This is a genomic window from Nostoc sp. NOS(2021) (genome assembly GCF_017115025.1).
GTDB lineage: Bacteria > Cyanobacteriota > Cyanobacteriia > Cyanobacteriales > Nostocaceae > Nostoc.
Map to the genome: position 1 here is coordinate 1 of NZ_JABXKM010000118.1, position 53,542 is coordinate 53,542.

Annotated in this window: 48 protein-coding genes and 3 pseudogenes; 39 read left to right on the forward strand and 12 right to left on the reverse strand. The window is 43.9% G+C overall.

What is annotated here, in order from left to right; translation table 11 throughout:
- Positions 1 to 63 precede the first annotated feature (63 nt).
- Positions 64 to 1,134, reverse strand: coding sequence for an ATP-binding protein (locus HWQ41_RS14840; RefSeq protein WP_292763928.1), 1,071 nt, complete (start codon positions 1,132 to 1,134; stop codon positions 64 to 66).
- 190 nt (positions 1,135 to 1,324) lie between these two features.
- On the opposite strand from HWQ41_RS14840, the gene HWQ41_RS14845 reads away from it, so the two are divergent.
- Together HWQ41_RS14845 and HWQ41_RS14850 are read left to right on the forward strand one after the other, a co-directional pair.
- Complete coding sequence (locus HWQ41_RS14845) at positions 1,325 to 1,867, forward strand: hypothetical protein (protein ID WP_292763931.1); 543 nt, start codon at positions 1,325 to 1,327, stop codon at positions 1,865 to 1,867.
- A gap of 41 nt (positions 1,868 to 1,908) precedes the next feature.
- Positions 1,909 to 2,508 (forward strand): annotated as a pseudogene (locus tag HWQ41_RS14850) (hypothetical protein).
- Between the two features lie 481 nt (positions 2,509 to 2,989).
- On the opposite strand, the gene HWQ41_RS14855 reads toward HWQ41_RS14850, so the two are convergent.
- Together HWQ41_RS14855 and HWQ41_RS14860 are read right to left on the reverse strand one after the other, a co-directional pair.
- A complete protein-coding gene (locus HWQ41_RS14855) occupies positions 2,990 to 4,015 on the reverse strand; it encodes an ABC transporter permease (protein WP_292763934.1) in 1,026 nt (341 codons plus the stop codon).
- 108 nt (positions 4,016 to 4,123) lie between these two features.
- Positions 4,124 to 5,776: an ABC transporter substrate-binding protein gene (locus HWQ41_RS14860; protein WP_292763937.1), complete on the reverse strand. Its 1,653-nt coding sequence runs from the start codon at positions 5,774 to 5,776 to the stop codon at positions 4,124 to 4,126.
- A 293-nt stretch (positions 5,777 to 6,069) separates the two neighbouring features.
- On the opposite strand from HWQ41_RS14860, the gene HWQ41_RS14865 reads away from it, so the two are divergent.
- From HWQ41_RS14865 to HWQ41_RS14890, 6 genes are all read left to right on the forward strand, one after another.
- On the forward strand, positions 6,070 to 6,396 hold the full coding sequence (locus HWQ41_RS14865) for a hypothetical protein (protein ID WP_229486136.1): 327 nt from the start codon (positions 6,070 to 6,072) through the stop codon (positions 6,394 to 6,396).
- Positions 6,397 to 6,832: 436 nt separating this feature from the next.
- Positions 6,833 to 8,362, forward strand: coding sequence for a photosystem II chlorophyll-binding protein CP47 (gene psbB / locus HWQ41_RS14870; RefSeq protein ID WP_292763944.1), 1,530 nt, complete (start codon positions 6,833 to 6,835; stop codon positions 8,360 to 8,362).
- Positions 8,363 to 8,474: 112 nt separating this feature from the next.
- Positions 8,475 to 8,579, forward strand: a complete 105-nt coding sequence (locus tag HWQ41_RS14875) for a photosystem II reaction center protein T (RefSeq protein WP_292763946.1) — start codon at positions 8,475 to 8,477, stop codon at positions 8,577 to 8,579.
- A gap of 294 nt (positions 8,580 to 8,873) precedes the next feature.
- Entirely contained in the window at positions 8,874 to 10,031 is a 1,158-nt protein-coding gene (locus HWQ41_RS14880) for a 30S ribosomal protein S1 (RefSeq protein ID WP_292763948.1), read from the forward strand.
- A 290-nt stretch (positions 10,032 to 10,321) separates the two neighbouring features.
- Entirely contained in the window at positions 10,322 to 11,056 is a 735-nt protein-coding gene (locus tag HWQ41_RS14885) for an HAD family hydrolase (RefSeq protein WP_292763950.1), read from the forward strand.
- 801 nt (positions 11,057 to 11,857) lie between these two features.
- Positions 11,858 to 12,490, forward strand: coding sequence for a DUF4360 domain-containing protein (locus HWQ41_RS14890; RefSeq protein ID WP_292763953.1), 633 nt, complete (start codon positions 11,858 to 11,860; stop codon positions 12,488 to 12,490).
- Between the two features lie 413 nt (positions 12,491 to 12,903).
- Here HWQ41_RS14890 and HWQ41_RS14895 read toward each other — a convergent pair whose 3' ends face one another.
- Positions 12,904 to 13,038 carry a hypothetical protein gene (locus HWQ41_RS14895; RefSeq protein ID WP_292764104.1) on the reverse strand — a complete coding sequence of 45 codons (135 nt, stop codon included), beginning with the start codon at positions 13,036 to 13,038 and terminating at the stop codon, positions 12,904 to 12,906.
- A gap of 356 nt (positions 13,039 to 13,394) precedes the next feature.
- Here HWQ41_RS14895 and HWQ41_RS14900 point away from each other — a divergent pair, with 356 nt between their 5' ends.
- From HWQ41_RS14900 to HWQ41_RS14910, 3 genes are all read left to right on the forward strand, one after another.
- Positions 13,395 to 14,027: a DUF4360 domain-containing protein gene (locus HWQ41_RS14900; RefSeq protein WP_292763956.1), complete on the forward strand. Its 633-nt coding sequence runs from the start codon at positions 13,395 to 13,397 to the stop codon at positions 14,025 to 14,027.
- A gap of 24 nt (positions 14,028 to 14,051) precedes the next feature.
- Positions 14,052 to 14,507 carry a DUF4360 domain-containing protein gene (locus HWQ41_RS14905; protein WP_292763959.1) on the forward strand — a complete coding sequence of 152 codons (456 nt, stop codon included), beginning with the start codon at positions 14,052 to 14,054 and terminating at the stop codon, positions 14,505 to 14,507.
- A gap of 419 nt (positions 14,508 to 14,926) precedes the next feature.
- Complete coding sequence (locus HWQ41_RS14910) at positions 14,927 to 15,538, forward strand: DUF4360 domain-containing protein (protein ID WP_292763962.1); 612 nt, start codon at positions 14,927 to 14,929, stop codon at positions 15,536 to 15,538.
- A 241-nt stretch (positions 15,539 to 15,779) separates the two neighbouring features.
- Here HWQ41_RS14910 and HWQ41_RS14915 read toward each other — a convergent pair whose 3' ends face one another.
- Together HWQ41_RS14915 and yidD are read right to left on the reverse strand one after the other, a co-directional pair.
- A complete protein-coding gene (locus tag HWQ41_RS14915; protein ID WP_292763965.1) occupies positions 15,780 to 16,796 on the reverse strand; it encodes a sulfate/molybdate ABC transporter ATP-binding protein in 1,017 nt (338 codons plus the stop codon).
- Positions 16,797 to 16,890: 94 nt separating this feature from the next.
- Complete coding sequence (yidD, locus tag HWQ41_RS14920) at positions 16,891 to 17,526, reverse strand: membrane protein insertion efficiency factor YidD (RefSeq protein WP_292763968.1); 636 nt, start codon at positions 17,524 to 17,526, stop codon at positions 16,891 to 16,893.
- Positions 17,527 to 17,724: 198 nt separating this feature from the next.
- On the opposite strand from yidD, the gene chlP reads away from it, so the two are divergent.
- Positions 17,725 to 18,945, forward strand: coding sequence for a geranylgeranyl reductase (chlP, locus tag HWQ41_RS14925; RefSeq protein WP_292763970.1), 1,221 nt, complete (start codon positions 17,725 to 17,727; stop codon positions 18,943 to 18,945).
- A gap of 35 nt (positions 18,946 to 18,980) precedes the next feature.
- On the opposite strand, the gene HWQ41_RS14930 is transcribed toward chlP, so the two are convergent.
- Both HWQ41_RS14930 and HWQ41_RS14935 read right to left on the reverse strand, forming a co-directional pair.
- Entirely contained in the window at positions 18,981 to 19,838 is an 858-nt protein-coding gene (locus HWQ41_RS14930; RefSeq protein ID WP_292763972.1) for a hypothetical protein, read from the reverse strand.
- Entirely contained in the window at positions 19,807 to 20,421 is a 615-nt protein-coding gene (locus HWQ41_RS14935) for an SMI1/KNR4 family protein (protein WP_292763974.1), read from the reverse strand. The genes HWQ41_RS14930 and HWQ41_RS14935 overlap by 32 nt, the downstream gene beginning before the upstream one ends.
- 436 nt (positions 20,422 to 20,857) lie before the next feature.
- Between HWQ41_RS14935 and HWQ41_RS14940 the strand changes: the two genes are divergently transcribed.
- Complete coding sequence (locus HWQ41_RS14940; RefSeq protein ID WP_273762370.1) at positions 20,858 to 21,040, forward strand: CsbD family protein; 183 nt, start codon at positions 20,858 to 20,860, stop codon at positions 21,038 to 21,040.
- Between the two features lie 384 nt (positions 21,041 to 21,424).
- Here the strand turns inward: HWQ41_RS14940 and HWQ41_RS14945 are convergent, their stop codons facing one another.
- Positions 21,425 to 22,519: a hybrid sensor histidine kinase/response regulator gene (locus HWQ41_RS14945; RefSeq protein WP_292763976.1), complete on the reverse strand. Its 1,095-nt coding sequence runs from the start codon at positions 22,517 to 22,519 to the stop codon at positions 21,425 to 21,427.
- A gap of 724 nt (positions 22,520 to 23,243) precedes the next feature.
- On the opposite strand from HWQ41_RS14945, the gene HWQ41_RS14950 reads away from it, so the two are divergent.
- A complete protein-coding gene (locus tag HWQ41_RS14950) occupies positions 23,244 to 23,963 on the forward strand; it encodes a response regulator transcription factor (protein ID WP_292763979.1) in 720 nt (239 codons plus the stop codon).
- Between the two features lie 337 nt (positions 23,964 to 24,300).
- Entirely contained in the window at positions 24,301 to 25,989 is a 1,689-nt protein-coding gene (locus HWQ41_RS14955) for an NAD(P)H-quinone oxidoreductase subunit 4 (protein ID WP_292763981.1), read from the forward strand.
- A gap of 50 nt (positions 25,990 to 26,039) precedes the next feature.
- Here the strand turns inward: HWQ41_RS14955 and HWQ41_RS14960 are convergent, their stop codons facing one another.
- Positions 26,040 to 27,023 carry an AraC family transcriptional regulator gene (locus HWQ41_RS14960; protein ID WP_292763983.1) on the reverse strand — a complete coding sequence of 328 codons (984 nt, stop codon included), beginning with the start codon at positions 27,021 to 27,023 and terminating at the stop codon, positions 26,040 to 26,042.
- 209 nt (positions 27,024 to 27,232) lie between these two features.
- Between HWQ41_RS14960 and HWQ41_RS14965 the strand changes: the two genes are divergently transcribed.
- The 20 genes and pseudogenes from HWQ41_RS14965 to HWQ41_RS15060 all read left to right on the forward strand — a co-directional run bounded on the left by HWQ41_RS14965 (position 27,233) and on the right by HWQ41_RS15060 (position 48,337).
- On the forward strand, positions 27,233 to 27,628 hold the full coding sequence (locus HWQ41_RS14965; RefSeq protein WP_292763986.1) for a cupin domain-containing protein: 396 nt from the start codon (positions 27,233 to 27,235) through the stop codon (positions 27,626 to 27,628).
- 56 nt (positions 27,629 to 27,684) lie between these two features.
- A complete protein-coding gene (locus HWQ41_RS14970; RefSeq protein WP_292763989.1) occupies positions 27,685 to 28,455 on the forward strand; it encodes an SDR family oxidoreductase in 771 nt (256 codons plus the stop codon).
- Positions 28,456 to 28,601: 146 nt separating this feature from the next.
- Positions 28,602 to 29,660, forward strand: a complete 1,059-nt coding sequence (locus HWQ41_RS14975) for an NAD(P)-dependent alcohol dehydrogenase (protein ID WP_292763992.1) — start codon at positions 28,602 to 28,604, stop codon at positions 29,658 to 29,660.
- Between the two features lie 136 nt (positions 29,661 to 29,796).
- Positions 29,797 to 30,588 (forward strand): carboxymuconolactone decarboxylase family protein, encoded by a 792-nt coding sequence (locus HWQ41_RS14980; protein WP_292763996.1) that lies wholly within the window; start codon positions 29,797 to 29,799, stop codon positions 30,586 to 30,588.
- 65 nt (positions 30,589 to 30,653) lie between these two features.
- Complete coding sequence (locus HWQ41_RS14985; RefSeq protein ID WP_292763999.1) at positions 30,654 to 31,490, forward strand: SDR family NAD(P)-dependent oxidoreductase; 837 nt, start codon at positions 30,654 to 30,656, stop codon at positions 31,488 to 31,490.
- A gap of 185 nt (positions 31,491 to 31,675) precedes the next feature.
- On the forward strand, positions 31,676 to 32,683 hold the full coding sequence (locus tag HWQ41_RS14990; protein WP_292764002.1) for an aldo/keto reductase: 1,008 nt from the start codon (positions 31,676 to 31,678) through the stop codon (positions 32,681 to 32,683).
- A 438-nt stretch (positions 32,684 to 33,121) separates the two neighbouring features.
- On the forward strand, positions 33,122 to 34,036 hold the full coding sequence (gene thrB / locus HWQ41_RS14995; RefSeq protein ID WP_292764005.1) for a homoserine kinase: 915 nt from the start codon (positions 33,122 to 33,124) through the stop codon (positions 34,034 to 34,036).
- Between the two features lie 42 nt (positions 34,037 to 34,078).
- The gene (locus HWQ41_RS15000; protein WP_292764008.1) at positions 34,079 to 34,588 is read left to right on the forward strand and encodes a hypothetical protein; all 510 of its coding nucleotides are present in this window, start codon (positions 34,079 to 34,081) and stop codon (positions 34,586 to 34,588) included.
- A 108-nt stretch (positions 34,589 to 34,696) separates the two neighbouring features.
- Positions 34,697 to 36,037 carry an ATP-binding protein gene (locus HWQ41_RS15005; protein ID WP_292764011.1) on the forward strand — a complete coding sequence of 447 codons (1,341 nt, stop codon included), beginning with the start codon at positions 34,697 to 34,699 and terminating at the stop codon, positions 36,035 to 36,037.
- Between the two features lie 44 nt (positions 36,038 to 36,081).
- On the forward strand, positions 36,082 to 38,670 hold the full coding sequence (locus HWQ41_RS15010; protein WP_292764013.1) for a tetratricopeptide repeat protein: 2,589 nt from the start codon (positions 36,082 to 36,084) through the stop codon (positions 38,668 to 38,670).
- Positions 38,671 to 39,233: 563 nt separating this feature from the next.
- The gene (locus HWQ41_RS15015) at positions 39,234 to 40,847 is read left to right on the forward strand and encodes an NAD(P)H-quinone oxidoreductase subunit 4 (RefSeq protein WP_292764016.1); all 1,614 of its coding nucleotides are present in this window, start codon (positions 39,234 to 39,236) and stop codon (positions 40,845 to 40,847) included.
- 130 nt (positions 40,848 to 40,977) lie between these two features.
- A complete protein-coding gene (locus tag HWQ41_RS15020; RefSeq protein WP_292764019.1) occupies positions 40,978 to 41,583 on the forward strand; it encodes a Uma2 family endonuclease in 606 nt (201 codons plus the stop codon).
- A 117-nt stretch (positions 41,584 to 41,700) separates the two neighbouring features.
- The gene (locus HWQ41_RS15025) at positions 41,701 to 42,117 is read left to right on the forward strand and encodes a XisH family protein (RefSeq protein ID WP_292764021.1); all 417 of its coding nucleotides are present in this window, start codon (positions 41,701 to 41,703) and stop codon (positions 42,115 to 42,117) included.
- Positions 42,105 to 42,440: a XisI protein gene (locus HWQ41_RS15030; RefSeq protein WP_292764024.1), complete on the forward strand. Its 336-nt coding sequence runs from the start codon at positions 42,105 to 42,107 to the stop codon at positions 42,438 to 42,440. The genes HWQ41_RS15025 and HWQ41_RS15030 overlap by 13 nt, the downstream gene beginning before the upstream one ends.
- Positions 42,441 to 42,483: 43 nt before the next feature.
- The gene (locus HWQ41_RS15035; RefSeq protein WP_292764026.1) at positions 42,484 to 42,747 is read left to right on the forward strand and encodes a hypothetical protein; all 264 of its coding nucleotides are present in this window, start codon (positions 42,484 to 42,486) and stop codon (positions 42,745 to 42,747) included.
- Between the two features lie 201 nt (positions 42,748 to 42,948).
- Positions 42,949 to 43,580: pseudogene (locus tag HWQ41_RS15040) on the forward strand (Uma2 family endonuclease).
- Between the two features lie 70 nt (positions 43,581 to 43,650).
- Positions 43,651 to 44,283 (forward strand): retropepsin-like domain-containing protein, encoded by a 633-nt coding sequence (locus tag HWQ41_RS15045; RefSeq protein ID WP_292764029.1) that lies wholly within the window; start codon positions 43,651 to 43,653, stop codon positions 44,281 to 44,283.
- Positions 44,284 to 44,533: 250 nt separating this feature from the next.
- Complete coding sequence (locus HWQ41_RS15050; RefSeq protein WP_292764032.1) at positions 44,534 to 45,157, forward strand: 2Fe-2S iron-sulfur cluster-binding protein; 624 nt, start codon at positions 44,534 to 44,536, stop codon at positions 45,155 to 45,157.
- Complete coding sequence (locus tag HWQ41_RS15055; RefSeq protein ID WP_292764034.1) at positions 45,144 to 46,127, forward strand: xanthine dehydrogenase family protein subunit M; 984 nt, start codon at positions 45,144 to 45,146, stop codon at positions 46,125 to 46,127. Before HWQ41_RS15050 ends, HWQ41_RS15055 begins: the two co-directional genes overlap by 14 nt.
- Positions 46,124 to 48,337, forward strand: coding sequence for a xanthine dehydrogenase family protein molybdopterin-binding subunit (locus HWQ41_RS15060; protein ID WP_292764036.1), 2,214 nt, complete (start codon positions 46,124 to 46,126; stop codon positions 48,335 to 48,337). The genes HWQ41_RS15055 and HWQ41_RS15060 overlap by 4 nt, the downstream gene beginning before the upstream one ends.
- Here HWQ41_RS15060 and HWQ41_RS15065 read toward each other — a convergent pair.
- Complete coding sequence (locus tag HWQ41_RS15065; protein ID WP_292764038.1) at positions 48,320 to 48,631, reverse strand: hypothetical protein; 312 nt, start codon at positions 48,629 to 48,631, stop codon at positions 48,320 to 48,322. The two genes, HWQ41_RS15060 and HWQ41_RS15065, sit on opposite strands and share 18 nt — an antisense overlap.
- 350 nt (positions 48,632 to 48,981) lie before the next feature.
- On the opposite strand from HWQ41_RS15065, the gene HWQ41_RS15070 reads away from it, so the two are divergent.
- Positions 48,982 to 49,911, forward strand: coding sequence for a cation diffusion facilitator family transporter (locus HWQ41_RS15070; RefSeq protein ID WP_292764040.1), 930 nt, complete (start codon positions 48,982 to 48,984; stop codon positions 49,909 to 49,911).
- A gap of 298 nt (positions 49,912 to 50,209) precedes the next feature.
- On the opposite strand, the pseudogene HWQ41_RS15075 reads toward HWQ41_RS15070, so the two are convergent.
- A pseudogene (locus tag HWQ41_RS15075) lies at positions 50,210 to 50,509 on the reverse strand (hypothetical protein); the annotation flags it as partial.
- A 386-nt stretch (positions 50,510 to 50,895) separates the two neighbouring features.
- Between HWQ41_RS15075 and HWQ41_RS15080 the strand changes: the two are divergent.
- Genes HWQ41_RS15080 through HWQ41_RS15090 form a run of 3 tightly spaced genes read left to right on the forward strand, consistent with a single transcriptional unit; the run spans position 50,896 to position 52,871 of the window.
- Positions 50,896 to 51,966 (forward strand): aldo/keto reductase, encoded by a 1,071-nt coding sequence (locus HWQ41_RS15080; protein WP_292764043.1) that lies wholly within the window; start codon positions 50,896 to 50,898, stop codon positions 51,964 to 51,966.
- A gap of 43 nt (positions 51,967 to 52,009) precedes the next feature.
- On the forward strand, positions 52,010 to 52,249 hold the full coding sequence (locus tag HWQ41_RS15085; RefSeq protein WP_292764045.1) for a hypothetical protein: 240 nt from the start codon (positions 52,010 to 52,012) through the stop codon (positions 52,247 to 52,249).
- Positions 52,164 to 52,871: a DUF4142 domain-containing protein gene (locus HWQ41_RS15090; protein ID WP_292764050.1), complete on the forward strand. Its 708-nt coding sequence runs from the start codon at positions 52,164 to 52,166 to the stop codon at positions 52,869 to 52,871. Before HWQ41_RS15085 ends, HWQ41_RS15090 begins: the two co-directional genes overlap by 86 nt.
- Positions 52,872 to 53,542: the final 671 nt, after the last annotated feature.

Sequence of the window (53,542 nt, forward strand, 5' to 3'; positions counted from 1 at the left end):
CTTGTGTGTACACCGTAGCCCCTTGTAGGGGAGGGGTTGGGCGAGAGGTCAAAGCGGTGTCATTCATTGCAAACTCTCCACATACTGCAAAAAAGTTCGGTAACATAATTGCATCAGTTTGCGAGGATGTCCGCCACTTTCTTGGATGAGTTGGATGATTTCTTCTTCAGTAAAACTCACTGAAGTTCTAGCTAGACGGTTGGTAATAAAAGCACGCATAGTAGCTTCATCCCAAGGATGAATGTGTTCCTCTTGGCAAATACCTGCCAACGGAGAAGTATTACCTTGCTCCTGACTATCGTTAAAAAGGTTGTTCAGAGGTTCGGTGGCAGCTAAAATCAGCTTCAACGGAGCATTACTTCCTTCGGCTAAACCGCGCAAATAATCCCTTATGTTGCGAGTAAAACCTTCGCCTGTAAGTTTTGCTACATTGTCTATAGCCAATAGTATTTTACAACTTCGCAAATTGCGGGTTAATTGATAGTCTTTACTTTCGGGTATACCAATCTCGCAGCACAAATCACTATAAAATTGACTTTCATTATGAAGTAAATTCAGGTCTAAGAAAACTGGCTGACGTTTAACGTTTAGACGAGTTTCTGCTTCTTGGCAAATCATCCATAACAGCGAGGATTTACCGATTCCCTCCTCCCCAATTAAAACGACACTACTACCGCTATTTAGTACCTCAAATACTCGCTGGATTTCGCCCTCTCGGTCAAAGAATAGATCCCTTTCTTCGACTCTGCCATTAAATGGAATGAAGGGATTATGATTTCGCTGTAATAGATTATCTGACTGTGGTTCATCTCCTTGTGCTAGATTAATTGGTTCTACAATTGCTTGTTGGGAAGGTAAAGTTGTTTCTAAATGCTGTTGATAATGATATTTAATTTGATTTTTAAAATTTCTCTTATTAACTTTTATCCCTAAATCTTTTGTAATCTTTTTGCATAAATTTGCACCTGCATCTCTCAAATATTGCTCAGAGAGAAAAGTCTGAGTAGCAATATTTGAATAAGTCTGATTTTCCCAGATTGCTAAAAAAAGCTTTTCTTCCAATTCATTTAAGACTTGATTAGTCTTTTTAGCAAACAGCGCATTAATGAATGCTAACGCTTGTTTTGAGTCCATTAGGCGTAATTGAATTGGCAGAGCAAAGTAAAAATCAGCCAGTAGTGTAATACTTTACCCTACAAAGCTACATTTGCCTACTTTCCCTTACAACAATTTAATCACTCAAACTTCCTACTAGCGCCTACCTATAGAGTCTGTGTCTCAAGTGATGATGGTGTTACAGCACAAAAGTTGAGGAGTTTGAGAAATGACAACTTTTAGACAACAGCTTGCACTTGCTCTTATCGCTGCCACCGCCACCATAGTAGCTGCCGGAGTGCCTGCCATAATGGGGCTTGGCAACAAATCTTCTCTAGAGCCACCCTCTGTCACCGCCACTTCTACAACGTGTGATAAAGTTACTGTGGCTAAAGTATGCGTTGATAATCTTACAGTGCAGTTTAATAGCAACGAACCTCAGCAAGTAAAAAATCGCGATCGCATACCTCTAAAAGCTGGAGATACTCTAAGATTATCAAACCTAACCTATTGCATACCATCTAAAGCTCCAGTCAATCGAGTAGAAGTAAAAGTTTATCTGTTTCTAAATGGAGTTGAGAGTTATAAAAATGGACTTTTCACTCCTAGTAACTTCCCGATTAATGCTGCTTGTCATAATATTGGTAATTTTCAAAAAACTTGGACGCTTAAACCAGGACAGCACCGAGTTAGCATACCCATTATCAAATATGTTGGCAGCAACAGAATTGTTGACAGTAGTTTCTACTTTAACTTGGATGTTGGACGGTAATTTCAGTCTTCTATTTAAAAGCGAAAGAGAGTGATATTTTTATGGCTTACAGCGACTTTAGTTTAGCTAAAGCAAAACAAGAGTTTAGTTTAACCACATTAGAAAAACGCGATATTTTCGCTGCTGTTCCTGAATTAACAGCGAGTAATTTACTTGCAGAAACACTCAATTATAACCTGGAGATCGCTTTAGGTAGTAATAATTAAAAAGCTCGTTCTGAGTTAATTATTGCTCCAATTTTAGTGGATTTACGCAGACAATTACGAGAACAAATTGGTTTATTTTCTGGGGTAGATTTCACTGTCGATAATAGCAAAGGATTAAACGGTACTTGCGATTTTATTATTACTAAATCTCCAGAAATTCTAATTTTGACAGCCCCAGTAATTACAGTTGTAGAAGCTAAAAAAGAGAATATTAATGCGGGTTTGGGTCAGTGTGCAGCAGAAATGGTAGCAGCCCAAATTTTTAATGAGCAAGCTGCAACTGAGATTAAAACAATTTACGGAGCAGTCACAACTGGCAGTATTTGGCAATTCCTCAAACTAGAAGAACAAACATTGACCATAGATTTAAGCGAATATTATCTCAAAGATGTGAATAAAATTCTTGGTATTTTAGCAAGTGGTATTTCTCAATAAAATTAACAAAATGTCAAGCAGCTTAATACCGAATTCGCGGATCTTTTCTTTATCATAAATGGGTTTGTTTAGATTGTCTCAATAACCGAACCAGTACTTTTCCTGTAATAATTGCATTTACAAAACCAAAAACAATCCCAAAAAGAGGCAATGGAAGACCAAACATATCGCTTGCGTGAGATGATGGTATACCGAAAAAAGAACCTATTGCATTAAAAATAGGAGAGCCTATTATTATAGTAAATACTACAGTCCAACCTAGACTCCAACTTAGAGACCAACTTACAGTAGTAGTGATTATCCACAAGCAATTTACAGAAAAATTCTTTCTAATTAAGACCTAACCCCCAGCCCCTTCCCTACGAGGGAAGGGGAGTAAGATTCAAAGCCTTTCTCATTTTAGGAGAGAGGTTTGGAGAGAGGTCAAAGTAAACAAAAAACGCTATATTTACGAATTACGAATTATTTTAATAACTCTTTACTAATACCGAATTCGTGGATCTACATAAGCATTTAAAATATCAATTAAAATGCTGGCACTCACAACGATCGCACCAAAAAACACTAGCACTCCCTGGACTGTGGGATAATCGCGATCGGCGATCGCTTGATACAGTCGATTGGCTAACCCAGGCCAAGAAAATGTTACCTCTGTCAAAATCGCTCCACCTAACAGAGACGCAAAGGTTAATCCCAAGACTGTAATTACTGGGATTAGCGCATTTTTTAAGGCATGGGAGGCTAAAATCTTATTTTCACCAATACCTCTGGCTCTAGCGGCTTCTACATAATCTGCTTGCAAAGTTTGCTTTAAATTCACTCTTACAATTCGCTCAAAAATCCCACTGAGCAAAATTCCTAGTGTGAGGCTCGGTAAAGCCAGATGATGCAAAGATATGAAAAACTGGGTGAAGTTTCCACCGAGTAAGCTATCAATTGTATACAATCCTGTGACAGTCGTGGGAGCCGGAAGATTGGGCGGAAAGCGGTTGGAATTAGGAAACCAACCCAATTGGACTGAGAAAATCAACTGCAAAAGCATTCCCGCCCAAAACATCGGGAGTGCGTAGGTGATGATACCAAATAAGCGCCCACCGACATCAAAATATGTTCCAGGACGGGAAGCCGAAAGAGTCCCAACCCCAATTCCAACGAGGAGTGCAATCGCCATACTACATACTGCTAACTCCACCGTCGCCGGAAAATATTGCCCAATTATGTCCCAAACATTCTCTCCCCGACTCATTAAAGAGGTTCCTAAGTCAAAGCGCAGTATGCTTCCCAAATAGTTTAGGTACTGTAGCCACAGGGGAAGGTTTAAACCGAGTTGTTTTCGCAATTCTTCTTTAGCAGCTTCTGGCGCACGTCCACCAAGAATTGCATCTGCTGGATCTCCTGGTGTTGCTCTTAGTAAGAGAAATACAATGGTGATAATCGTTAATAGCTGAAGTGGCGCGAGAAGCAACCGAGAAACAATGTAATATTGTAAAGCTTTAGAGCGAGACATATTTTAGTCATTTGTCATTTGTCATTTGTCATTGGGCATCGGTTATTAATTATTCTTCTCCTACCCTGCGGAATGTGGGCTACATCTCCACTATGCCCAATGCCCAAGTTATTTTTTAATTGTCTGGTAAACCAGAATTTGGGTAGGGTTAAGTTGTACGCTACTAACACCTTTTTGGGCAAATACATAGTCTTTGTTTTGCCATAAGGGAACGTAAGGTACATCAGTAGTTACTTGCGTTTGAATTTCTGTAAAAATTTTCTGACGCGCTTCGGGGTTTTGTTCCTTGCGTTGCTGATCAATCAGTTTATTCATGGCTTCGCTATAGTAAAACGAACCCTGAGTTTGACTGGCTCCATCTTCGCATCCTTTCGCAACTGAACCTTTGCCACAAGACAAAAACGGCTGGACGTAATTATCTGGGTCTAAAAAGTCTGGATACCAATCAAGTAAAGCTGCTGGATATAATCCTTTGGAGATGTCTTTAAAAAAGGTAGGGCCTTCGGCGGGGGTAACTTCAAATTGCAGTATTCCATCCATTTTGACATCAACAAGAGATTTGAGTGTCTGTGCTGCCAAACTACGAGTAGGCGAACTAGAAGGATACCAAATTTGCACTTTTGCGGGATTTTCTTTGGAGAAACCAGCAGTAGTTAACAATTTTTTAGCTTGCTCAAAGTTAGCATCGCCATATTTATCTTTGAATAATGGCACAGAAACTTTAAACGTCGTGGGAATCATGCTATAAAGCGGATTTGCTTGACCAAGTAACACTCGCTCGTTTAAAAGTGGACGGTCAATTATGGATGCGATCGCTTGTCTTACCTCTAATTTATCTAAAGGCTGTTGATTCCGGTTTAATACCAGATAACTTACTACACTACCCTCCGCAGCGATCGCTTGCCAATCCCCTTTTTTGGCACCTTCTTCCAAGCTGCGAGTTTGATCTGGTTGCAGGGAAAGATAAGCTACATCGACTGCGCCTGTACGGAAAGCATTAAACAAATTAACCGGACTAGTTTGAATTTGGACGTTAACACCCTTGTTTGCTGGTTTTTCTCCCCAATACTTATCAAACGCATCAAATCGCAGTGAATCGGTGCCATACTGCGCTAACTTGTAAGGGCCAGTCCCCACAAAGATATTCGGCTTGAATTTCCCAGCACCAACTTCGTAAGCTTTTGGCGAAACTGCACATATTCCAGGAAACGCCAGCAGTGAAGGAAAGGCTGAAAAGGGCTTTTTCAGCTTAATTGTTAACTCATACTCGCCTGTACTTTTTGCAGAATCTACTATATCACCTAGTAAGAATGAGGGTTTTCCTTTATTTTCAATAAATCGCTGGATGGTAAATGCCATTGCTTGGGCGTTGAAGGGAGTGCCATCGTGATAAACTACTCCCTGACGTAGGGGGATGGTATAAGTTAAGCCATCTTGACTGACTTTCGGTAATGCTGTAGCTAGCTGGGGCTTAATTTCCGTGCTTCCTGATTCGTAGGTGTAGAGGCGATCGCTCATATTAAACACCAAGCCTATAGATCCTAACTCATAAGCATCAGCCGGATCAAGGGTTCTTGGCTTTGCTGTTGTACCTATAGTAATACGACCATCACCTGTAGGGCTATTTACAGAACCGGATGGTGGGGTAGAAGGCTGTGGACGAGGAGCGCAACTAACAACCAAAAATAAACATAGACAGAACAAAGATAGGAATTGTGTAATCCGATCCCACCGTTTCACGGACAAGGAAAACCAGGTCATACAGTTAAATTTTATGTAATGAGCGGTCAGTGGTTATACTATATCTTCGCTAGTTTTATAGCATATTCTACAATTAATTACTAATTTACCCACTTTTAATACAGGGTTTTACTCCAATAAATAGATATATTTGGGATTATTAAATAATAATTGTAAATCAGGACTTGTCTTATTAAAACGTGGGCAATATTTAAATAGCCTTCATTTAAAATATCATTAGTTATACATTAACAAATGATATATGTAAGATATGGTAAATAGGAAATAGAAAGTCCAAAAGTGAGACTAAGATCGTGAAGTATTTCTTTCTATCTGAGGGATGGGCAGTTGCAAGAGTCTGGGCATCTGATGGACTCTGGCAAATAACTGCATGGCGACGCCAACCAGATATTCAGCGAATGAATATTTGTTTAGTCGAACAAAATGAATTGCTATGGCTTTATCGAGTTGAAGAAGCCGTTTTAACCGTCGAAGTCAAGCCAACAACACCAGTAATTGCTAGTCAGACCATCGGTCAAGTAGTACTCAAGCGTCTGATGAGCGCCGAACAGGTAATCGAACGCCTGGGTACAGCTGAGGCGAAGTGTCAATTGCAAAATATCCAGTTGGTAGTTCAGTAGGGCATTGGGCATTGGGCATGGAAAAGAGACAAGGGAGAGACTTGTTGAATAATTCCCCCTTGTCTCCCCCACTCCCGTCGTCAAGAAAATATAAGCAAATTAAATCTGTGACGGGGATTGGTAGCGAAAAAACTTGGAGATGCTACGCGATCGCATCAATTTACACGCTTGCAAACAATTCCATCAATAGTTACACTTTTTAAAACATTCTCATTTTTGCTTGGCGATGGCTACCCTACAAGGTAAACCTCCCGAAGCGAGTAAGCATTGCCAAAGCACCCACGCTGTCTGACTTATAAGACTAAGCTGTGGTAATACTCTGGCTCTGGCAATAACAAAAAACAAGAGAGAGTTTTATGAGTGGCGATTTTCGTCTCTCATAACCTCAGTAAGAAAATTGCTTTGTAAACTAACTCATCGAGGAGGAGCGTAGTCAATGGGACTACCCTGGTACCGAGTACATACAGTCGTTCTGAATGATCCAGGGCGACTGATTTCTGTACACTTAATGCACACAGCCTTAGTAGCAGGCTGGGCTGGTTCGATGGCACTCTACGAACTGGCTGTTTTTGACCCTAGCGATCCGATTCTCAACCCGATGTGGCGTCAAGGGATGTTTGTTCTGCCCTTCATGTCACGTTTGGGCGTCACCCAATCTTGGGGTGGTTGGAACGTTACTGGTGGCCCGTCAAGTGATCCTGGCTTCTGGTCATTTGAAGGGGTTGCTGCTGCTCACATTGTTCTTTCCGGTCTTTTGTTCCTAGCCGCAGTTTGGCACTGGGTTTATTGGGATTTGGAACTCTTTAGAGATCCCCGCACTGGTGAACCCGCCCTAGACTTGCCGAAGATGTTTGGCATTCATCTGTTCTTATCTGGTCTACTTTGTTTTGGGTTTGGTGCTTTTCACCTCACCGGACTATTTGGCCCGGGGATATGGGTTTCTGATCCCTATGGTATAACTGGCGCCGCGCAGGCAGTAGCACCAGAATGGGGCCCAGATGGTTTTAACCCATACAACCCTGGTGGCATTGTGGCTCACCACATTGCGGCTGGTGTTGTTGGTATTATTGCAGGCTTATTCCACCTCACAGTCAGACCCCCCGAACGGCTCTACAAAGCCCTACGGATGGGGAACATTGAAACAGTACTTTCTAGCAGTATTGCAGCAGTCTTCTTTGCTGCTTTCGTTGTTGCTGGTACTATGTGGTACGGTAACGCCGCCACACCCATCGAATTGTTTGGCCCTACCCGCTATCAATGGGATCAAAGCTACTTCCGTCAGGAAATTGATCGTCGCGTTCAAACTAGCGTTGCTCAAGGTGCAAGCCTAACGGAAGCTTGGTCGCAGATTCCTGAAAAGCTGGCTTTCTACGATTACGTCGGCAATAGTCCCGCTAAAGGCGGTCTATTCCGTACAGGGCCGATGGTCAAGGGTGATGGCATTGCCCAGTCTTGGCAAGGTCACGCCGTATTCAAAGATTCTGAAGGACGGGAATTGACCGTGCGTCGTCTCCCCAACTTCTTTGAAACCTTCCCAGTGGTCTTGACCGACGCAGATGGAATTGTCCGCGCTGACATTCCCTTCCGTCGGGCAGAATCTAAGTATAGCTTTGAGCAATCTGGTGTCACCGTTAGTTTCTACGGTGGCAATCTGAATGGTAAGACCTTTACAGAGCCAGCTGATGTGAAGAAGTATGCCCGTAAGGCTCAAGGGGGTGAAATCTTTGAATTTGACCGAGAAACCTTGAACTCTGATGGTGTATTCCGCACCAGTCCTAGAGGTTGGTTTACCTTTGGACATGCCGTATTTGCTCTGCTGTTCTTCTTTGGTCATCTCTGGCATGGCGCTCGGACAATCTACCGAGACGTATTTGCTGGTGTTGATGCGGATTTAGAAGAGCAAGTTGAGTGGGGTCTGTTCCAGAAAGTGGGTGACAAGTCAACCCGCAGGAAGGAAGCTCTCTAATTTCAGTGCTGAGTTCTGAGTGCTGAGTTCCGAGTTAAGGCTCTGACTCAGCACTCAGATAACTCAGCACTCAGAACTTTAATTACTGGCTCGATAGGCAGGAAATCTTAATATGGAAAGCGTTGCGTACATCTTGATTTTTACTCTGTGTATAGGTACTATCTTTTTTGCGATCGCATTTCGCGAACCCCCTCGTTTTGAGAAAAAAGATAAGTAGATCCTATTCCCAGACCTTTAAGCGGATTTAATCTTAATATCCGTTGCTACTAAGCATGGTAGCAACGGATATTATTGTGTTTGTCCTTTGTTGGTTTTAACTACTAAGTAAATGACCAATCATTTTAATATTGTGATATAATTTCCAATCTTGGGAGTAGATATGTGTTAATACTAGCTTTTCTGCGCTAGGATGAAAAAGGATGTTAAGTGTAAGCTGCTATAAAAGCGCTTGCATAGCACATCGCGCTTGTCGCACAACCTTTACGGAGACTAGAACCAGGAACAAATCAGCATGGTCAATCAGAATTTAACCGCTACAGAAATTGGATTCACTCACGAAGATTTCGCTGCTCTACTTGACAAATACGACTACCATTTTAGCCCTGGTGATGTTGTACCAGGAACAGTTTTCAGTATAGAGCCGCGCGGCGCTCTGATTGACATTGGTGCTAAAACCGCAGCATATATACCTATACAAGAAATGTCTATTAACCGGGTAGATAGCCCGGAAGAAGTCTTACAGTCAAACGAAACGCGCGAATTTTTCATCCTTACCGATGAAAACGAAGATGGTCAATTAACCCTTTCCATCCGGCGTATTGAATATATGCGGGCTTGGGAGCGCGTGCGACAGCTGCAAGCAGAAGATGCTACTGTACGTTCTGGCGTGTTTGCAACCAATCGCGGCGGAGCATTAGTAAGGATTGAGGGATTACGTGGCTTTATCCCAGGTTCCCACATCAGTACCCGCAAACCTAAAGAAGAATTGGTAGGCGAAGACCTGCCATTGAAATTCCTAGAGGTGGATGAAGAACGTAATCGCTTAGTTCTATCTCACCGTCGGGCGCTGGTTGAGCGCAAGATGAACCGCCTAGAAGTCGGCGAAGTAGTGATTGGTACTGTTCGTGGGATCAAGCCCTACGGTGCTTTCATCGACATTGGTGGCGTCAGTGGTCTACTGCATATTTCAGAGATTTCTCACGAACATATTGATACGCCTCATAGCGTGTTCAATGTCAATGATGAAGTGAAAGTTATGATCATTGACTTGGATGCAGAAAGGGGTCGGATTTCCCTATCTACCAAGCAGCTAGAACCCGAACCCGGCGACATGATTAAAAACCGGGATTTGGTCTACGATAAGGCAGAAGAAATGGCTGCTAAGTATCGTGAACAGCTGTTAGCTAAGCAGCAAGGTGCTACTGCTGCGTCAGCTGTACCTGTGGAAGTTGTAGCAGAGGAAGAAATTCCACCAGCAGCAGAACTCGAAGAAGAAATTCCACCAGCAGCAGAACTTGAAGAAGAAATTCCACCAGCAGCAGAACTTGAAGAAGAAATTCCACCAGCAGCGAAACTTGAAGAAGAAATTCCAGTAGTTGCGGAAATTGAAAAGGAGATTCCAGCAGCGACGGAAACTGAAGAGGAAATTCCAGCAGCTATTGAAGAGTAATAGATTTTTTATAGTTTTACTTGTCTTTAAGTAAGAGTATTAAATGATTTTATAAAGAGGGTTTTTCCCTCTTTTTTTATGTGGAGAATCGGTAAAACTGAAGAGTTGGGAGTAGTGAAGAGTTAGAGTTATTATTCCTAACTCCTAACTATAGGAATCCGATTTGATTCCTGAACTTACTTGCGTAGGAAGGGAACTCTTAACAGGGAACAGAGAAGAAGGGAATAGATGTGTACTGAGTTATTTCAAAAATAAAATACGAGTCCTATAAATAAGTGGGGTGAAATATTGTGGCAACTATTAAGTGTAGAAACATCACTTTTGATAATATCCAGGCAATTTTGTTTGACAAAAACGGTACTCTAGAAGATTCTGAAATGTATTTGCGATCGCTCGCACAAAAGGCAGCAAGATTAATAGATGCTCAAATCCCTGGAACTGGGGAACCCCTATTAATGGCATTTGGTATCAATGGCAATCTTCTAGATCCCGCAGGTTTAATATCAGTAGCAAGCCGCCGCGAAACAGAAGTGGCAGCAGCGGCATATATAGCCGAGACGGGAAGAGGATGGTTTGAGTCGTTAAAAATAGCCCGTCAAGCTTTGGATGAAGCGGAAAAATACATTGGACAAACTCCTTCACCACTGTTTATGGGTAGCTTAGAAGTTTTGAAATCTCTGTGGGAAGGTGGACTAAAACTTGGTATCCTCTCAGCTGCCACAACTCAAGAAGTACGTAAGTTTGTAGCCAATCACCAATTAAGTGATTATATCGAGTTGGAAATGGGAGTGGATGAGGGGCCGGGTAAACCAGATCCAGTCCTATTTTTGCAAGCTTGCCAAGCTTTGGAAGTCAAACCAGGCGCTACATTGATGGTGGGTGATTCAGTTGGTGATATGCAAATGGCGCGTGATGCTAAAGCCGCAGGTTGTATTGGTATCACTTGGGTGGGTAAGTCAGATAATGTCCGAGGTGCGGATGTGGTGATTAATCAACTTGATGAAATCCAGATTTTAGAGGATTAATTTATAGCAGTTTTCAATTACGTGAAGTACAGCAATTCGTAAGGTAGCACATCTGTGCTACCCTACTAGAGCAAAATATCTTGCACATATCATACTTTTGTGGTGGGTAAAATTAAAAATGCTAGGATATTAATTGCTCTCACAGTTGCTAAGTTTAAAACCTAGTCCCCTCGTGGGCGAAAAGAAATTAAAATATTCTTCCTAATTAAAACTCTATCCCTTTATGGGTAGAGTATTCACAAATTCACAATTCTGTATTCTGACTTCTGTTTTATTTATAAAAGAGGGATACCCGACCTTCTTTTAACTTTATAAAAAATGAGCAAATCGTGAGATATTAGTTAAGATTTGTAAAAATTTTTAGAACATATATCTTTGGATAGATTAACTAAAATTCTCAGCTTGAGTTATCATTTTCAAAGCTTCTTTTTATGGCAATTCTCAAATAAATAGAGGTCTTGCATAAATGCTTAAATTGTCATGTTGAGCGGAGCAAAACATCTGGTGAGATTCTTATCTCCACCGCGTTCCGCTCAGAATGACATTTCTGATTTTTTGACTATTGCAAGAGGTCTAAATAAAATACACTGACAAATAATTTAAGAGGCAGAAATTCATTGTTTTTTACTATTTTCTGTCTCCCTTAACCAGAGCGTATTGCACACAATTAAGAATTGCGATAAATCCCCAAACCCCAAAGAGGCTGCTGGGTAAAATTCCTATTTTTATAAGTATCTTAGGGAATTTTCAGTTGCAGCTAATATACACAGGAAATTACACGTTTTTGCGGAGTCCTTAAATATGAAGATTTTAAGTGGTCTGATTTCCAGTTTGACGTTACTGAGTTTCAATCTTGTGGGTCTATCTCAGGTACAGGCTCAAACACAAGGATTTGAGTTTCAAACAGTTCCAGTAACTCTTTTCGGAAATGGTTGTCCAGACGGAACAGCACAGGGAATTTTGAATGGAGATACTCTTTCAATAACATTTTCTGCGTTTGGAGCTTTAGCTTCACCTCCTAAGGTTGTATCAGAATCCTGCAATCTGCGGATCGGTTTGAATGTACCTTCTGGGTTAAACGTTCAGCCAATTAACGTCAACTATATTGGCTTTGCAGATGTGCCTCAAGGAGGCAGTGCTGACCTGAACGTTAGAATAACCTTTGCAGGTCAACAAGTTCCAACTAACAATAATCCAAACGCAACGTTTGGGCCTGGCTTCTCAGATGTTTGGAGCAAAAATGTCGGTATTACATTAGGCACAATAAATGCATGTAAGAACCCAGTGAGTTCGATTTTTGGTATCAATTCAAATCTGACGGCAAGAGCTAGAGATATATCTGCAAATCAACAAACCCAAATCCGAATTGATACAATCGACACAACAATCGGTCCTGTATTATTCCAAATCAAGTTTGCTTTTAATCCTTGTTAGGTTTTTTTCAATCCATAGTTAAGTTTTGCATTTAAAGGTACAGCAGGGCTATTTCATTCTATTTTTAGGGCAGTTTTTACGAATCTTTTTGAGAAAAACAATAATTTAGCAACGAATCTACCCCTCAAAAACGAGCATTTTGTGACAATTAACCCGTAAGCATAAAACGTGAAATTTTAGGATGAAATAGCTCTGGTTTACGACTGAATATACCCATAAGACTTATTCTGGATAACGCCAAATTGTTCAAGCATACGCCAAACAACTGGGTATAGAACTCTGTTACTTACCTTGATATTCACCAACGCTTAACTTAATATTCACCAAAAGTTAACTTGGTTGAATGCTTTTGGCGCTTTGTCAGAAATGAATGCTTATATTCAAAGTACTATACTGACTTTGATGATTTTAAGTTAGCGATGCCTAGTTTGGGCTGCGCCTACGCTAATTGTATTGCCACTGCTAACACTGATAAAAATAAAAGCTGGATAGGTTGCTAGCTCTAAATTTCCAATCTTTTGAAAAATTCCAGGTTTTAGCCGACCCATCTTTTAACTTTATAAAAAATGAGCAAATCGTCAGCTATTTAGTTAATTTGTGTAACCATTTGCAAAATATATCTCTTTGGATAGATTAAATATATTTCTCAGGTTAGTTATTCTTTTTACAAGTTTATTTTTTAACAAAATCTGAACTCTCAAAAGCTGCTTTACCAACTTTTCAAAAGATTTCTTCCAACGGAATTTTAACAAACTTTGGCGGGTTTAAGTCCCCGGCTTCTAGCAAGCGGCAAGTTTTGTTACGGTGTCTAAATCCCCGTTACAAAACTGTACTTCTGACTTCCGACTTCTTTAACTTGCAGCTAATATGCACAGGAAATTACACATTTTCGCGGAGTCCTTGTATGAAAATTTTAAGTGGTCTGATTTCCAGTTTGACGCTACTGAGTTTAAATGTTGTAGGTCTATCTCAGGTACAGGCTCAAACAAAAGGATTTGAGTTTCAAACAGTTCCAGTAACTCTTTTTGGAAATGGTTGTCCAGACGGAACAGCACAGGGAATTTTGAATGGAGATACTCTTTCAATAACATTTTCTGCGTTTGGAGCTTTAGCTTCACCTCCTAAGGTTGTATCAGAATCCTGCAATCTGCGGATCGGTTTGAATGTACCTTCTGGGTTAAACGTTCAGCCAATTAACGTCAACTATATTGGCTTTGCAGATGTGCCTCAAGGAGGCAGTGCTGACCTGAACGTTAGAATAACCTTTGCAGGTCAACAAGTTCCAACTAACAATAATCCAAACGCAACGTTTGGGCCTGGCTTCTCAGATGTTTGGAGCAAAAATGTCGGTATTACATTAGGCACAATAAATGCATGTAAGAACCCAGTGAGTTCGATTTTTGGTATCAATTCAAATCTGACGGCAAGAGCTAGAAATATACCTGCAAATCAACAAACTCAAATCCGAATTGATACAATCGACACAACAATCGGTCCTGTATTGTTCCAAATCAAGTTTGCTTTTAATCCTTGTTAGCTTTTTTAAATGCATAGTTAAGTTTTGCATTTAAAGGTACAGGCTCAACCACAAGAATTTGAGTTTCAAATAGTTCCAGTAACTCTTGTAGTAAATGGTTGTCCACCGGGAATAGTACAGGTAATTTGGAATCGAGATACTCTTTCAATAGACCTCTTGCATAAATGCTTAAATTGTCATGTTGAGCGGAGCGAAACATCTGTGAGATTCCTCTCTCCACTGCGTTCCGCTCAGAATGACATTCCTGATTTTTTGACTTTTACAAGAGGTCTAATAACATTTTCTGACTTTGAAGCTTTAGCTTCACCTCCTAAGGTTGTATCAAAATCCTGCAATCTGCTGATCGGTCTTAATGTACCTTCTGGATTTAACGTTCAGCCCATTAAGGTCAAGTATATTGGCTTTGCAGATGTGCCTAAAAAAGGCAGCGCTGACCTGGACGTTATAAATACTCTTTCAAGGTCAAGAAATTCCAACTAACGATAATCCAAAGGCAACGTTTAAGCCTGGCTTCTCAGATGTTTGGAGCAAAAATGTAGATATTACATTAGGCACAATAAATGCATGTAAGAACCCAGTGAGTTCGATTTTTGGTATCAATTCAAATCTGACGGCAAGAGCTAGAAGTATACCTGCAAATCAAGAAACTAAAATCCGAATTGATACAATCGACACAACAATCTGTCCTGTATTGTTCCAAATCAAGTTTGCTTTTAAAGCTTGTTAGGTTTTTAAATGCATAGTAAGTTTGGCATTTAGTTTTTCACAAAAGCTGATCTCTCAAAAGCTGCTTTACCAACTTATCGAAAGATTTCTTCCAATCGTTCGGAATAAATCTTTGAGTCTCTGTCTTTAGGAATAGTATTAACAATAAAGCTGATAAGCTTTCTTTATTTGATATGAAAGTCTTAAGCACTCTTGTTTCTAGTTTGACGCTACTGAGTTTAAATGTTGTGGGTTTATCTCAGGTACATGCTCAACCACAGGGATTTCAGTTTCAACAAGTTCCAGTAACTGTTTTCGGAAATGGCTGCCCGTCGGGAAATGCCCAAACAAATTTGAAAGCAGATACTCTGTTTGTAACTTTACCTCAATTTCAGGCTGTAGCTGTATCTCCTAATGTTGTATCAAAATCTTGCAATCTGAGAATTGGGCTGAATGTGCCTAAAGGGTACAAAGTTAAGCCCATTAACATCAAGTATGTTGGCTTTGCAAATGTGCCCAAGGGAGGCAGTGCTGACCTAAAAGTTACATTAGTGTTTCAAGGGAAAAATGTTCCAAATTCTAGTAACGATCCAAACGCAAACTTCCCGTCTGGCTTTTCAAATGGATGGGTAAAAAATGTAGCTATTACACCAGATGCAATAGACGCGTGTGCTAACCCAGTGAATTCGGTTTTCGGCATCAACACAAATTTGATAGCGCGTGCCAGAGATGTAGCTGCGAGGCAGCAAACCAAAATTCTAATCGCTCAGGGTTATCAAATTAAGTTTACTTTTACTCGTTGTTAAGCTGTCGCGCGTATAGCTTGCACTTTTTATGGTCTGGAACCCTTGTTGCAACTAGAACACTCTGGAAAATTAAAAATGCGACAGCTTAGTAGAGATAGATATAGCGGTGCATGTAGAAAGTTTGAACTTTGGACAAAAAAGACTTGTTCGCGGATATTCTCCGCGAACAATTTATTGACTAGAAACCCAGAATATTTAGAGAGGTACGTAAATGGTTTAGAATTTCGGGCAATACTGCTAACTAAACTGAATAAGATAGTGGGAAGGACTTCGCATCTTTTGGCTTGACATACACTCGCTGTTTCGCTTCTAACTCTAAGTCATTAAAGCGATCGCGTGTTAAATGCGCCATCACTACTTGTCCATCATCGAAAGTTAATTCTACCTGAATTTCCCAACCCAAATGTACCAACCGGCTCACTGTCGCAGGTGTAGTGGCATCGTTGGCAACCTTTTCAAAAATAACATCTTGCGGACGCAAAAATACTTGTGGGTGTGGCGTATCAAACCGGCTACTTTCAAAAATCTTCGAGGTGCTAGGTAATATGTTCACAGGGCCGATGAAGCTCATTACAAATGCGGTGGCAGGATTATCGTAAATTTCTGCTGGTGTCCCCACCTGTTCGATACGCCCTTTATTCATGACCACAACTTCATCGGACACTTCCATTGCTTCCTCTTGGTCATGGGTGACGAAAACCGTGGTAACATGAACTTCATCATGGAGGCGGCGTAACCATGCCCGTAAGTCTTTGCGGACTTTCGCATCAAGTGCGCCGAAGGGTTCATCTAGCAGTAATACATCAGGTTCTACTGCCAGTGCCCTTGCTAATGCTACCCGTTGTCTTTGACCACCAGAAAGTTGTGATGGATAGCGATCGCCTAGTCCAGTCAACTGCACCAATTCCAGTAACTGTTCTACCCGCCCCTTAATCTTCTTTGGCTGTGCCTTACGAATTTCTAAGCCAAAAGCAATATTCTGCCTGACGGTCAAATGTTTGAATAGGGCATAGTGCTGAAATACAAACCCAATATTCCGCTGTTGCACGCTTTGGTATGTTGCGTCCTTACCGGTAAGCAGGATTTTGCCGCTATCTGGCATTTCTAAACCTGAAATTAACCGTAGTAGCGTAGATTTACCTGATCCCGATGGCCCAAGCAACGCAACTAGCGAACCACTTTTAATTTCCAGGCTGACCTGATCAACTGCCTTGAAACTCCCGAATTGTTTGGAGACATTTTCAACTACTATGCCCACTGCTGCTGTACCTCTGCAACTAAATCTACAGATCCTTGGTAGGATTACTGTGTCTTACATATACCATACATAATTATTTATGGATGAACAAGATTTAGCTACCGCAACTGCCGCAATCGAGGAAGCTACAGTCAGCACCACTGCAATCTAGGGAACTGCAATCAGCACCACCACAATCAGGAGTTATGCTAACTAGATCCGCACAATCACAACAGTCAGTATTGCTGCTACTAATAAATGAGGATTTTTGAGCAACTTTATCAGATGTTTGTTGTCGTTGTTGCGTGTTTGCTTCCTCCTCTGTGGATTCTTCTGAGTTATCGGTTTGCGTAGACGCGTAGCGGTGAGGGAGTCGCAGTCTTCTGCCAAGGGGAGACACTAAGAGCGATGGCGGTTCCCGTCGATTGCGATAGCGCAGCGTTAGCGACGTTAGGAGCGTCACTCCCGAACCCGTTGGCGCAGCCTCTCCAAGAGTTGGGCTTGCCGCAAGGCATCGCAAAATTTGGTTAGCTTGCTTGCAAGCTTGAAATCTTTCACGGGAATTAACAAAAGCTGCTTTTAACCCTTCCTTAGCAACTACCCACTTGATGTAGCCAGAGCAAGATTCGCCGCCATATAGTATTCTGTATGCACAAGCAAAACCTTTGTGTGGCGAAATGTGCTTTTGATATCCAGTAATTGCGGCGGCACTAACTTGTCTAGTAAAAGAATCGAACAAGGAAATCTGCATATTTGGGAATTGGGGACTGGGAATAGGCAATATTCTTCATTCTTCCCAATACCTACTCCCTACTCCCCATCTCGCTTTTCGTATCGAAACATTAAGGAATATTGCATTTCAACAGAAACCTGAAGGGAAAGCGTCAAATCAGCCGAAAGACCGTGATAGTATGCTCTCGGTAAATGTGAAGATTTGGGAGAAAGACCTTTGACACTACGGGTTGCTGTTATTGGGTCAGGCCCTGCTGGTTCATCTGCCGCAGAAACGCTGGCAGCCTCTGGGATTGAAACCTACCTGTTTGAGCGGAAGCTAGACAATGCAAAGCCTTGTGGGGGTGCAATTCCCCTATGTATGGTAAGTGAGTTTGATCTACCACCAGAGATTATCGATCGCCGGGTACGGAAGATGAAAATGATTTCACCTTCCAATCGTGAGGTTGATATCAATCTGGTAAATGAAGATGAATATATAGGAATGTGCCGCCGGGAAGTGCTAGATGGCTTTTTGCGCGATCGCGCGGCAAAAGTAGGTGCAAATTTAATTAATGCCACTGTTCATAAACTCGATATACCAGGAAACAATACTGACCCTTATACCATCCATTACATTGACCATACAGAAGGTATATCACAGGGTATTGCTAAAACCCTGAAAGTGGATCTAATTATTGGGGCGGATGGGGCTAATTCTCGCGTTGCCAAAGAAATGGACGCTGGGGATTATAATTATGCGATCGCTTTCCAAGAGCGGATTCGCTTACCCGAAGACAAAATGGCCTACTATAACGACCTCGCCGAAATGTATGTCGGTGATGACGTTTCTACTGATTTCTACGCTTGGGTTTTCCCCAAATATGACCACGTAGCTGTCGGTACTGGTACAATGCACATCAATAAAGCCAGCATCAAACAGTTACAAGCTGGTATCCGTGCCCGTGCTTCCGAGAAACTGGCAGGCGGTAAAATCATCAAAGTCGAAGCCCACCCCATTCCTGAACATCCCCGTCCCCGTCGTGTTGTCGGTCGCATCGCTTTGGTGGGAGATGCTGCTGGTTACGTTACCAAGTCCTCTGGTGAAGGTATTTATTTTGCCGCTAAATCTGGGCGGATGTGTGCTGAAACCATTGTAGAAGCATCTAACAGTGGTAGCCGTATTCCTACGGAAGATGACCTCAAGGTTTATCTGAAGCGTTGGGATAAAAGATACGGACTTACTTACAAGGTGCTGGACATTCTGCAAAGCGTGTTCTATCGTTCTAACGCTACCCGCGAGGCGTTTGTGGAAATGTGCGATGACCTCGATGTGCAGCGATTGACATTCGATAGCTATCTATATAAGACGGTTGTCCCAGCTAATCCCATCACCCAACTGAAAATTACTGCCAAAACCATTGGTAGCCTAATTCGGGGTAATGCCCTTGCACCTTAACTGAGTGTGGAATATTGGGACTTCCAACAAATAAATTACCCAATTTTGCGGGGCGGGCATCCTGCCCGTCCATCAATCAAGGCGGGCGAGATGTTCTGACGCGCCGACTTACTTACAACTTGAGCAGCCTGATCTTTGCCCAGTGCCTGCAAACTTTCCTGCAAGCCAAATAGAGAACGCCCATTATGGGGATACTTTTTTAGATCAGCACGAAAGACTTTCTCGGCCTCTCTATAGTCGCCCTTAGCTAAAAGCACAGCGCCCAAAGATTCCCGCGTCGGAAAATACCAGTCTGGTGGTTCCACGTAATCGAGAGTATCTTCTGCGATTACTGCTTTTTCTAGCAATTGAATGGCAGATTCATAATCATGCTTTTCTTTAGCAATTTTGGCGTCTAGAACTTTTGAGGCAATGTCTAAAATGCGACTGGCAGGACTGAATCCAATGGTTGCTTCAGTGGAAATTACCTGTTTGGCGGCCAGTAATGCCCGACTTTCGCTTGCTGCATCTTCAAGTTTGGCTGTGGCTGCGATCGCCATGCCGCGAGTAAAATGCCAAAGTGCTGTGGTAGTGGGCAATTTCGCATCGGGGGCAGGAGTTTTTAAGATGGCATCCCAGTCACTAAAGCGTGTCTGAATCAGCATTTTGCTGCCCAGAAATCCCTCAAGCATTGGTGTATACGGGTCAATCGCAGTGGCATTTGCAACTAATTTATCTGCGGCTTGGAGAGCATCTTCATATCTTCCTGCCATACTGCTGGCCACCATGAGAAAATATACGTTGTGGTTGTAGTACATCATGGGGTAAGTGCCCTGGACTTGATATTTTTTGATGTAAATATCATCTTGAGCGATCGCCTGCTCATTTGCCCGCATGTTCCAGCTTTTTTTCATCTATTCGTATTATCATGTCATCTTCTTCTCCATATCCATCTGGATATTCATCTGGTATAAGTTTATATAAACCCAACTCACAACACTCTGCAATTACAGATATCATACTGATGAGATTTTTATATGTTCTTACTGAATCTTCAAGACAACCAACATCCCAAAGATAAACCGGAGATGGATCGAGATCGCCAATTACATAAAGCATTCTTTTATTTTCATATGCAGCAAGAGGAAACCATTTTCGCTTCCAATAATCATCATCATAGTTAGTAGCTTCTCCTATACTTTTGTAAATATAAACTGAATCTTGCAAGGAACAAAAAGAACAAATGACATCGGCTCTTAATTGCTCAGGAAACAAAAAATAGAGTGGTAGATAGCCATTGTTATAACCAAGCTCGGCGGTTCCATTGCGCCATTGATAAAGTTCATATACTTCTTCAGATAACTTGAATGGTAAATCCTTAGTAATTTCGTCAATTTGCTGGCGAGTTAAACCTGGATTGTAACAATCAAAAAATTCAACATTGGTAGATTTTAACCAATTCAAAATATATTGAAGTTCATCCGTAAGTTCAGACATTTGACTAACCTCATTTAGTGATTAAAGACGAAAGTATTTTCAACTATAGCGGTTCTCGCTTGAGTGAGGTACAAGAACCCCACCCCCAACACCCTAAGAGCAAGCAAGGAGGGGACTATGATGTACCTCATCTGATTAGGAAACGCTATAAGTCAAGTTGCGGTTTATCATCATCGCTATCTACCTGAAGTTATAAATGATTTTGTCTCAAGATAGAACAATAGAATGATACCTTTCCCTCTTTTGGATATTACTTGAATTCTCAAAGATGAATTTAACCTTTAAATAACTATATACAACGGACACAAATATTTGTCATAAAAACATCGTCAGATAGAAGAATTTAAAGTTGTCTAAAAGTAATCTATAGATATTGCAGCGCTTTTCGAGCAAGCAACAAGTAATCACTAATTAACATACTTTAGGAACAAAGAATATGAGTATCGAAGATAAAGCCAAAGCTTTTGCTAAAAACGTTGAAGGTAAAGTACAAGAGGCGGTTGGCGAAGTAACTGGCGATCCTAAAGATAAAGCTGAAGGTAAAGCTAAACAAGCTGAAGCCCAAGTCCGCCATACTGCTGAAAATATCAAAGATGAAGTCAAAAAGACTTTAGAATAGTACAAGCGAAAATTTCCCTACCTTTAATAAGTTGCTCAAGTAGGGGCAGGGCTATTTCGTTATAGACAGAAACCGCCCAGAACTGAAGTTCAACTGCTCATAGCTAAAGTCCGTTAAAACGGACTATAACCTTTTCTTAGTCGTCTTTAGACGAATGAGTGATATTAGACTCAGAATTCATTCTGAGGCGGAGTAGATGAGAATAAAATAGCCCTGCAAGTAGGGGCAATTGATGAATTGCCCCTAGTTGTGTGGTTAATTGAGATTGTAGCTGGATTTACACCATGCTGTACTAGGTGGAAATTTATTTAGGAAGAAGGTTGAGTAAATAATTATTTACTCAACCTTCTTTCTTTATTAAATCTGTGTTTTGTCTGCCTACTTTTAGTTTTCACCAGCGACAGGTAGACGTATAGTGAATTTACTACCCTGCCCTGGTTCAGACGTCACATCGATTGTGCCTTGATGTGCTTCGATAATGCAGCGAGATAGATATAGTCCTAAACCACTACCAGAACGTTGGTGTTTCCCTTGACGAAATCGCTGGAATAATATTGCCTGATCTGGTTTAGAAATTCCTGGCCCTGTATCTTGGATATCAATATTCACAGCTACCGGAGTAAGATAACAGTGAATATCTACAGAACCTTTGTCTGTAAATTTGATGGCATTGCCGATGATATTTGTCAAAACTCGCCGCAGTTCTACGCGATCGCCCATGATGGTGCTTGCAGTTTCACCTTTATCAATGTTTACAGCTAATCCTTTTTCTTCAGCTAAGGGAGTTAATTCTTGGGAAACTTCACTAACTAATTCCTGAATATTGCAGGGAGAAATTTTTAAGGTTTTACAGCCCGCTTCATGGCGATAAACTTCTAGCAAGGTATTTACCATTTCCAGCAGGTCTTGATTACTGCCAATCATGGTATCAATTATTTCTTGCAATTGTGGCGAAACTTCGCAAAACCTACCTTCCAGTAATAATTTTAATACGCGGTTCGAGGCTACCAATGGTATGCGTAAATCGTGAGTAAAACGGGAGACAAAATCTGCCCGGAGGTTAGCCATCTGATCTCGTTCGTCGATACTATGTTTGAGGCGCAGGAGCGATCGCACTCGTGCATGTAGTTCATCAGGATCGAATGGTTTACGAATGAAGTCATCTGCACCCGCGTCGAGTCCTTCAACAACGCTAGACTCATAGTGAGCCGTGAGCAGCAGAATCGGAATAAATGGCAACGCCTGATTCTGTCGGATGCGTCGAGTAAATTCATAGCCATCTATCTCCGGCATCATCACATCTAAGAGAATTAAGTCTGGCGGTGACTCCTCAACCATAGCCAGAGCAATTTTGCTATCTTCCACCAAGCTAATTTCATAGTCCTCATCTTCTAGGACTGCTTCTAAGACCAGTAAATTGTCAAAAACATCATCGACAACGAGAATTTTATCTTTTTTGACAGTTTTAGTTAAAGACATGGCTAAATAAAAAAAAGAAGTGCTTGGCTATCCCTAGCAAATCTAGTAATAGCTTACTTCACCAGTGCTGAGATTATTAAAGATTCACATTTTCCTTTAAAGTTTCCTAAATTAAATATCCTACATTAACAGTATTTATACTGATAATATTTTGTTAAATATGAATTAATACTTATAGCTATCTTTAGGTAAATAGACCATCCTGTAGGGGCACAGCAATACTCATTGGTGTCAACTTAAGGTAAAAGCCATTCTAGAACCAGCTTTTAGAGATTGTCTCGTTCCCAGTCTCAGACTGGGAATGCCTAATAGGAGGGCTGCCGCCTCCCTTACTCGCGGCAGAGCCGCCTTTTGATTTGCATTTCCAGCCAGAGGCTAGAAACGAGGTTTTAAAGGAGTTTGAGCTTAAGTTGACACCAATGAGCAATGCTGTGGCCCTACGACAGATGTGGTTCAAATAAATATTGAGATGGCAAATGAAAAATTGTTTACCATAAAACATCTATCATCAGGTTAATGTATAAAAATATTATTTGATTGAATGATATTGTGATATCGAAACTCTTGCCTGAGAAAAACTTACGAGATAAGGTTATTTATGTCTAATGGTAGATGAAGTTCAGGGAGCAATAGCAACTGCATTGCTTTTTGTATAAGATCCCCATAGAAGAACGAGATTATTTTAATCTGTACTTTAGATAGATAACAGTAAAGTTAAGCAAATATGAGTGAAATCAAGATCCTCGTGATTGAAGATCACAATCTTACAAGAATCGGTTTACGGTCTGCCTTACAAACCCAGCCAGAGTTAAAGATTGTTGGTGAAGCAGCCAATGCAGCCGACGGTATCAAGCTTCTGAAAACTCTTAAGCCGGATGTTGCTACTATTGACATTGGTTTGCCTGACATGGATGGTATTGAGCTAACACGCACATTTAGGCAATATCAAGCAGAGAATGAAGATTATACAACAAAGCTGCTAATTTTAACGATGCAGAATAGTGAACAGGCAGTTTTAGCAGCATTTGCAGCAGGTGCAGATTCTTATTGCATGAAGGATATCGAAACTGAGAAACTAGTAGAGGCTGTGCGAACGACCTATGCAGGTAGCTCATGGATCGATCCAGCGATCGCAGACCTTGTACTACAACAAATACGTCAAGATTTCCCCGATGGCAGCAGAGGGGCAGCTGGAAAAAGAGTCTTGATTGAAGGTATTGACCCAGATGTTGAGAAAAGTATAGTCAGCTATCCTTTAACTCATAGGGAGATGGATGTTTTAGAGTTGATTGTCGCTGGGTGTGACAACGCAGAAATTGCTAAAAGGCTCTATCTAACAGTCGGTACTGTCAAAACTCATGTTCGAGGTATTCTCAATAAACTCTGTGTTGCTGACCGTACACAGGCTGCTGTCCGTGCTTTGCGTGCTGGATTAGTACCATGAGCAAGTAAGTAGCCATGATGAACTGCGTACACAAGAACACTTAACAATCCAAAATTCAAAATTCTTGCATAAAGGGACTGAGAAGAAATAAATTATCCATCTTGTGGGGTGGGCAGCGTTCGACTGAGCGCTCACGCCGAAGTCCTGCCCGCCCTGAATATGGGACGGGTGATGACACTCATCCCACAAGAAAATTTGGGATGTACGAGAAAAATTTTTCTTCCCCATTCAATTGTTTTTCGGTCAAAGCGGTTACTAAGACAAAACTTTATGAATAAATTGTTACAAAATTTAGTAGAATGACATCATTCACAAATAAGTATTTTTTATCATATACATGATAGCGGATCAATTTCCCTGGCTTACCGCGATCGTCTTACTGCCACTCATTGCGGCCTTCCTCATCCCTGTGCTGCCTGATAAAGATGGCAAACGTGTGCGGTGGTATGCACTGGGTGTAGGTATCGCAGACTTTGCCTTGATGTGCTACGCCTTTTGGAAGCATTACGATGCCAGCAGTGCTAGTTTTCAACTCGTGGAGAATTATGCCTGGGTGCCTCAGTTAGGTTTCAACTGGGCGGTATCAGTTGATGGACTTTCAGTGCCACTTGTGCTTCTAGCAGGATTTGTCACCACACTCTCGATATTTTCGGCTTGGCAAGTTGATCACCGACCCCGCCTCTTCTATTTCTTGATGCTGGTGTTGTATTCCGCACAGGTAGGGGTGTTTGTTGCCAAAGACCTGCTGCTATTTTTCATTATGTGGGAAGTCGAACTGATTCCCGTCTACCTATTAGTCTGCATTTGGGGTGGGCAAAGGCGTCGTTATGCGGCTACGAAATTTTTGTTGTATACCGCAGCCGCTTCTATATTTATTTTGGTGGCAGCCTTGGCAATGGGGCTATATGGCGGCGGTAATATGACATTTGATATAACCGCCCTCGCCAAGAAGGAATATCCCCTTGGTCTACAGCTGCTGCTTTATGCAGGGTTGTTGATTGCATTTGGTGTCAAACTTGCGGTTTTCCCGATGCATACCTGGTTGCCTGATGCCCACGGCGAAGCATCCTCTCCTGTATCGATGATTTTGGCTGGTGTATTGCTGAAGATGGGCGGATATGGATTGATTCGCCTGAATCTTGAACTACTTCCCGATGCACACATTTACTTTGCGCCGGTTCTAGCTATTCTGGGTGTTGTCAACATTATCTATGGTGCATTGAATTCCTTTGCTCAGACCAATATGAAGCGGCGTTTGGCTTATTCGTCGATTTCTCACATGGGATTTGTATTGCTTGGGATTGCATCGTTCACTGATTTAGGAATCAACGGCGCGATGTTGCAGATGATTTCACATGGGTTGATTGCATCGGTGCTGTTCTTCTTAGCAGGCGTTACTTACGATCGCACCCACACAATGGTAATGAAAGATATGGGCGGTATTGGTCAAGCCATGCCCAAAGTCTTTGCCCTGTTTACAATCGCAGCAATGGCATCCCTAGCACTGCCCGGTATGAGCGGCTTTCCTGGCGAACTCTCGGTATTCGTTGGTTTGACAAGCAGTGACGTTTACAGTTCGACCTTCTGCACCGTAACTGTTTTTCTCGCCGCAGTTGGAGTCATCCTCACACCGATTTATCTACTTTCCATGCTGCGAGAGGTATTTTATGGTGACGGTGCAGCACTCATCTGCGACATTAATAATGCCGGCTTGGAAAATCAAGAAGATGACGGAACAGTTTGTTTTGGTACAGACTGCTTCGTGCCAGAAGATGCAGTCTACGACGATGCTAGACCGCGTGAGGTGTTTATCGCTGCCTGTTTTCTGCTGATGATTATTGGTATTGGTTTCTATCCCAAGATGGCGATGCAGATGTATGACGTGAAGACTGTCGCAGTCAATGCTAATCTTCGCCAATCTTATGCCATAGTTTCGCAAACAAATCCCCAGATTTATGCTAATGGATTCTTGGTTCCGCAAATTTCAGAGGTTGAGGTAGCGCCCGTTTTGGGAACTTTGAAGTAACTTGACATTGACATGTTTGTTTTCGGAGTAAGAAACCGATGGGAACGCAATCATATTGAACTAGCAGTCTCCCTAGCAGCTTCTCGCAGCCGCTCCACATCGCGCATCGGTGGTGAACCAAAGAGCCGCTTGTACTCCCGGTTGAAGTGCGAGGCATCGTCGTACCCCACTCGGTAGGCAGCACTGGTAGCGTCAAGGTTTTCCCCCAGCATCAGACGGCGAGCCTCCTGGAGCCGCAGTTGCTTCTGGAACTGCAAGGGACTCATTGCAGTGACAGACTTGAAGTGATGGTGAAAGCCCGAAACACTCATTCCCATTTCTCGTGCGATGTTTTCAATCCGAAGCGGCTCGTTAAAGTCTTTACGAAGTCGCTCGACGGCTCTGGCGATGTGGTAGGTGTAGCCGCCCAGAACTGCAATATGACGGAGCCGATTACCTTGCTCTCCCTTCAGGAGTCGGTAAATGATTTCCCGCTTAATCAGTGGTGCTAGAATATGAGCTTCAGCAGGGGAATCTAGAAGCCTGACGAGCCGCACCACAGCGTCCAACAGATTTGCATTCAACGAACTTACATCAATCGCTTTCACATCAGTAGGGCTGCGCGATGAGGGATACCCTGCCTCGACCATCACTGAGCCAACGAGGGTGGGGTCAAGATCGAGGCGAACGCTAAAGTACGGTTGCGCCTTGGACGCTTCCAGAATTTGGCTGACAATCGGCAGTTCGACCGTAGCAAGCAGATAATGCATCGGGTCGTACTGATAGCGATCGCTGCCCAGAAGGACTTCTTTGCTGCCCTGAGCGATCGCACAAAAGGCAGGGATAGAGACACTATGAAGGCATTCCGAAGGCGAGGAGGCGCGGTTGAAGTGCAATCCTTTCAGCGGCTCAATCGTCCCATCATGACGAATCGCCTGGGCAATCCGCTCAGTCAGTTCGTCTCTGTGGGCTTGCGCTCTGTCTGCCTCGCGCTTTGCCTGCGGATCGTTCATTAAATCGATATCGGACTTTTCACTCGTTTTGGCAGCGTTCATTTCTAAGTTTGCAGGATTGTACAACAATCTTAGACGATCGTCCTATTACTTGTTCTTCAGGATTCTTAGAATGAAGCTAAAGCGATGAAAAATGATTTCAGCTTCTTGTAAGCATTCTGGATTTTTATTCAAGAGAAAACTCAGTTTTGATTGGGCAAGAGACTTGCCTACTAGCCACCAAAATGGCATCAAGTGAAGGAACTAAGAAAATGGACATCAAAAGAAGTGGCTCACAGCCTTCCGCCAAAGGACCGGCTGAGTATTTTACCGGCACTGTCCGCGTTGACCCCCTGTTCGAGGCACACGATCCAGCACGCACGTCTGGTGCCAGTGTCACGTTCGAGCCTGGCGCTCGGACAGCATGGCATACCCACCCATTGGGACAAACCCTGATCGTGACGGCTGGCTGTGGCCTCGTACAACGCTGGGGCGGCTCGATCGAGCAAATTCGGCCGGGGGACGCGATCTGGATCTCGCCGGGTGAGAAGCATTGGCACGGTGCTACAGCAACCACGTCCATGACGCACATCGCCATTCAGGAATGGCTCGACGGCAAGCCCGTGGACTGGATGGAAAAGGTCAGCGACGAACAATATCGCCAGTGATCTCCGCATCCGGTGGTTAAAGACCTTGTTAGGTGAAAAATTGAAGGAGAAAAATAATGAGGACGAACGAGAATGGAAACTACACAGGAAAAGTTGCGTTTGTGACCGGAGCAGCGAACGGCATCGGTCGAGCTACAGCGCTGGCGTTTGCACGTGAAGGCGCTAATGTGGTGGTCGCTGACATTTCAGAACAGGGCAATCAAGAAACGGCCCGCAAGATCGAGGAAATCGGCGGACGAGTGCTTGTCGTCAGGTGCGACGTGACGCAAGCCGAAGACGTGAAGGCAGCTCTTTCCAAGACCATCGAGACCTTCGGGCGGTTGGACTTTGCTTTTAATAACGCTGGTGTGGAACAGAAGAATGCAGCAACAGCAGAAATTGAAGAGTCAGAGTGGGATCGGATCGTAGACACCGACCTGCGCGGCGTTTTTCTGTGCATGAAGTATGAAATCCCGCTGTTACTCAAGCAAGGCGGTGGCGCGATCGTGAACACATCATCGGGTGCTGGCGTCATAGGCATCAAGGGCGGAGCCGCATACACCGCCGCAAAACACGGCGTGATCGGACTCACCAAGTCGGCGGCTCTCGACTACGCCTCACAGAAAATCCGCGTCAACGCTGTTGCCCCCGGTTACATTGACACACCGATGATGGATCGCTTCACTGGCGGCACTTCTGAAGGACGCGAACAGGTAATAGCGGAGGAGCCGGTCGGACGGATGGGACAGCCCGAAGAAATCGCTAATGCCGTCGTCTGGCTGTGTTCGGACGCGGCTGCCTTCGTCGTCGGACACGCCCTGGTCATCGATGGCGGTCAAACGGTGTAGTGATGTTCAGGACAGTCGCCTTCGCCATGAGCCAGCCGGAGGATGTGGACGTCAACGAGATTCTGTTCCGGACTACGCGCCAGGCGCTGTAAGCTCCCCCCGGCTTAGTACAGTTCCAGAAGCAAACAAATTAGGAGCATCAATTTATGTACAACACGAAAGCTTATTCCGCAACCAGTGCAACATCACCTCTGTCCTCTACCAAGATCAAGCGTCGCGATCCAACTGAACACGACGTGCAGATTGAAATCCTCTTCTGCGGCATCTGCCACTCCGACCTCCATTCGGTGCGTAACGAGTGGAGCAGTATCATGTCCACCGTCTACCCAATTGTACCAGGTCATGAGATCGTGGGCCGCGTCACCAAGGTTGGCTCGGCAGTTACGAAGTACAAGCCAGGCGACCTCGCCGCGGTCGGTTGCCTGGTCGATTCAGATGGTACCTGCCCGAACTGCAAAGCTGGGCTTGAGAATTTCTGCCCGAACCAGATCCTCACTTTCGGCTCCCCGGACAAGCACCTTGGAGGTGTCACCTATGGGGGCTACTCCGATAGCGTCGTCGTCGATGAACGCTTCGTTTTGCGCGTTCCCTCCAACCTCGATCTCGCTGGAGCCGCGCCGCTCCTCTGTGCTGGGATTACAACCTATTCGCCCCTGCGCCACTGGGGTGTCACCAAGGGCAAGAAAGTTGGTGTGGTCGGTCTTGGCGGACTGGGACACATGGGCGTGAAGTTCGCCCGTGCGTTCGGTGCCCACGTCGTCGTCTTCACCACCTCGCCTAACAAGAAGGAAGACGCGCTCCGCCTTGGTGCTGATGAAGTTGTCGTCTCCCGCAACACCGATGAAATGGAGAAGCACGCTGGCAGCTTCGATTTCATCCTCGACACCGTCTCCGCCAAGCACGACATCAACGCCTATCTCAACCTGCTGCGCCGCGACGGCAACATCACCCTGGTCGGCGCACCTGAGAAACCCCTGGACATCTCGGCATTCAGCCTGATCATGGGTCGCCGCAGTCTCTCCGGCTCTAACATCGGCGGCATCGCCGAAACTCAGGAGATGCTCGACTTTTGCGGCAAGCACAACATCACCGCCGATGTCGAAGTCATCCCCATCCAGAAGGTCAACGAAGCCTACGAGCGACTGCTCAAGTCCGATGTGAAATACCGCTTCTGTATTGATATGGCATCCCTTAAATCTGCATAACCGAGGTGGAACCTCGAAGGAGTAACAATGCAAAAGCGCAAACTTGGAAACAGTAATCTGGAAGAGTTGGAAAAGCGAACGGGATTATAGACGGAATCGCCGGCCACAGAACTGTGACTCAAAGAAGGAGGTGCGGATGACAAATACACCGCAGAAGGACGGAACTCAATCCTCTGTGAGGATAAGTGAAGCGGCACATAAAAACCATGAGGAACTTTTTCCAAACCACAAATCGACCCTGAAAGAAACCGACCCTGAACTGATCGAAGTCTTTGACAACTTCGCCTTTGACGAAGTAATTGCTCTCAGTAAGCTGGATACAAAGACAAGGGTCATGCTGATTCTGGCATCTATCATCGGCAGCCAAGCAGTAAGCGAATACAGGGTTATGGTGGATGCTGCGATCAATGTCGGAGTAACGCCGATTGAAATCAAGGAGATTCTGTATCAGTCGATACCCTACGTGGGTATGGCGAAAGCATTTGACTTCGTTCATGCCACTAATGAAGTGATGTCCAGCAGGGGCATTCAATTACCTTTAGAAGGGCAATCGACCACCAGCCCGGAAACACGCTACGACAAAGGGCTGGCAATACAGAAAGCTGTGTTCGGCGAGACGATCGATCAAATGTATGAGCGATCGCCCAAAGACCAACTACACATTCAAAGGTTTCTGTCTGCCAATTGCTTTGGCGATTATTACACCCGCAATGGCGTAGATATAAGACTCAGGGAGCTGATCACACTGTCTATCCTCATTGCTCTGGGCGGGGTTGAATCACAGATAAAGGGGCACGTTCAAGGCAACCTGAATGTCGGAAACGGCAAAGACATCCTGCTGGATCTAATTACACAATTGTTGCCCTGGGTGGGATATCCCCGAACACTGAATGCGTTGAAATGCCTTCAGGAAGTGGCGACGGAGTAATGGCGATGATAATGAGCCATGAACAATACAGGGCTTGATTAAGTCCAAGTAAAAGGAAAATAATTATGAGCAAAGTCTGGTTGATCACAGGCGCTGGTAGCGGTATTGGCACCGGAACCGCCAAAGCGGCATTGCAGTCCGGTGACCGTGTAGTTGCGACTGGCCGAAACCTCGACAAAGTGCGTAATGCCTTACGCGATGTTGCAAGCGATAATCTTGCATTTGTCCAGTTGGACGTTTCCGACGAGGTACAGGCGAAAACAGCCGTCGAGGAGGCGGTGAAGCGGTTCGGTCGCATCGACGTTTTGGTTAACAATGCGGGCTACAGCCTGCTTGGTAATTTTGAAGAGATGACCACAGCCGAGATCGAACGCCAGTTCGCGACGAACTTCTATGGTGTGGTGTACGTCATGCGTGCCGTGCTGCCGGTTATGCGTCAGCAGCGGTCGGGCCACATCATCAACATCAGCTCCGTTGCTGGTGTTGTCGGGTTTAAGCACTGTGCTGCCTACGCCGCATCGAAGTTCGCGGTCGAGGGCATCTCGCTGTCGGTCGCGGTCGAGGTCGAGGGGTTCGGCATCAAGATGACGCTCGTCGAACCTGGCTTCTTCCGCACGGATCTTCTGGACGACCAGAATGTCAGATGGCCCAGCAACGCCATTGAAGACTATACCGCCGAGGGCAACGTCCAGGAAACGTGGTCGGCCTACAACGGCACGCAGCAGGGGGACCCGGCAAAGTTGGGTAATGCTCTGGTCAAAATCGCCGGGATGGAGAATCCGCCGAAGCTGTTCGTTGCCGGAAGTGACGCCCTTGCGACGATCGCGCCGGCTGTCGAGGAACGGTTGCAGGCGACGCGCGCCAATGAAGAGCTATCGAAATCAACAGACGGTTCGTTCTAGCGATCGCGCAAGAAGTATCATCATCAAATCCACGGCCATGATGCACATCGCCATTCAGGAACAGCTCGCCGGCAAGACCGTGGACTAAATGGAACAGGTCAGCGACGAACAATACCAGACCTGATCTTGGAGTAGACAGTTCCGACCTTTAATTCACCTTTAATTCAAAGACAGGAGTTCAAAAAATGCAGAAGCGCAAACTTGGAAACAGTAATCTGGAAGTCTCGGCTATCGGGCTGGGCTGTATGGGAATGAGCTTTTCTTATGGCCCGCCCAAAGACACGCAGGAGATGATCGCTCTTCTGGGGGCCGCCGTCGAACGCGGCATTACATTCTTTGATACTGCCGAAGTCTACGGCCCGTTCACCAACGAAGAGCTTGTGGGCGAAGCCCTCGCTCCCTTTCGCGGGCAAGTGGCGATCGCCACCAAATTCGGGTTCGACATTAGTCCTAATTCCGATTCGCGCGGGACGCCAGGTTCACATGGACTGAATAGCCGACCAGAGCACATCAAGCAGGCTGTAGAAGCCTCGCTTAAGCGCCTCAAGGTCGAGACAATCGACTTACTTTATCAGCACCGGGTTGACCCGAATGTGCCGATCGAAGACGTGGCAGGAGCGGTGAAGGAACTGATTCAGGCAGGTAAGGTGAAGCACTTTGGACTCTCTGAAGCAGGAGTGCAAACGATCCGTCGCGCCCATGCGGTTCAGCCGGTCACTGCTCTCCAGAGCGAATACTCGTTGTGGTGGAGAAAGCCTGAAGCGGAAGTGATACCGACCCTGGAGGAACTCGGAATCGGCTTTGTCCCGTATAGTCCACTGGGCAAAGGCTTTCTCACGGGCAAGATCGACGAAACCGCGACCTTCGACAGCTCCGACTTCCGCAGCACACTGCCGCGCTTCACGCCGGAGGCACTCAAGGTGAATCAAGCCCTGATTAATTTGCTTGGCAGCATCGCAGAACAGAAGCAGGCGACACCTGCTCAGATTGCGATCGCCTGGCTGCTGGCCCAGAAGCCGTGGATTGTTCCGATCCCAGGCACCACGAAGTTGCATCGCTTGGACGAAAACATCGGGGCAGTCTCAGTCGAACTCACGCCCGACGATCTGCGTGACATCGATGACGCCGCCTCCAAGATCACGGTGCAAGGGGCTAGATACCCCGAAAAGCTGGAGCAAATGACCGGTCGTTGAGCGGCAAAAAATCTGTTCTCTGGTTGCATTCCGTAGCTCACTAAGCAAGGCAACACGTGCAAGACAGATAGCTGACAGCGATAGACGAAGGAGAAACGAGATCCTGTTCCGACCCACGAGCCAGGCGCTGTAAGCTCCCCTGGCTTCGTACAGTTCCAGGGGCGGCTCGTGCAGCAAGAAAGTTCTACCGGAGCCATACGGCTGGTGGCTGAGTCGGTAAGGGTAAAAAGCAAAGGCTGATTAGTTACACCATACTGGTTGTAACTAATCAGCCTTAACGCTCAAAATTTTTCCGTTGCTAAAACTAAGCCGTAGAAGGTTGTTTTTTACCATCTCTGACAAATAATCCGCTCTGGTCATTCCCAAGCATTTAGCCTAATTCATGAGCAAATCAACCCTTTACATGGGATGCTGGTTGATGATTAGTGAGTTTTGCCAATGTCTGTTGTTTCTGCTATCACTGTTACCGTTCCCGCCACAACTGCGAATTTGGGGCCTGGTTTTGATTGCATCGGTGCAGCTTTAAAGCTGTACAACCAGTTCAAGTTCACTCGCCTAGAAGAGGGTGGGCTAACTATTCATGTCACTGGTACCGAAGCGGAACGAGTCCAAACTGATGAGAGTAATCTCCTCTACCAAGCGTTTTTCAAGTTCTATCAACATATAGAGCAGACACCGCCGACTGTAAAAATAGAGATTAAGTTAGGTGTTCCGTTGGCGAGGGGTTTGGGTAGTTCGGCGACAGCAATTGTTGGTGGGTTGGTTGCTGCTAATCAACTTGAGGGTGTGCCTCTCTCTCAGTCGCAGGTAATGGAGTTAGCGATCGCAATGGAAGGACATCCTGATAATGTAGTTCCAGCCTTGTTGGGAGGATGTCGTCTCGCTGTTACCAGTGGCGCAGGTTGGGAAATTTGTGATGTTCCCTGGCATCAAGATGTTGTACCAGTTGTGGCTATTCCTGATTTTGAACTTTCCACTTCAAAGGCGCGGGGTGTTCTCCCAACTGAAGTAAGTCGCGCCGATGCGATTTTCAATACCGCACATTTGGGGTTATTGTTGCGCGGCTTGGAAACTGCTAACGGACAATGGTTAAAGACAGCTTTGCAAGATAAATTGCATCAGCCTTATCGCAAAGCTTTGATTCCTGGTTATGATGCTCTCAACATCGCGGCTGTTAGTGCTGGTGCTTATGGTATGGTGATTAGTGGTGCGGGGCCGACACTGTTAGCTTTGGCGGATAAGTTACACTCAGAGGCTGTGGAGGCGGCGATGTTAGCTGCTTGGCAAGAAGAAGGAATTACAGCCGAGGTGCGATCGCTTTCTCTCGATACCCAAGGCGCAAAAAGCTTTTAAAAAATTAGATTACTATTTTACTCAGCACTTAAAACTCGATTTATGGAGCAAATTCAGGCTGAAATGGCGGCGCTTAACTCTCAAATTCAGATTCTACTAGAAGAACGCGCTGCACTCACTATTAATAATGTAATTTCTGGCGAGAATGATTCACCCCAGGCAATGGTTGAAGCGTACCGCCGTCAAGCCAGAGAAAATGCCCAATTATCAGTTGAACTCCAGGGCATAGATGCAGCGATCGCAGCCTTGGAAGGCCAGATAAAACAAAAACAAGGTAAGCTAGTGCGATCGCAAGTTGAATCAAAACAACTTATCCAACAGCAGCAGCTAGAGTCAGCGAAAGAAGTGGCACAGGTTCATGCTCAACGCATTAATCAACTGGCGGGTGAACTGGCGACAGAAGTCCGTTTTCTTAAGGCTTGTGCCAATCAACTGAGTCCAATGTATTGGCAGATTTATTACAAGCCCTTCATTACTGGGTTCAAAACAATCTCCGTTCCCTATGTCCGCTCAGATGGGGAAGTTTGGACAATTGTCAACCGAATTGTTTAATGCCAGCATTTCTAAACTAGAAATACTTTACTAACATTGACTTTTTCAAGAACCATTTGATATGACAAGACAGTTACTAAAATCGTCCATATCAAGAGACTTGAACCTATGACGCAAGATTTTGCACTTTTAAAGCGGATATACAATGTTTTCGACCCATTTCGACCCTTACCTGCTGGCGATCCAAAATATGTAGATTGTCAGGCTGTGCGGGGAGATGGCGACATCCTTGTAGAAATAGGTAAAGAGATTTTGTTGTCAGATAGAATGACTTGTCAACTTTATGCAGGTCATCGCGGTGCAGGAAAGTCAACAGAATTGCTACGGTTGCGAAAATATTTAGATGAGGAAGGCTGCTTTGTGGTTTATTTTGCTGCCGATGAAGCAGATATTGAGCCAGAAGATGCCCAATATACAGATATTCTCTTAGCTTGTACACGACACTTATTAGAAGCGTTAAAAGATAATGCTTCTCCTGCCAGTTTGTTGAAATGGTTAAACAACCGCTGGCAAGATTTAAAAGATTTCGCACTGACTGAAGTATCCCTAGATAAATTAACCATAGAAGCGCAAATCTCCCAATTTGCCAAAATCACAGCAAATTTACGAGCCGAACCTAGCCAACGCCAAAAAATTCGTGAGCGAGTCAACCCCTATACAATAACTTTAATTGAAGCGTTAAATGATTTTATTAAAGATGCAAAAAATAACTTACCTTCAGGATATTCTCAACTAGTATTAATTGCTGATAACTTAGATCGGATAGTCCCTATTGCTCAAGAAGATGGACGTAGCAATCATGAGCAGATTTTTCTAGACCGCAGCGAACAACTCCAGGCTTTAGATTGCCATCTAGTTTACACAGTACCTATTTCTTTACTTTATTCTAATCGAGCAGTCGATATAGCAAATATCTATGGGAATGCTCCGGTATTGCCAATGATTATGGTGCAAACTCCTGAAAATGAAAGCTACCAAAAGGGAATAAATAAAGTTATGGAAGTCCTGCAAAAACGGCTGAGTTCTATAGATGCTAGTTTATCTATTGTGGATATGTTTGAGCAGAGTGAGGCATTAGAGCAACTATGCCTGATGAGTGGTGGTCATGTGCGGAATTTGTTATTATTAATGAAGGAAGCAATTAAATATACTAACGCCAACACGATTAGTAATAGAGCCTTACAACGGTCAATTAGCGAGTTGCGAAATACTTATAGAAATACCATCTTTGCTAATGAATGGGAGGCACTAGCTAAAGTATATCATTCTAAACAGATAGAAAATGAACCACTGTATCGCGGATTATTATTTAATCGTTGTATTTTGGAATATCGTTATTTGGATGAGCAGGGAAATAGCAAAGTTTGGTATGATATTCATCCTCTCATTAAAGGAATTAAAGAATTTCAAGACATTTACAATCTCTTATACCCATCCGAAGATAAGTAACGGTGTTATCAGCCGCTAATAGTTAGTGTTATCTGACTACGATTATGGTATTAAAACTGACGAATTGGGATAATGATTTTGCAGCTGAGGGAGACGAGGAATACCAAGCCTTAGTTCGTACTCTTAACTTCATAGAAGGTTTTGGCTTATTATTTGTCCGTTGTTCTCCAGCCGAAGGTGAGCGGATAATTACCAAAGTCAAGGAAGATATTAAGGATAAAAGTATAGAAGTTTTACGATTAGATAAATCTGTTAGCAATTTATACGAAATAATTGCTAAATTACATAACAAAGAAAGTATAAAAATTTTATTTATTACAGGATTACATTCTTCATTTTATGAATATGAAGAATGTAAAATATTGACTGGTTGGAATAGTAAGGATATTTATTCATATAGTTGGAAGGGTGTGCCACCTGTTTTAATTAACCTCAACCAACAGAGGGAAAGTTTCAGAGATAGCTTTAATATTTGTTTTGTGTTCTTGCTACCTCAATTTGCTATTAAGTATTTTATCCAACGCGCTCCTGACTTTTTTGATTGGCGTTCTGGAATGTTTGAATTTCCCATAGATGCAGAAACTCTAAAGCAAGAATCATCACGGATATTCCCAGTAGGAGACTATGAAAAATATACTACTTTAACAGCAGAAGAAAGGAATAAAGAAATAATAACAATTCAAGAACTAATTGCAGAAGACCATCAAACAGTTAGCTTCAAAAGTAAATTATTGTTTGATCTGGGAATTTTACATTTTATTGAGCAAGATTATAAAGAAGCCATTTACACTTATAATGAAGTCATAAAAATTAACAAAAGTTTTTGCGAAGCTTGGCATAATCGGGGTACTGCATTATCAATTTTAGGACGGCATGAAGAAGCGATTGCCTCCTATGAACAAGCACTAAAAATTCAGCCAAATTTCGGCGAAACCTGGAAGAATCGTGGCACTGTGTTATTAATTTCAGGACGGTATGAAGAAGCGATTGCCTCCTATGAGCAAGCACTGAAAATTCAACCTGATGATTACGAAATTTGGAATAATCGGGGCAATGCACTATTGAATTTAGGACAGTATGAAGAAGCGATTGCCTCCTATGAGCAAGCACTGAAAATTCAACCTGATGATTACGAAATTTGGAATAATCGGGGCAATGCACTATTGAATTTAGGACAGTATGAAGAAGCGATTGCCTCCTATGAGCAAGCACTGAAAATTCAACCTGATGATTACGAAATTTGGAATAATCGGGGCAATGCACTATTGAATTTAGGACAGTATGAAGAAGCGATTGCCTCCTATGAGCAAGCACTGAAAATTCAACCTGATGATTACGAAATTTGGAATAATCGGGGCAATGCACTATTGAATTTAGGACAGTATGAAGAAGCGATTGCCTCCTATGAGCAAGCACTGAAAATTCAACCTGATGATTACGAAATTTGGAATAATCGGGGCAATACACTGTTTAATTTAGAACAGTATGAAGAAGCTATTGCTTCCTATGACAAAGCACTGAAAATTCAACCTGATAAATACGAAATTTGGAACAATAGGGGCATTGCACTGTTAAATTTAGGACGCTATCAAGAAGCGGTCGCATCCTATGACAAAGCGCTAAAAATTCAACCTGATAATTACAAAGCTTGGAACAATAGGGGCAATGCGCTGTTTAGTTTAGGACAGTATGAAGAAGCTATTGCCTCCTATGACCAAGCGCTGAAAATTCAACCTGATAAATACGAAGCTTGGAATAATCGGGGCAATGCGCTAGGAAATTTAGGACGCTATCAAGAAGCGGTCGCATCCTTCGACCAAGCGCTAAAAATTCAACCTGATAATTACGAAGCTTGGGACAATCGGGGCATTGCACTGTTTAATTTAGAACAATATGAAGAAGCGCTTGCCTCGTATGACCAAGCATTGAAATTTAAACCTGATTACGAACAAGCTTGGTATGACCGGGGAAATGTTCTTTACAACTTAGGATGTTATGAAAAAGCTATAGAGTGTTTTGATAAAGTACAGAAAATTAAACCCGATAGCCACTTGGCATGGAATAATAAAGGCTATTTACTGCTTAAAAAATATTCTAATGACGGAAGAATAGCTATTTACGATAAAGCCTTAGAGATTGGTCTGAGCTTACCCAATTTTCATAATCAACATTTTTATGAAGAAGACTTTAAACTTTGTGAAGAAGCTCTTAGCAACTTCAATAAAGCGCTTGAAATTAAGTCGGATTTTGAACTAAGTTGTGCAAATAAAGGTTGTGCATTGTATTACTTGGGTTGTTATGAAGAGGCGCTTGCTAGTTGTAACAAAGCTCTTGAATTTAAACCTAATGACTATATAGCTTGCTTTAATAAAAGCTTTGTTCTTATAAAATTAAGGCGTTATAAAGAAGCTATTACTAGCTTAAATAAAGGTTTAAAAATTCAACCTGACAATCATATTGCTTGGTATAATAAAGCTCGATCTTATGCACTAATAGGTAATAGTAGACGAGCAATAAAAAATTTAAAAATTGCAATCAAGTTAAATTTTGAAGAAAGTCGAAATATGGCAAAAACTGATCCTGATTTTCATACTCTTCGGAGAAATAAAAAATTTAAGTTATTGATTGAATAATTTAATAAAACCTGAGAAATCAATTTGCTCATATTATAGAAATACATCAAAGTAAATCGGCTTACCGTTCAAATGGTTGTGAGTTTTCTCTGGGTTAAACCGCGCGAGTAGTAATAGAACACGAATGTACGCTAAGTCCAAGATGCTTACCGGATTTGAGTTTGAGTCGTCGCCCTAAAATATGTCTATTCCTGTGATAAGAATTTTTATCACAGGAAAAATGCACTCATTGCCTAAATAATTGGTGAGAATGAGTATTGAAGAAGCTAGGAATTTTATCATTACCACAGGAATTAGTCTTAACCAGAAAATGTAACGATATTGTAACGGCGCTAAAGCTGCCGTTTTTTGTTGACGTTGCAAAAGTTTACATTTAAAATGGAAAACGGCAAAATCCGATAAGTATTTATTCTTATTTGTCCTGAAAAATTGACATTGGATGAGTATATATTCCTGTTGAAAGCAAAAGTTTAATCTTTTGGACTTCAATAAAGGTTACAAAAGTCAAATTTACTTAATATAATGTAACTAAAAGCGAGAAAGCAAATTGATTGTCAGAAGTGATGAATGCTATTGAATTTCCCTGGCTAACAGCCATAATCCTCTTACCCTTGGTGGCTGCCTTAGCCATCCCCCTAATCCCAGACAAAGAAGGTACAACTGTCCGGTGGTATGGTTTGGGAGTTGCTTTTGCCGACTTTGCACTGATGATTTATGCCTTTTGGTATAAGTACGACTTCCAGAGTTCAACACTGCAACTTGTAGAAAACTATCCTTGGATACCGCAGTTAGGTTTGCATTGGGCTGTGGGGGTTGATGGTTTATCGATGCCCTTACTGCTTCTGACAGGCTTAATAAATACCCTCGCAATATTCGCGGCTTGGAAAGTTACCACCAAGCCGCGATTATTTTATGGTTTGATGTTAGCGATGTACAGCGCCCAACTTGGCGTATTTGTCGCCCAGGATTTGCTGTTGTTCTTCCTGATGTGGGAAATCGAGTTAGTGCCGGTTTACCTGCTGATTTCCATCTGGGGAGGACAAAACCGCCGTTATGCGGCTACCAAATTCATTCTTTACACCGCCGCCGCATCAATATTTATCTTGATTGCCGGTTTTGCAATGGCATTCTCAGGAGATACCGTCACCTTCGATATGGCGACTCTGGGAATGAAGGAATATCCCAAAACCTTGGAATTGCTAGTTTATGCAGGTTTCTTGATTGCCTTCGGTGTGAAGTTACCGATTTTCCCTTTACACACTTGGCTACCTGATGCCCACGGTGAAGCATCAGCACCCAGTTCGATGATTTTGGCTGGTGTGTTGTTAAAAATGGGTGGTTATGCCCTTATCCGCTTCAATGTGGAAATGTTGCCTAATGCCCATGTGACTTTTGCGCCAGTGTTAGCAATTTTGGGTGTGGTGAATATTGTCTACGGTGCTTGTTGTGCCTTTGCCCAAACCAATCTCAAACGCCGCTTGGCTTACTCTTCAATTGCCCACATGGGGTTTGTGCTGATTGGGATTGCCTCCTACACAGAACTGGGTATCAGCGGTGCAGTGCTACAGATGGTTTCTCACGGGTTGATTGCTGCTAGCTTGTTCTTCTTGTCTGGCGTGACTTACGATCGCACCCACACCTTGATGATGGATAAAATGGGCGGTATAGCGAAAGTAATGCCCAAAACTTTTGCTCTGTTTACTATTGGTTCAATGGCTTCTCTCGCCTTACCCGGAATGAGTGGTTTTGTGGGTGAGTTGATGGTATTTTTGGGTATCGCCACCAGTGATGTTTACAGTTCCAGCTTCAAAGTTGTAGTCGTGCTGCTGTCAGCCGTTGGCGTGATTTTGACACCAATTTATTTACTGTCGATGCTGCGTCAAGTGTTCTATGGTGAGCAAAGTGAAGAGTTGCACTTGGATGCTGTAATATCTGATGTCAAACCCCGCGAAATATTTATTACCGCTTGTTTGCTGCTGCCAATCATCGGAATTGGGTTTTATCCCAAGTTGGCAACGCAGACTTATGATGTAAAGGCAGTAGAATTAGCCGCCCATGTTCGCCAAGTTTTACCAGTTGTTGCTCATCAGCAACCATCAAGTCTGTACTCGCGGATTTTCTCTGCACCAACATTGGCTAATTCTCAAGTTGAAAGTTCGATTAATATTTCTGAGTAAATTAACTTCCCATTCAGGGGGCTGCAACTAAATTCTAAATATGAGGGGAATAAAGGGGTGGTTACGAAACCACCCCTAAAATTTTGCCAAGATATATCCTGAAGAGAGGTGAAGTTCCCAAAAATGAATTATGACCACTAATTTACCTGTAGCCCCAGAAATTATACCAATGGTCTTGCAATTGCAACCTGCGATCGCACTAACCGAAGATCAGTTTTATGAATTTTGTCAGCTAAACCCCGACTTTCGTATCGAACGTAATCCTGCTGGAGAATTAGTGATTATGCCCCCTACTGGTTCCGAAACCGATCAACATAACTTTGACGTTATTGTTCAGTTAGGTATTTGGACAAAGCAAGATGGTACAGGTGTAGGGTTTGGTTCCAGTGGTGGGTTTACTTTGCCCAATGGTGCGGTGCGTTCTCCCGATGCAGCGTGGATAAAATGCGATCGCTGGGAAGCTATATCACCGGAACTGCGAAAAAAATTTGCGCCGATTTGTCCTGAATTTGTGATTGAATTGCGTTCTGAGAGCGATAACTTACGAATTTTACAAGATAAGATGCAAGAGTATATTGATAATGGAACACAACTTGGTTGGTTAATTGATAGAAAACAACGCCAAGTTTTTATTTATCGTCCTAATACTGCTATTGAAGTTTTAAATAACCCTAAAACCCTTTATGGTGAAACATTGCTACCTGGGTTTGTTTTGGATTTAAGTCAAGTTTGGTAGGCAGTAAGCTAGTTTGATAGTACCGAAAAAGGCTGATCTAGATACAATATCAGTGTTTATACAAAGAGCTAAAACAGTTACACTCAAAGCATGACCAAATAAAAATGCTAGGAATCTATGCCAGCGAAAGACATATTCCATGATGCAGTAAGACGAGCTTTAGAGAAAGAGGGTTGGCTCATCACTAATGACCCGCTTTTCCTCCGTTTTGGTGGTTTGGATATGTACATCGACCTCGGTGCAGAGAAAGTTTTAGCAGCTGAACGAAATCAAGAAAAAATTGCGGTTGAAGTTAAAAGCTTTGTTGCTCCATCTACTACAACTGAATTTAGTACTGCTTTAGGACAGTATCTCAAATATCAACTAGCACTTGAAGAAGAACAACCTGAGAGACTTCTATATTTAGCAGTTCCCTTAGACACCTATCGTTCTTTTTTTACTTTAGAACTGCCACGCTTATTAATCCAACGCTACCAAGTTCGGCTAATTGTTTTCGACCCAGAAGAGGAGGCGATCGTAAAATGGCAAAAGTAGAACAGTACCGTCAACTTATTCAAGAACTGTTGCTAGTTTACAGCGAAATTAAAGGCAGCAACGAAGAAGTCGAGGCAGAAGTTATTTTTGATAGAGAACGCGATCGCTACCAACTTGTCAACGCGGGGTGGTCAAATAAGCGCCGTGTATATGGTTGTGTTTTGCATCTAGATATTAAAAACGAAAAAATTTGGATTCAACATGATGGTACTGAAGGAGGTATCGCCAATGAACTTATTAGTCGAGGTATACCCAAAAAAGACATCGTTTTGGCTTTTCATTCTCCCTTTAAACGGCAATTTACCGAGTTTGCTGTTGGTTAAGATTGCTGAGGTTTGAAAGGAAATAGTCCCAAATCACATCGGGTTGACGTTAGCAGCTTCCGGGTTGGCGTTTGCAGCTTCCGGGTTGGCGTTTGCAGCTTCCGGGTTGACGTTTGCAGCTTCAGGGTTGGCGTTTGCTGCTCCAGGGTTGGCGTTTGCTGCTTCCGGGTTGGCGTTAGCTGCTTCAGGGTTAGCGTTAGCTGCTTCCGGGTTGGCGTTTGCTGTTCTAGGGTTGGCGTTTGCTGCTCCAGGGTTGGCGTTTGCTGCTCCAGGGTTAGAACTCCGTATTTTGGGCGAACTACGCTAAATTAAGCAAATTGATTGCCTGACGACTCCTCACTTAAAATTTCCACTAAGAGATATCGTGAAGACAGGTGAAGTCTTTAAAAAGTAATTATGACCACCAACTTACCAGTCATTACAGAAATTGTACCAATGGTGTTGCAGCGTTTGAAATCCAAATCCATTGGTTTACCCAATATCCCCAGTCATTACAGAAATTGTACCAATGGTGTTGCAGCTGCAACCTGCGTAGATGCAAAGCGGCTTGTCGAAGACATCGCACTAACCGAAGATCAGTTTTATGAATTTTGTCAGCTAAACCGCGACTTTCGTATCGAACGTAATCCTGCTGGAGAATTAGTCATTATGCCCCCAACTGGTTCCGAAACCGATCAACATAACTTTGATATTATTGTTCAGTTGGGTATTTGGACAAAGCAAGATGGTACAGGTGTAGGGTTTGGTTCCAGTGGTGGGTTTACTTTGCCGAATGGTGCAGTGCGTAGGCGTAGCCCGTCGTAGACATCGCCGGATGCAGCGTGGATAAAACGCGATCGCTGGGAAGCGATACCACCAGAACTGCAAAAAAAGTTTGCGCCTATTTGTCCTGAGTTTGTGATTGAATTGCGTTCCCAGAGCGTAGTTTCCCGCCGTAGGCATCGCTTGCAAGTTTTACAAGATAAAATGCAAGAGTATATTGATAATGGGACACAACTTGGTTGGTTAATTGATAGAAAACAACGCCGAGTTTTCATTTATCGTCCTAATATTGCGATTGAGGAATTAGATAATCCTAAAACCCTTTGTGGTGAAACGTTGCTACCTGGTTTTGTTTTGGATTTAAGTCAGGTTTGGTAGCTCACATCTTGCACCAGGCGATTAAAAATAGTGCCAGAAATATTCCACATCCACAGAAAACATTAAATATATGAACACTACACCCTCTAAAAGAGAAAGAGATGAAATACTCAAGTGGCTGAATCATAACCGCCAAATGTTATTAGATTTATATAAAAATCAATATGTCGCTTACAATGCAAATGGAATAATGGCTCACAGCGAAAACTTACGCGAAGTTTTAGCATTAGCTAATGCTGCCAAACAGCCTTTCCTAATTTACCTAGTTCCCCGTCGCACTGCTTCTGTAGAAATTTTACCAATTCGCTTCCGCACCATTGTTCGCCATGATTGGCAACCAAATTATAGTGTTATTTTAAAACACAAAGATATAGAATCTAATATAACAATGTTAGTAGATTCTGGTGCGGAATTAAGTTTAATCTCATTGAAAGTTGGTCAAGATTTAGGCTATGCTTTGGCTGATTCCGAATCAACTTTGTTGGCAGAAACTATAGGTGGCAGAGTTGAGTATGTTTTACGTAATGTGGAAATGACAATTGATGAACACAATTTTATTACTCCTGTAGCATGGTTACAAACCAACACAGGTGGAGAACAATTGCTTTTAGGGCGAGAAGTTGTGTTTGATAAATTTAATATTGAATTTAGGCAAGCTGAGGAGCAAATTATTTTTACATGGCGTGAAGATTTGAAGTCATAAAAAAGTGGGCTAACCGCTAATACCTGGGTTTATTTTACCCAGTGAAGATATCTTAAATTTTTTCATAACTATAGATGATACTTATGGCATAAATCTTCTGATAGAGAGACGATCACAAGATGAAATTGTATTCTGTTAACAATGTCATTTTTAGAAAAAAGCTTGTAATCAAGGGTGGTTTTATCTAAAGAATTTAAGTCAAGAGAATTACTGAATATTATTACCAACAAAAACAGAATGGAGTAAACAGATGAGGTTTGTCCTAAGACGTCGCAAGTTGGGTCAATTGATGGTCGTCAGCACAGTAGCAGCTACGATCGCTAATTTTGTAGGGAAAGCTGTAGCACAAACCCAAGTCAAAAAAACTACTCCAATACTGGCAACTTCGACATCTGAGACTATGAAGGTGACGCTGCAAGTGAACGGAACAGCACATAGTTTGCAGATTGAACCGCGTGTTACCTTACTAGATGCACTTCGGGAATACATCGGGCTAATTGGTACTAAAAAAGGTTGTGATCACGGTCAGTGCGGTGCTTGCACAGTGCTGGTTGATGGGAAGCGGATTAATTCGTGTCTGACATTTGCGATTATGCACACCGACGCGGCGATCGCAACTATTGAAGGGCTGGAACAAGGAAACAATCTGCACCCGATGCAAGCCGCGTTTGTTGCCCACGATGCCTTTCAGTGCGGCTACTGCACACCTGGACAGATTTGTTCGGCGGTGGGTTTGGTGAACGAGGGACACGCTAAATCGGATGCCGATATTCGCGAACTGATGAGCGGCAATATCTGCCGTTGTGGCGCTTATCCAAATATCGTGGCTGCTGTCCGCGATGTCTTAGAGGGAAAAAAAGATGCACCCGTTTAGCTATAAGAAAGCAGGACAAGCAGAGAATGCCGTGGCGTTGGTCGCCCCAGAGGTGCAAGCTGCTTACTTGGCAGGGGGTACAAGCTTAATTGATTTGATGAAGCTGAATGTACAGACCCCAAAAGAGTTGGTTGACATTAACCCACTACCGCTAACCAAGATAGAAATGCAAGGTAACGGTGTACGGATTGGGGCAATGGCACGCAATAGCGATGTTGCTTATAATGCGATAATTCGGGAACGTTATCCTGTGCTATCGGAGGCGTTGCTATCTGGGGCATCACCGCAACTGCGAAACATGGCAACAGTGGGCGGGAATTTGCTGCAACGTACCCGTTGTTACTACTTCCGCGACACTTCGATGCCCTGCAATAAGCGCGTTCCCGGTTCAGGTTGTGCGGCAATCGAGGGCTACAATCGCATTCACGCGATTTTCGGGGGAAGCGATCGCTGTATTGCCACCCATCCTTCTGATATGGCTGTGGCAATGATCGCACTCGATGCCGTTGTGCAAACACACGGGCCGAATGGAGAGCGCAGTATTCCCCTCGTCGATTTTCATCTTCTACCGGGCGATACACCAGAACGGGAGACAGTTTTACAACACGGAGAGTTAATAGTTGGCGTTGATTTACCTGCTTCAACCTTGGCGAAGCGATCGCACTATTTAAAAGTCCGCGATCGCGCCTCCTATGCCTTTGCAATGGCATCGGTTGCCGCAGCATTAGATATTCAAAATGGGATTATTCGCTCGGCACGCATTGCTCTTGGTGGGGTAGGAACAAAGCCCTGGCGTGCCTACGAGGCTGAAAAAGCACTTCTGAACAAGCCCGCAAACCAGGCAACATTTCAAGCAGCAGCGACAGCTGCGATCGCCGGAGCTAAACCTCAAAAATACAACGGGTTTAAGGTCGAACTGACTAAACGCACAATTGTGAAGGCGCTGACAACGGTGGGAGGAATGGCATGAATACAGGGGATACAAATACAGTTGTCGGCAAACCGCTAAATAGAGTCGATGGACATCTGAAGGTAACTGGTGGCGCCCGCTATTCGGCTGAGTTTCCGGTTGCCAAGCTGACTTATGCGGTGACAATTCAAAGCACGATCGCCAAAGGTAAGATCGCCCAAATCGATACAAAGGCGGCGGAGCGAGTACCGGGTGTATTAGCAGTTATTACCCACCTCAACGCACCAAAAGCATCTGGAGAAAAGGGCGGCGGTCGCAAGCTGCAAGTGCTGCAAGATAACGCTATCCTATATAGTGGTCAGCATATCGGTGTTGTCGTTGCCGATACCTTTGAACGAGCGATGTACGCTGCTTCCCTCGTGCAAGTTCGCTATGACGAAGAGAAACCAACGATCAATATGCGGGACAACCTCGCTAAGGCATACTTGCCTAAAGGTAAAATCCCTAAAGAGGAGCCGCCCGATTCAGTTCACGGCAATGTCAACCAGGGACTAGCGGCGGCTGCTGTCCGCGTCGAGCAAACTTATACTACACCGATCGAAAATCACAATCCGATGGAGCCTCATGCCACAACAGCAGTTTGGCAAGGCGATCAACTGCTGCTGTATGACGCAACTCAGGGAATCTTTTCGGCTCAACAAAAAGTTGCGGGGGTATTAGGAATTGAGCCAGAGAAAGTCCGCATTATGTCTTACTTTGTTGGCGGTGGCTTCGGTTGCAAAGGGTCGGCTTGGTCGCATGTGCCTCTAGCGGCGATCGCCGCAAAGCAGGTTAATCGCCCAGTAAAATTAGTTCTGGGACGGATACAAATGTATGGGCCTGTCGGCTTCCGACCAGAGACAATTCAACAGGTTTCTCTCGGTGCAACCCGCGAGGGTAAATTAACCGCTCTGCGACACGCTGGGACTTCGCAGACTTCAACTTTCGATGAATTTATCGAACCTGTTGGTAAAAGCGCCCGCATGATCTACGCTTGTCCGAATATCGAAACTAGCCACCGTCTGGTTCAGCTTGATGAAGGAACACCAACCTTTATGCGGGCCCCAGGCGAAGCTTCTGGGTCGTTCGCCTTAGAATCGGCAATGGACGAACTGGCTTATGCGCTCAACATTGATCCGGTGGAACTGCGTCTGCGTAACCATGCTGATGTCGATCCCAGCAAAGGACTGCCCTGGTCGAGCAAGTCACTCATACAATGCTACAAATTAGGGGCAGAAAAGTTTGGCTGGCAGAAGCGCAATCCTCAGCCCCGTTCGATGCGAGATGGTAATTATTTGATTGGTTGGGGTATGGCGACAGCTACTTATCCTACCAACCGTTCCCCAGCATCGGCGATCGCTCAGATTATGGCAGACGGTACAGCTGTTGTGCAGAGCGGCTCACAAGATATTGGCACGGGGACTTATACTGTCATGACTCAAGTCGCAGCTGCGGCACTCGGTCTCCCAGTTAACAAAGTCCGCTTTGAACTAGGCGATACTAAGATGCCAGAAACCCCTGTTTCCGGTGGTTCGCAAACCGCCGCCAGTGTCAGTTCGGCGGTGCATTTAGCGGGAAATCAAGCTCGCAGTCAGCTTTTGCAACTAGCACTTGCCGATCAAAAATCGCCGCTTTATAGTTCAAACGCTGAGGATGTGATTGCCCAAGATGGCAGCTTTTTCTTAAAAAATAAATCGTCCGCAACCGAAACTTATGGGGCAATCTTGGCACGGCATGGAATGAAAATGATCGAAGCGCGTGCAGATGCCAAGCCGGGAGAGGAACAAAAGAAGTTCTCAATGCACTCATTTGGAGCGCAGTTTGCCGAAGTCCGCGTTGACCCTGATTTGGGTGAAGTGCGAGTAACGCGCTGGGTGGGAACTTTTGGCGTGGGACGCATCCTCAATGCTAAAACAGCTAACAGTCAGCTGATCGGTGGAATTATCTATGGTATTGGCATGGCGCTAATGGAACACACGGTAACAGACCCTCATCGGGGGCGTGTTGTCAACGCCGATTTAGCTGAATATCACGTACCAGTGAATGCAGACGTTCCTGAGATTGAGGTGTTGTTTGTGGATGAACACGATCCACATATCAACCCGCTTGGTGTCAAGGGAATTGGTGAAATTGGGATTACTGGAAGTGCGGCGGCGATCGCTAACGCTGTCTATCATGCCACAGGTAAGCGCGTTCGTGATTTGCCAATTACATTAGACAAGCTGCTGTAGATAGATTTGCGTAGGCGTAGCCAGCCGTAGGCATCGCCGAAACGATGAAAGCTCAATCACACGATTGGCGATCGCTACATTACTTATATCTTGCACCAGGCGACTAGAAGTCGTGGCTACACGAGACTTTACCTGCCTCCGCAGGTTGAAAAGCCTTGATTTTGCCTTAGTTTGCGTGGTGCGCGAAGCGCAGCGCAATAGGCGGACTTCTCTGCGAGACGCTACGCGTAGCTTGCTTCCCCGAAGGGGTACGTTTGTATAGCCGCGATTTCTAATCGCTAGGGCTAGGTGCAAGATGTAAGTTTGCCAGTATGAGCAAGAAGTTTAGGACTTACGCACTGTACAAAATCATCATGATGTGCATTAAGAAAAATAGGTTGTTTCAGGCTTTGATTAATTATTTTTTGAGCGTAAATAGACCATGCTGTAGGGGTTTAGCAATGCTTTACCCCTACGAAAGATGTGGTTATTCACGTTACACATATTTACTATTTATTGTCAATGCGTAAGTCCTGAAGTTCATACTGGCAATGATATCCTGTAGTTTCTTTTGCTAATCAGTAGAAGTCTCAGGACTGATGACCAACTCAAGTAAAATTTGGTACTCTTAGCTCGGAATCACTGTAATTACGTCCGTGACCGAGATGAGTAGTCGAACAGCCCGCTCCTACGCTTTCTTGTCGATTGCAGCGGCAATCGTCACTATTGCCCTAAAATTTGGCGCTTACCTGCTAACCGGGTCAGTAGGTTTGCTTTCAGATGCTATTGAATCAATTGTAAATCTCGTAGCAGCATTGGTCGCTGTATGGGCATTGACCTATGCTGATAAACCAGCCGATGCCGAACACGCCTTTGGGCATTCTAAAGCCGAATACTTCTCCAGTGGTGCAGAAGGTGCGTTGATTATAGTAGCAGCTATTAGTATTGCTGTTGAAGCTTGGGGACGCTTGTTGCATCCAGAACCATTAACACAGCTGGGATTCGGGTTGGCACTCTCCCTCTTTGCAACTGCAATCAACGGCGTTGTTGCTTTTATCTTGCTACGGGCAGGGCGACGGTTACGTTCCATTACACTGAGGGCTGATGCTCACCACTTGTTTACTGATGTGGTGACTTCGGGTGGTGTAGTAATTGGAATCATTCTCGTCCAGCTAACAGGCGCTCTCGTGCTCGATCCAATTGTTGCACTGATAGTAGCAGTAAATATTACTTGGACAGGATTTCGTTTGCTGCGGGAAACCAGTAGCGCGTTACTGGATGCAGCTTTGCCTAAAAAAGAAATTGACGCAATCAAGAGCATCCTTAACGAGTACAAACATCAGGACATCCAGTTTCATGCCTTGCGAACCCGCACTGCTGGAACCCTTCGCTTTGTTTCCTTTCATGTTCTTGTGCCTGGATCTTGGACAGTGCAACAAGGGCATGATTTGTGCGAGGCAATTGAGCTTGCTATTCTTCGGGTGCTACCTTCAACCCACGTTACAACTCACCTGGAACCTGTAGAAGATCCAGTTTCTTGGGACGATTTGGAGTTGGAGCGTCCGAGCAATCAGCAAATGCAAGATATGAAATAAGAGATTAATTGCTGCTGTTGAGCTTTCAGGAATTGCGCGATAGCGAAGCGCTGCTGCCTTCGGCAGTTCGCATCTCTCATAAATTGCAACGCCGACTACTGACAATGCGTAGGCGTAGCCAGCCGTAGGCATCGCCGAAATGATGAAAGCCTAATCACACGATTGGCGATCGCCGATTTCCAAACTCAATCAAGTTGATCAACTTGCGATCGCTTCCACCGGGCGGTTACGCCATCGCAACTAGCTTTTTGCGGGAAGGACGCTTACGATCTGATTTTTTCTTCAGTCCCACAGCCTAAGCCTGATCGCTATCTGAACCATATTGCCCGCGCACGACTTCTTTCATGGCTAATACAGCATTATGAAATTCCCATTGTGCTAATCGGGCAGCATCAGAAGCAGCACGGTATAAAGCTAGTTTCTCGGTTTCAGTTTGTTGAGAAATCAACATCCCCTGATAAACTTCCTGTAACTTTGCATCTGAAGCATCAGCACGAGTCGTGTTGTAGGTGCTGACGGTTTGCAAACCGTGGAATGAGCTAATATCTTGACTAATGGTTTGAGGCCGCAAACGGCGTGTTGTATCTTGGATACTCATAAATGTATTTACGAATCTAGTATATATTTAATGTACCCATTACAACTAAAAAACTATCAGTAAGATAAAGTTTTAAATCGGGCAAGTTTAAACAAAAAGTAAGCATTGCAAATACATCGGCTTGCATTAGGAATACAGCAACTTGCATTGGGAATACAGCAACTTACATTGGGAATACAGCAACTTACATTGTGAATGCATCAACTTACATTGGGAATGCATCAACTTGCATTGTGAATGCATCGGCTTGCATTGTGAGTGCATCGGCTGACATTGTGAATGCCTCTTACGAAGTATGTTTTAAAACACACCTTAGTTAGAGTCTTTGTGCCAGATTGTCGTGGTACTATACGGCTGATTCCTGTTGGTGGTTGTAGGAGACAATTATGGAGATCAGTAGACGCAGCTTGTTAAAAACTGCTTCTGCTTCGGGATTAGTGGCGGCAGGACTTGTAGTTTCGGAAGGATTTTTGCAGCCGCTTTTAGCCCAAACAGAACCTGTTGATGAAAATACTCAATTGCTAGCCCAAAGTTCACCCACTCCAACTCGACGCGGCGAAATGTTGTATCGCAACCTCGGACGCACCAAAGAACAAGTATCTGTGATTGGCTTGGGGGGATATCACATTGGAAAAATTCAAGAGGAGCAAGAAAGTGTCAAACTGATCCGCAGTGCCATTGATCGAGGCATCAACTTTATGGATAACTCTTGGGACTATCACAACGGCCGTAGTCACCGTTGGATGGGAAATGCTCTTAAGGATGGTTATCGTCAAAAGGTCTTCCTAATGACAAAAATCGACGGTCGCACCAAAGGCGCTGCCAAGATGCAGATTGATGAATCGCTCAAAGATTTGCAGGTCGATCACATTGATTTAATCCAGCATCATGAAATATTGCGCTTTGAAGATCCCGATCGGGTCTTTGCTCCTGGCGGCTCGATGGAGGCAGTAGTCGAAGCGCAGAAAGCGGGCAAAATTCGCTATATCGGTTTTACAGGACACAAGAATCCTCAGATTCACCTTCAGATGCTGGAAACTGCCACACAAAATGGTTTTCGCTTCGATACCGTGCAGATGCCCTTAAATGTAATGGATGCCCATTTTAGAAGTTTTGAACATCAGGTTTTACCAGTGCTAGTGAAAAACAACATTGGTGTGCTGGCAATGAAAACCATCGGGGAGTCTTACATTCTTAGAAGCAACACGGTCAGTGCGATCGAGTGCCTACACTACGCCATGAATTTGCCAACCTCAGTTGTAATTACGGGCATCGACAGCATGAGAATTTTAGACCAGGCGTTTGAAGCAGTCCGCAGCTTTGAGCCAATGGATCAGGCACGAGTTACAGCACTGTTAGCGCGTACCCGTGAGGCCGCGGCTAAAGGGCAGTACGAACGATATAAGACCACAACCCAAAATGATAGTACAGCCATGAATCCAGCTTGGCTGGGGTAAATATTAATCCTATTGTTTAACCGTTTTATTTACGCAAACAGCGATGTCTACGACGAGCTACGCCTACGCAATTTTGTTTGTAATTCGTAATTTCAACTCGTCATCTTCAGCATTAGGGGTCGTACTCAACTGGGCGATCGCGCTTATTTTTCATTCTACGTTGCCAGATATAGCTTTATCCAAGGAGAACATTGATTATGTCCAACTTCAAAATACTTTCTACTGGTCTAGTGGCGATCGCTTTATCTTTGGCGACTGGTTGCACACCAACTACTCCCCATGACCAGAATACATCTGAAGCTCCACCTGCTACAACTCTACCTGTACAAGCAACTGAGAGTCCATCCCCAACTGTATCACCAACTGCATCAGGGCAAAATAACCTCAGTGCTTCAGACAAAAAGTTTATCAAAGAAGCTGCTCAAGGTGGTTTAGCAGAAGTCCAACTAGGACAACTAGCATCACAACGTGGAGCTAGCAAGGCGGTAAAACAGTTTGGACAGCGTATGGTTCAAGATCATACCCAGGTGAACAATCAACTTAAACAGTTGGCGACTCAAAAAGGTGTGACGCTGCCAACTAGTATCGGCAGCAAAAATCAGCAAGTCAAGCAACGCTTATCCAAACTTTCTGGTGCTAACTTTGATCGCCAATATCTGAATCAGATGCTTGAAGATCATGAAAAGGATATCTCCGCATTTCAGACTGAAGCTCAACAGGGACAAGATTCAGACGTGAAAGCATTTGCTACTCAAGCGCTACCAACCCTCCAAGCACACCTGCAACACGTTCGTTCCATTATTAATCCTGGAACTCCAACTAGCACCCCAACTCCAACTAGCACCCCAACTCCAACCAGTACCCCAACTCCAACTAGCACCCCAACTCCAACCAGCACCCCGTAAGGCAATATTGTTCGGTTAAGACTCGATGCCCCCCAACCCCCCTTAAAAAGGGGGACTAAGGGGGATCTCTAATAACTATGCACCTTAACCGGGCAGTATTGCTCTGTAAGGGACTTCCAAACAAAAAAATATTCCATCGCTCTGGGAGTTGGGGAAGCAGTGTGGTGTTAGCGCAGCGTAAAGCCTTCTCTTCTCCCAAGGGGAGACGCACTCGCGTTCGAGAGGCAACGCCTTCGGCATAGCTTCTCTACGAGACGCGACGCGAACGCTTAGAGCGAGTAATCGAGCGTCGAAACGAGCGTCCGCAGTGTTCTAGGGGAAAACCCCCAGGAACAACTGCCGTGGATTTGGAGAAATTGGGGGAAAAAAATCTCATACAGGACTTACGCAAACAATAGCCGAAACCGTTATTTTTAGGTAGGGGCAATTCATGAATTGCCCCTACAGCGTGTAATTTTGCGTAAGTCCTATCATATTAGGGTTGCATCAAAGAATTGGATAATTTATTTCTTGGAGTTCCCTAATTACAGTTTTGCGTAAAAGCGTAGCGTTTTTAATTGCAGGGGAACACATTGGCATTGTCAGCCAACACATTAGCATTGTCAGCCGACGCATTAGCATTGTCAGCCGACGCATTAGCATTGTCAGCCGACGCATTAACATTGTCAGCC

Excerpts from the sequence above, each read along its gene's own strand:
- HWQ41_RS14840 (WP_292763928.1), bottom strand. The coding sequence starts at position 1,134 with ATGGACTCAAAACAAGCGTTAGCATTCATTAATGCGCTGTTTGCTAAA.
- HWQ41_RS14845 (WP_292763931.1), top strand. The coding sequence starts at position 1,325 with ATGACAACTTTTAGACAACAGCTTGCACTTGCTCTTATCGCTGCCACC.
- HWQ41_RS14855 (WP_292763934.1), bottom strand. The coding sequence starts at position 4,015 with ATGTCTCGCTCTAAAGCTTTACAATATTACATTGTTTCTCGGTTGCTT.
- HWQ41_RS14860 (WP_292763937.1), bottom strand. The coding sequence starts at position 5,776 with ATGACCTGGTTTTCCTTGTCCGTGAAACGGTGGGATCGGATTACACAA.
- psbB (WP_292763944.1), top strand. The coding sequence starts at position 6,833 with ATGGGACTACCCTGGTACCGAGTACATACAGTCGTTCTGAATGATCCA.
- HWQ41_RS14875 (WP_292763946.1), top strand. The coding sequence starts at position 8,475 with ATGGAAAGCGTTGCGTACATCTTGATTTTTACTCTGTGTATAGGTACT.
- HWQ41_RS14880 (WP_292763948.1), top strand. The coding sequence starts at position 8,874 with ATGGTCAATCAGAATTTAACCGCTACAGAAATTGGATTCACTCACGAA.
- HWQ41_RS14890 (WP_292763953.1), top strand. The coding sequence starts at position 11,858 with ATGAAGATTTTAAGTGGTCTGATTTCCAGTTTGACGTTACTGAGTTTC.
- HWQ41_RS14895 (WP_292764104.1), bottom strand. The coding sequence starts at position 13,038 with ATGGGTCGGCTAAAACCTGGAATTTTTCAAAAGATTGGAAATTTAGAG.
- HWQ41_RS14900 (WP_292763956.1), top strand. The coding sequence starts at position 13,395 with ATGAAAATTTTAAGTGGTCTGATTTCCAGTTTGACGCTACTGAGTTTA.
- HWQ41_RS14910 (WP_292763962.1), top strand. The coding sequence starts at position 14,927 with ATGAAAGTCTTAAGCACTCTTGTTTCTAGTTTGACGCTACTGAGTTTA.
- yidD (WP_292763968.1), bottom strand. The coding sequence starts at position 17,526 with ATGCAGATTTCCTTGTTCGATTCTTTTACTAGACAAGTTAGTGCCGCC.
- HWQ41_RS14930 (WP_292763972.1), bottom strand. The coding sequence starts at position 19,838 with ATGAAAAAAAGCTGGAACATGCGGGCAAATGAGCAGGCGATCGCTCAA.
- HWQ41_RS14935 (WP_292763974.1), bottom strand. The coding sequence starts at position 20,421 with ATGTCTGAACTTACGGATGAACTTCAATATATTTTGAATTGGTTAAAA.
- HWQ41_RS14940 (WP_273762370.1), top strand. The coding sequence starts at position 20,858 with ATGAGTATCGAAGATAAAGCCAAAGCTTTTGCTAAAAACGTTGAAGGT.
- HWQ41_RS14945 (WP_292763976.1), bottom strand. The coding sequence starts at position 22,519 with ATGTCTTTAACTAAAACTGTCAAAAAAGATAAAATTCTCGTTGTCGAT.
- HWQ41_RS14950 (WP_292763979.1), top strand. The coding sequence starts at position 23,244 with ATGAGTGAAATCAAGATCCTCGTGATTGAAGATCACAATCTTACAAGA.
- HWQ41_RS14955 (WP_292763981.1), top strand. The coding sequence starts at position 24,301 with ATGATAGCGGATCAATTTCCCTGGCTTACCGCGATCGTCTTACTGCCA.
- HWQ41_RS14960 (WP_292763983.1), bottom strand. The coding sequence starts at position 27,023 with ATGAACGCTGCCAAAACGAGTGAAAAGTCCGATATCGATTTAATGAAC.
- HWQ41_RS14965 (WP_292763986.1), top strand. The coding sequence starts at position 27,233 with ATGGACATCAAAAGAAGTGGCTCACAGCCTTCCGCCAAAGGACCGGCT.
- HWQ41_RS14970 (WP_292763989.1), top strand. The coding sequence starts at position 27,685 with ATGAGGACGAACGAGAATGGAAACTACACAGGAAAAGTTGCGTTTGTG.
- HWQ41_RS14975 (WP_292763992.1), top strand. The coding sequence starts at position 28,602 with ATGTACAACACGAAAGCTTATTCCGCAACCAGTGCAACATCACCTCTG.
- HWQ41_RS14980 (WP_292763996.1), top strand. The coding sequence starts at position 29,797 with ATGACAAATACACCGCAGAAGGACGGAACTCAATCCTCTGTGAGGATA.
- HWQ41_RS14985 (WP_292763999.1), top strand. The coding sequence starts at position 30,654 with ATGAGCAAAGTCTGGTTGATCACAGGCGCTGGTAGCGGTATTGGCACC.
- HWQ41_RS14990 (WP_292764002.1), top strand. The coding sequence starts at position 31,676 with ATGCAGAAGCGCAAACTTGGAAACAGTAATCTGGAAGTCTCGGCTATC.
- thrB (WP_292764005.1), top strand. The coding sequence starts at position 33,122 with ATGTCTGTTGTTTCTGCTATCACTGTTACCGTTCCCGCCACAACTGCG.
- HWQ41_RS15000 (WP_292764008.1), top strand. The coding sequence starts at position 34,079 with ATGGAGCAAATTCAGGCTGAAATGGCGGCGCTTAACTCTCAAATTCAG.
- HWQ41_RS15005 (WP_292764011.1), top strand. The coding sequence starts at position 34,697 with ATGACGCAAGATTTTGCACTTTTAAAGCGGATATACAATGTTTTCGAC.
- HWQ41_RS15010 (WP_292764013.1), top strand. The coding sequence starts at position 36,082 with ATGGTATTAAAACTGACGAATTGGGATAATGATTTTGCAGCTGAGGGA.
- HWQ41_RS15015 (WP_292764016.1), top strand. The coding sequence starts at position 39,234 with ATGAATGCTATTGAATTTCCCTGGCTAACAGCCATAATCCTCTTACCC.
- HWQ41_RS15020 (WP_292764019.1), top strand. The coding sequence starts at position 40,978 with ATGACCACTAATTTACCTGTAGCCCCAGAAATTATACCAATGGTCTTG.
- HWQ41_RS15025 (WP_292764021.1), top strand. The coding sequence starts at position 41,701 with ATGCCAGCGAAAGACATATTCCATGATGCAGTAAGACGAGCTTTAGAG.
- HWQ41_RS15030 (WP_292764024.1), top strand. The coding sequence starts at position 42,105 with ATGGCAAAAGTAGAACAGTACCGTCAACTTATTCAAGAACTGTTGCTA.
- HWQ41_RS15045 (WP_292764029.1), top strand. The coding sequence starts at position 43,651 with ATGAACACTACACCCTCTAAAAGAGAAAGAGATGAAATACTCAAGTGG.
- HWQ41_RS15050 (WP_292764032.1), top strand. The coding sequence starts at position 44,534 with ATGAGGTTTGTCCTAAGACGTCGCAAGTTGGGTCAATTGATGGTCGTC.
- HWQ41_RS15055 (WP_292764034.1), top strand. The coding sequence starts at position 45,144 with ATGCACCCGTTTAGCTATAAGAAAGCAGGACAAGCAGAGAATGCCGTG.
- HWQ41_RS15060 (WP_292764036.1), top strand. The coding sequence starts at position 46,124 with ATGAATACAGGGGATACAAATACAGTTGTCGGCAAACCGCTAAATAGA.
- HWQ41_RS15070 (WP_292764040.1), top strand. The coding sequence starts at position 48,982 with ATGAGTAGTCGAACAGCCCGCTCCTACGCTTTCTTGTCGATTGCAGCG.
- HWQ41_RS15080 (WP_292764043.1), top strand. The coding sequence starts at position 50,896 with ATGGAGATCAGTAGACGCAGCTTGTTAAAAACTGCTTCTGCTTCGGGA.
- HWQ41_RS15085 (WP_292764045.1), top strand. The coding sequence starts at position 52,010 with ATGTCTACGACGAGCTACGCCTACGCAATTTTGTTTGTAATTCGTAAT.
- HWQ41_RS15090 (WP_292764050.1), top strand. The coding sequence starts at position 52,164 with ATGTCCAACTTCAAAATACTTTCTACTGGTCTAGTGGCGATCGCTTTA.